This window comes from Sphingorhabdus sp. M41, from assembly GCF_001586275.1.
Classification (GTDB): domain Bacteria; phylum Pseudomonadota; class Alphaproteobacteria; order Sphingomonadales; family Sphingomonadaceae; genus Parasphingorhabdus.
In genome coordinates, this window is record NZ_CP014545.1 from 1,462,374 (window position 1) to 1,520,044 (window position 57,671).

Genomic DNA, 57,671 nt, shown 5'->3' on the forward strand with positions numbered 1-57,671 from the left:
CACTCGAAAAAGCAATGGATTCGGACAAGGAAATCTTCCTCGTCGCGCAGCTCGATCCGGCGGAAGATGATCCCGTTCGCGATCAGCTCTACGATCTTGGAGTGGTCGCAACCGTTCTGCAGTTGCTCAAATTGCCTGACGGAACCGTTCGTGTTCTTGTGGAAGGCAAGCAGCGAGCTAGGCATCTGTCCCTTGAAGACAAGGATGAAGGCTATGTGCTGGCTTCGGTAGACCTGATCGACGAACAGGCGACTGATGACGCCCAGACTTCGGCGCTGATGCGTTCGGTGGTCGAACAATTTGAAAATTATTCGAAGCTCAACAAGAAGATGCCGGCAGAGACGGTGGTTCAGTTGGGCGAAATTGACGATGCCTCGCGCCTCGCCGATGCGGTTGCCGCCAATATCAACGTAAAGGTCTCCGACAAGCAGAGCCTCCTGATGGAGGATGATCCCGTCAAACGTCTCGAGATGGTATTTGCCTTCATGGAAGGCGAACTGGGCGTGTTGCAGGTCGAGAAGAAAATCCGTGGCCGGGTCAAGCGCCAGATGGAGAAGACCCAGCGCGAATATTATCTCAACGAACAGATGAAGGCGATTCAGAAAGAACTGGGCGACGGCGAAGATGGCGAGGGTGACGAACTCGCCGAGCTGAGCAAGAAGATCAAGGAGCTCAAGCTTTCCAAGGAAGCGAAAGCCAAGGCAACTGCCGAATTGAAAAAGCTGAAGGGCATGCAGCCGATGTCTGCCGAGGCAACGGTAACGCGTAACTATCTGGATGTGCTGCTCGGACTGCCCTGGGGCAAGAAGTCGCGGCTCAAGAAAGACCTGAAACAGGCCGAGAAGGTTCTGGATGATGATCATTTCGCGCTCGAGAAAGTCAAGGAACGGATTCTTGAATATCTCGCGGTGCAGACTCGTACCAATAAGCTCAAAGGCCCGATCCTGTGCCTCGTGGGCCCTCCCGGCGTCGGCAAGACTTCGCTCGGTCGTTCGATTGCGCGCGCAACTGGCCGCGAATTTGTGCGCCAGTCACTCGGCGGCGTTCGCGACGAAGCGGAAATCCGCGGGCATCGGAGAACCTATATCGGTTCGCTTCCCGGCAAGATTGTCTCCAATCTGAAGAAGGCGGGCACGTCCAACCCCCTGTTCCTGCTCGATGAAATCGACAAGCTCGGACAGGATTTCCGCGGCGATCCAGCCTCGGCGCTGCTCGAAGTGCTCGACCCGGAACAGAATGACAAGTTCCAGGATCATTATCTCGAAGTAGATATTGATCTGTCGGACGTTATGTTCGTGACCACCGCCAACTCGCTCAATCTGCCACAGCCATTGCTCGACCGGATGGAAATCATCCGTCTCGAAGGCTATACAGAGGACGAAAAAGTCGAGATCGCCAAGCGCCATCTGGTTGAAAAGCAGATCGAGGCCCATGGCCTGAAAACGGGCGAGTTTTCCCTTCGCGAAGACGCGCTGCGCGATCTGATTCGCTATTATACCAGAGAAGCCGGTGTCCGGACTCTGGAACGCGAAATCGCCAAACTGGCTCGCAAGGCGTTGCGCCGGATATTGGAAGGTGAGTATCAGAGCGTGGAAATCACGCCCGATAATCTCGCTGAATATGCCGGCGTTCGAAAATATCGCCATGGCATCGGCGAGGAAGAGAATCAGGTCGGTGCCGTAACCGGCCTCGCCTGGACGGAAGTCGGCGGTGAGCTGCTTACGATTGAATCCGTTACGGTGTCCGGCAAGGGACAGATCAAGACGACCGGTACGCTCGGTGACGTGATGAACGAATCCATTCAGACGGCGCTCTCCTTTGTGAAGGCGCGGGCACCATCTTATGGCATCAAGCCCAGTTTCTTCAGCCGCAAGGATATCCACATCCATTTGCCCGAAGGCGCTGTGCCAAAAGACGGGCCGTCGGCAGGTGTCGGCATCGTCACCGCTATCGTTTCCACCTTGACCGGCATTCCCGTGCGGCGCGATGTCGCGATGACTGGCGAAGTCACATTGCGCGGTCGGGTTCTTCCGATCGGCGGACTGAAGGAAAAGCTGCTGGCAGCATTGCGCGGTGGCATCACCACGGTCTTGATTCCGGCAGAAAATGAAAAAGATCTCGTCGAAATTCCGGAAAATATTACTTCGAAACTCAAGATCATACCGATGAGCCACGTTGATGAAGTGCTTGCTGAAGCGCTGACGGAAAAAGTGGTGCCGATCGAATGGAGTGATGCAGACGAACTGGCCAGCCACGCAACGGCACCGGTTGCTGATGACGCAGGGTCTGCAGCGCGCCATTAATTGACGTTCAACATCGAGTCGCGAATCTGAAACACAGGTGAATTGTCGCTGTAAAATAATCTAAACAGATAACGCGCCTTAACCGTTTGTCCCATTTCCTGTCATTTGGCGTAAAAAATGGAGGTTTGGCGCAGAAAACAGCGGTTTTTCTTTGACACACCCGGATAATTTCGCATTACTGACGTCAGACAAGAGCGCGATTCAAAATGAATTGCCAATAGAGAAGGGGGGATACCCAGAATGAATAAACAGGATCTTATCAGTAACGTTGCAGATCATAGCGGCCTCAGCAAAAGTGATGCCGGCAAAGCGGTTGATGCCGTATTTGATTCCATCAGCAGCGCATTGTCCAGCGGCGGCGAAGTTCGTCTCGTTGGTTTTGGTACTTTTTCGACTTCGAAGCGTAAAGCTTCAACCGGCCGCAACCCGCGCACCGGTGAACCAATGCAGATTCCAGCATCCACGCAGGCAAAATTCAAAGCCGGCAAGGGTTTGAAAGACGCCGTCAACAAATAATCAATCCGGGGAGCAGAGTTTCGCTCCCCGATTTTTTCGCGCTTTGTTCTAGAAATATCAGGCGGGTTCTCCAAAAGAGTCCCGCCTTTTTCTATATATATGGGACGCGTTTCCGTTCCGACCGGGCTGCGTCCGCAACCTTTGTGCCCTCCGATCGTTAATTCCCACATATAGTTTTTCTTAAATGGATAAAATTGGGAGCTTTTTATGGCAGGCGGTTGGGCGCGTGATGGCGCGGTACAGGATCAGATTGACGATACAATTGCCGACGCGGTGAAGCGCGCGCGGGCAGACATGCCGTCTGGTGAAGCCGCGAAATATTGCGCAGAATGCGGTGAGGAAATTCCCGAAGCCCGACGCCGCGCCTTACCCGGCACTAGAACCTGTGTCGCCTGCCAGTCGGCGCGTGATGCGGGCAGGAAAAGTGCGGGCATAAATCGGCGTGGCAGCAAGGACAGCCAGCTCCGCTAGCGGAAGGTTGGTAAGTCGTTCCGCTGATTTATAGCGACCATGTCATAGAGTTCTAACTTCGGTAATATTGGCTGTTTGATTTTATCATCCAAGTCTCGGCGCCAAAGTCGCTGCTTCTACGCCATCTGCCGACCGCGCTCCTCCGATCATTAGCGTTTACAGCGGAACCGATACAGCGCTCGGGTGTTGTCTTGGCAATCCCCAAGCAAACAATCGTAGGAGCGCCGCGATCGAACATCTGGCTGACAATTTCTGGAATATACGCGGTGATTTTAAAATCTCGCACGTCATCAATATTGGCACACATATGTCGCTGGTGCGCAAGCCTGGCGGGACTTTCATATTGATCGATTCCTACGAACTGGACAAATCGGATCAAGCAGAATTGATGGCGTTGACCGAAGACGGCGCTTTGATCGAGGCGGTGCTGAATGTGCACCCATTTCACACCATCCACTGCAAATTCATACAGGATATTCTGCCGCATGCACGGTTGATAGGTACCCGCCGCCATCACGAGCAGGCTCCGCATTTGCAATGGGATCCGGATGTGATTGAGGACAGGGCAACCCAAAGCCAATTCTCCGATATATTCGATTTTTCAATCCCTTCCGGCGTCGACTTCATTTCTGATGACGACAGTGTACATGTTGGCTCGGTCATCGTGCGTCACCGGGAAACGGACATCGTCCACGTTGACGATACGCTGATGTTTATTGATCTGCCGTCGCTCGTCCAGAAAGTCGTGCCGGGCCCTAAATTGCGTTTCCATCCTAAGCTTGCTGACGGCTTGGAGAAACGCGCTGGAGCGGCGGACGACTATATAGCCTGGGCCAGAGGCCTCGCGCGCGACTGGGCCGACACAAAGATCATCTGTGCTGCTCATAAGGGCATTTACAGACTCACTGACGAGACATTTGTCGAGGCGATCGACAAGGCGCTCGAACATGCCTCCGATACGCTGGACAAACATCGCAAAACCTACGGCTGAACCAGCCCCCTCGCGATGCTTCATACCAAATCAGAAAATAAAGGCTTCCCCATGACCGACAAGACCATCGAGACCGTAAACCCACTCACCGAAGAGCTTCTGGAAACCTATCCGATCATGTCGGATGAAGAGGCGATGGACGTCGTCCAGAAAAGCCATGATGCTTTTCTCGACTGGCGTCTGAAAACGCTGGATGAACGAGCCAGCGTGATTGCTTCAATCGCTGATGAATTGCGCAATTCCAAGGAGGAATTTGCCCAATTGATGACTGATGAAATGGGCAAGCTGCTCAGCGACGCGCGCGAAGAGATCGAGCTTTGCGCCGGCGTTTGCGATTATACCGCCAAGCACGGTCCCACCATGCTAGCGGATGAAGAACGTGAAGTGCCGGACGGCAAAGGGCTTGTCACTTATTCGCCGCTGGGCGTTATCTATGGCATCCAGCCCTGGAACTTCCCCTGCTACCAGGCGATCCGTTATTCGATTTCCAGTTTGATGGTCGGTAACGGCGTCCTGCTGAAACATGCAGCAAATTGCACAGGTAGCGGACTGCTGCTGCGTGATATTTACGAGCGGGCGGGTCTGCCCAAGGGCCTGTTTGGCGTTCTGCTGATAACCCACGATCAGTCCGATGCGATCATCGAGCACAATCTCGTTCGCGGCGTGACCCTGACCGGTAGCGACAAAGCCGGCCGCGCAGTTGCCCAGCGGGCGGCAGCCGTCTCGAAAAAGACCGTTCTCGAACTCGGTTCCAACGATGCCTATATGGTGTTCGACGATGCTGATCTCGATCTTGCGATCAAGGCCTGTGTCCAGGGCCGGATCTTCAACAACGGCCAGACCTGCGTCAACGCGAAGCGCTTCATTGTCACCGAGAAAAATTATGATGCCTTTGTCGAAGGCTATGCGGCAGCCTTTAACGCGGTGGAAATGGGCGACCCGAATGACGGCGACACTCAGCTTGGCCCGATGGTATCAAGCAGTCAGCGTGATCAGGTCCACTCGCAGGTGGAGGAAAGTGTGGCCAAGGGTGCGAAGATTGTCGCCGGTGGCAAGATACCTGACGACACGGGCTGGTTCTATCCCGCCACCGCGCTGGTCGATGTCGCGCCGGGGCAACCCGCCTATGACGACGAGATTTTTGGTCCTGTGGCCTCTATCATCAAGGCGAAAGATGACGAGGACGCAATGCGCATCGCCAACGACAGTCGCTATGGCCTGGGCGGCGGTATCTTCAGCAAGGACGTTGATCGTGCGGTCAAAATGGCGTCGCTCTATTTCGATACTGGCATGGTGAACATCAATACCTATACCATTGCTTCGCCGGACATGCCTTTTGGCGGGGTCAAGGACAGCGGTTACGGTCGGGAGCACGGCGAAGTGGGCCTGAAGGAGTTTGTGAACGTCAAGTCGATCACGATTGGCGCCTGATATGGCCAAGATGTTACGCTGCGATGTCGCGATCATCGGTGCCGGCACCGCCGGGCTGGCGGCAGAACGGGCTGCCCGCTCCAATGGCGCCGGGACGCTGCTGATTGATCCCTATTATAACGGAACAACCTGTGCGACCGTAGGCTGCATGCCGTCGAAGCTGCTCATCGCGGCTTCGCATGCGGCCCATGCTGCCCGGTCTACCGGCCGGTTCGGGATCACGGTTTCGAATGTAGAGATCGACGGCAAGGCCGTGATGCAGCGGGTGCGCACCGAGCGTGATCGTTTCGCCCGCCTCACTCGCGAAAGCATCGCCGATATTCCCGAACGCGTACGATTGCGGGGCAGGGCGCGATTCATTGCGGCCAACAGCCTTGAGCTGGACGATGGCCGTCAGATTGAGGCTCGCCGTATCGTAATCGCTACTGGTTCGGTTCCCTTTGTCCCCGAACAGTTCGCCGGATTGGGAAAGCGCTTGCTGACCAACGAGAATATATTCGATCTGGAGGACTTGCCGTCCCGCCTCGCCGTCATCGGTTCCGGTCCCATCGGTCTGGAACTGGCACAGGCTATGGCGCGACTGGGCGTGGAAGTCACTTTATTTGATCAGGGCGAACGCCTTGGCGGCATTCGATGCGACAAGGTGCACGCGGCGCTCAAGGGGATCATCGAGAAGGACCTTAGCCTGCAACTGGGCGTGGATCTGACGGCCGACACTATAGAGAATGGCGTCCGCCTTGCATGGAGCGGCGCATCTTCGGGTCAGGCGGATTTCGATCATGTTCTGGTTGCGACCGGAAGACCGCCCAATCTCGAGGGCCTCGATCTTTCCGCTGCCGGAATCGCGCTCGACGATGACGGTGTACCCGTCCACGATCGCGACACGATGCAATGTGGTGACAGTTCGATCTTTCTTGCCGGGGATGTTGCCAATGACCTGCCTCTGCTGCACGAAGCCTCGCAGGACGGCGCGATCGCCGGGCGCAATGCTGTAGCTTATCCGGTGTCGATACACGCGGACCGCTTTCCGCATTTCAGCATCACCTTCACCAGCCCGCCAGTGGCGCGAATCGGTCAGTCGGAAGAAGACGGGGTGATTACCGGAACCGCTGATTTCAGTGATCAGGGCAGGGCGCGGGTGGAAGGCACCAATGAAGGTGTTCTTACGCTCTATGCCGCTGCGCCGGATGGCCGGTTGATCGGAGCTGACTTGTGTACGCCCGCCAGCGAGCATCTGGCGCATATGCTGACATGGGCGATCCAGCAGGGGCAGACGGCGAGCCAGCTCCTGGAAATGCCATATTATCACCCGACAATCGAAGAAGGGTTGAAACAGGCGCTCCGGACGATCTGCGCGGCGACTCCAATAGCCTTGCCGGAAGATCAGGACCGAGGGGTTCCATCGGGGGCATAGCCGGGCACTGGATTATAGCCCGTTCGGCCTGAAAGCGCAGCAAGCGCGAATCCCGCCGTGACAATAAAATCGCGGAAATGCGCTGGTTGATAACAGGGATTTTTGCCGGAAACCATCCGCCGGATGGTTTCTTTATCGGCGAAAATGGTAGACGCTGAGGGGTTCGAACCCACGACCCGCTGATTAAGAGTCAGCTGCTCTACCAACTGAGCTAAGCGTCCATATGAGTGGCTATATAGGGCCGGATTTCACGAACGCAACATGTTGGTTGGAATAATCATGCAAATGCGCCACCCCGGCGGCCCGGGTGGCGTTCGATCGACATCAATATCCCGACGCAGATCATGATTGTCATCATCGAAGATCCGCCGTGGCTCAGGAAGGGCAGGGGTATGCCAACCACCGGTGCCAGTCCCATCACCATCATCAGGTTGATCGCTACGTAGAAGAAAATCGTCACCGTCAGTCCCGCTGCAGTGAGCTGGGAAAAACGGGTTTTTGCCTTCATCGCCACGCCGAGGCCCCAGCGGAACAGCAGGAAGAAGCAGAACAATACCAGAATGCCTCCGAACAGGCCCCATTCCTCGGCCATGGTCGCAAAGACGAAATCGGTATGCCCCTCTGGCAGATAATCCAGATGGCTCTGGGTGCCATTCAAGAAACCTTTGCCGAACAGACCGCCCGAACCGATGGCGATCTTGGACTGGCTGATATGATAGCCCGAACCGAGCGGGTCATTTTCCGGGTTGAGGAAAGTGGTTACGCGTCGTTGCTGATATTCTTCCAGCGCAAAGAAATAGGCGATCGGAGCCAATATCGCGATGGCCGCGCCGCCGCCGATGAACAGACGCAGCGGCAGGCCTGCGAGAAAGGCAATGGTCAGCGCACCCGCGACAACCGTTATCGTCGTCCCGAGGTCGGGCTGCAGCAGGATCAGGGCGCAGGGAACCGCGAGCAGGGCAAAAAGCGGCCATATCGCACCCCATGTTCGTGTCTGAGTGGGCGGCAGAAGATCATAGAAACGGGCAACCGCCAATATGATCGCGACCTTCATCAGTTCTGATGGCTGCAGTCGAATGAAGCCGAGGTTCAGCCATCTTTGACTGCCGCCGCCGACGGCGCCGATCAATTCCACGCCGAGCAGCATCAGAACCACGGCGATATAGGCCGGGAAAGCCATTGTTTTCCAGAAGGATTCCTTGAATCGCGACAGCACGATCGCCATTCCGACAAAGATGACGAAACGGACCATATGCAAGCCAGCCCAGGGTGTCAGGCTGCCGCCAGCGGCGGAATAGAGCACGACAAAGCCAAAGCTGGCCAGCACGAACAAGAGCAGGATCGTTTTCCAGGGAAGCTGCGCAATCGGCGCTGGAATGAAATCACTCAATTTCTATTCTCCAGCGTCGGCATCTGTAGCGGCATCTGTAGCGGCATCGGTAGCGGCTTCGGTGGCCGCGGGCTTCGCCGGAACAGGATTTTCGGCTGCGGCCTTTTCAGCATTTTTCCTGGCGCGATAGGCCGCCATTTTTATGTCCATCCGTTCCTGGATTGTACCGCCCCAGGATTTTTCCATCCCGGTCAGAATATCCATCGCTTTTTCGCGATCATATAGGAAGGTCAGGACATCTCGGGCAACGGGATAGGCCGCGCCCGATCCGCCACCATGTTCTATCACCACCGCAGCGGCGTAGCGGGGATTGTCATAGGGGGCGAAGCAGATGAACAGGCCGTGATCCCGATATTTCCAGGCAACATCCTGGCCACCGCGCCCGAAATCAAGATTGACCACTTGCGCCGTACCGGTCTTCCCGGCCATCTTCACGTCTTCAATCGGCAGCCGAGCCCGCCCGGCTGTGCCGGGTCCGTTCACCACATCGCTCATCGCCTTCTGGACATAGAGGAGATGTTCAGGATCAAGGTTCAATGTTTCGATCGGCGTTTTCTTCTTGTCCATGATCAGGCGCGGAACGATTTTCTTGCCCGTTGCAATACGCGCGGCCATGACCGCCAGCTGAGTCGGATTGACCAGCATATAGCCCTGACCGATGGTGGTATTGACCGTATCATAGGCCTGCCATTCCCGATCATATTTTTTGCGCAACCACGCCGGATCGGGAACCGTGCCGTAGAACTGGCTGAGCACAGGCAGTGGATATTTCTGTCCCAGCCCCAGACGATTGGCCATCAAGGCTATCGGATTGATCCCGATTTTCTGGGCAAAATAGTAGAAATAGACATCGCAGCTCTGGTAAATGCCCTTGGCCATGTCGACCCGTCCGTGGCCACCCCGTTTCCAGCAGCGGAAGCGGCGGTTGCCGACCTGAAGTCCGCCGTTGCAATTGACCGTTTCGTCAGGGTCCAGTCCCGCTTCCAGAAAGGAGAGGGCGACCATCGGTTTGACCGTCGATCCCGGTGGGAACAGGCTTTTGAGAGACTTGTCGAGCAGCGGGACGTGGTCGTCTTCGCGCAACATGCCATATTCGGTGACACCGATACCATCGGAGAAGCTGTTCGGATCAAAGGATGGCATTGACGTCATCGTCAATATGTCACCGCTCAGGCAATCCAGAACGACCACCGAGCCGGATTCGGGACCCAGCCTGCGGGCGGCATATTCCTGAAGATCGATGTCGAGGGTCAGTTGCAACGGCTTTCCCGGAACATCGGGGCGGGTGTTGAGCTCCCTGACGATTTTGCCGCGTGCCGTGACTTCGACCCGCTTTGCCCCGGGTTTTCCCTGCAACCGGCCCTCAAAGATTTTCTCCAGACCATCCTTGCCGATCTTGTAACCCGGCGTAATCAATATCGGATCGGGATTTTCCTTATAATCTTCGGACGAAGCAATGCCGACATAGCCGACCAGATGCCCGATGGCCGGGCCGCTGGGATAATTGCGCGAAAAGCCCTGACGCGGTGACACGCCCGGCATGTCGGGAAGCCGGACGCTGACGGCGGCATATTGTTCGGAATCCAGTCCGGTGGCGACCTGAACGGGCTGGAAGCTGCTTGCCTGTTCCAGTTCCTTGTTGATCCGCTCCAGTTCTTCCGCATCGAGAGCCAGCAAGTTTGCCAGCGTGGCAACGGTCTTTTTCCTGTCGCGCAGCCGGTCCGGAATGATGTCGATGCGAAAATCGGTCTTGTTATTGGCAATAGGCTTGCCGTTGCGGTCGATCAGCCAGCCTCGCCGGGGCGGCACCAGTGTGAGATTGACCCGGTTGCTTTCGGACAGCAGCTTGTAGCGCTCGTTCTCGGCGACGGAGATATAGGCCATCCGGGCAGCAAGCAGCACCCCGACACCAATCTGCAATCCGCCGATCACCGTCGCCCTTCGCGTGAAGGTCAGCTCCTGCATGGCACTGCTGATCGTTTTGGCCGGTTTCACGAAGCCACCCGCCAGTTATCGATCGCCCCGATCAGCCGAGCGACAAACGGATAGAGCAGGACCGACAGCAAGATTTGCGGCACCAGCAAGTCGAGCCGCAGTAAATTGGATTGAAAATCGACGATCAGCATGCCGCCTATTAGCACAATTATCATGGCAGTGGAGGCGATAAGCCAATCCTGCCAATAGTCACGGCGCACCGCTTTCCTGTCGACGCCTTCGAGCAGGATGAAAATCACCGACCAGAGAAACGCGGCGCTGCCCAGTGGCTGTCCGCTAAAAATATCATCGATCAGACCCAGCGGAAACCCGGCCCAGACGGCCCAATATCCAGGGCGAATCAACCGCCAGGCCAGTACCACCATCAAGCCCATGGGCGGCAAAATCGGATAATCGGTGATGATCGGCAGGGCCGTGATCATCGAGCCCATGACAACGGTCAAGGGCGGTATCGCCTTGATCCGCAACTGAGATGGTTGCCGGCCAATCCTGGATTGACGGGAACGGGGCACTATTCGCCGGTTTCCTGATCTGCGTCCGTTTCGGAATATTTTTCGATCTGGCGCATCGTTTCAGCCTGGAAGATGGGCTGGACAATCGCGTGGCTGACCTTGGCAGGATTGGCCAATACCCGGCCTATGGCACCGGTTTCGGTTTTGCGAATGACGACAGCTACTGGAATGCCGGGGCTGTACAGACCGCCGCTGCCCGAAGTGATCATGAGGTCGCCGCCCTTGAACGGGTTGGTGCCGATGTTGATCGGTTGTATGTCCACTGTCCCGTCGCCGCGACCGGTGGCGAAGGCGGGCAGGCTATCACTGGCGCGCTGCACGGGGGTGACATTCTTGCCGTCCGACACCAGCAGTACGCGGGCCGTCGTCGGTCCGGTTTCCAATATGCGTCCGACCAGTCCTTCCGGCGAGCGCACGGGCTGGCCGGGTTCGAGTCCACTGCTGCTGCCGACACCCAAGGTTGCGATTCGCCGCGAACTCGAGGCTGTCGAACTGATCAATCGCGCCATGGCGATTGAATCGGGCACTTCCTCGTCCAGCTTTAGCAACCGCTTGAGACGTTCATTTTCTTGCTTGAGGGCACGGGCTTCCAGGATTTCTATGCGATTCTGCTCAAGTTCCTGCTGCATGGCGGCATTTTTGGATGCTGCGTTGAAATAGGCAGAAATTTCATCGCCGGCGCTGCCCGTTGCGCCACCGATTTCGGTGAGCGACTTGCTGACTGGCGCCATGGTTTCAGCACCTATGGTGCGAAGCGCTGAAAACCCCTGAGGATCGATGAACGAGATGAGCAACAGAAGCAGTCCCAAGACCGCTCCCAATATGCCCAGCAAATAGCTGGCGAATATGCTGTACTGCGCCCGCTTGGAAAATCCTGGACGCCGATTGTTTGGCGGCGCCATATCGGTTTATCCTTTCGCTTCCTATCGTTGTTCCATCATATGCTCGAAATCAGGCAGTGGTTAAGACGCCTCTGAACATCGGATCTTCCATTGCTCGGCCCGTTCCGATGGCCACGCAGGCCAGCGGATCTTCGGCAACCGTCACCGGCAAACCGGTTTCGTCGCTAAGCGCTGCGTCGAGGCCAGAGATCAGAGCGCCACCGCCGGTCAGGACAATGCCCTGATCGACAATATCGGCAGCCAGTTCCGGTGCCGTATTTTCCAGCGCGATACGAACGCCTTCGATGATCGTGCCGATCGGCTCGCTCAGCGCTTCGGCAATCTGGCCCTGGTTGATCGAAATTTCTTTCGGAACGCCGTTCACCAGATCCCGGCCCTTGATATGGATGGTGTGACCCACGCCATCGGCAGGAGCCTGTGCAACGCCAAAGTCTTTCTTGATCCGCTCGGCGGTGGTTTCACCGATCAGCAGATTGTGATGACGGCGGACATAGGAAACGATCGCTTCGTCCATCTTGTCGCCGCCGGTGCGGACGGAAGTCGTATAAGCCAGACCACGCAAGGAAAGCACGGCGACTTCGGTGGTGCCGCCGCCTACGTCGACGACCATGGAGCCAATCGGTTCGGTGACGGGCATGTCGGCGCCAATGGCGGCTGCCATCGGCTCTTCGATCAAAAATACCTGACGGGCGCCGGCGTTGGAAGCGGCATCGCGAATGGCACGGCGTTCGACCGAGGTCGAACCGCTGGGCACACAGATCACGATTTCGGGATAGCTGAACAGCTTGCTCTTGCCGTTCACTTTCTGGATGAAATGCTTGATCATCTGCTCGGCGACATCGATGTCGGCGATAACACCGTCGCGCAATGGTCGAATGGCTTCGATACTGTCAGGGGTCTTGCCCATCATCATCTTCGCGTCATTGCCGACGGCTTTGACTTTTTTCACGCCGTTGATGGTTTCGATCGCAACGACCGATGGTTCGTTGAGAACGATACCCTGGCCGCGCAAATAAACCACAGTATTAGCGGTGCCGAGGTCGATCGCCAAATCTTGCGAACGGAACTTGAACAGATTTTCAAACATATTTTTGTCCGTAATTTCTTATATTTGCAGAGCTTGCTGCAACAATTAAACCAAGCGATAATCAAGCTGAACGGGTCATGAGGTTAACCATGGGAATCGCCCAAAAAATCAGGGGTCGCTTGGTAAGGTCGCTTGGGCTAGGAACGCCATTATGTCAATAAGAAGACTCCCAAATAGCCTGATAAATCGGATCGCTGCCGGTGAGGTGGTCGAGCGCCCGGCCAGCGCCCTGAAAGAGCTGGTCGAAAATGCGATTGATGCCGGGGCCAGCCAGATCAATATTCGTCTGGAGGAAGGCGGGCTCGATCTTGTCCAGGTCTCCGACAATGGCTGCGGTATGAGCCGGGACGACATTTCTCTCGCGCTCGAACGCCATGCGACATCGAAACTTCCGGACGAGGCAATTGAGCTGGTGACAACCATGGGGTTCCGTGGAGAAGCCCTGCCGTCCATTGCTAGCGTGGCGCGGCTCACAATCGAAAGTCGCATGGCTGGCGAGGATGGCTGGTCCCGGGTGATCGATCATGGCGAACTGGTGCAGGAGGGGCCGACGGCGATTCCGCCGGGAACGAAAGTGCGGGTGGAGCAATTGTTCGGCAAAGTGCCGGCAAGGCGCAAATTCCTCCGCACGGCGCGCAGCGAATATGCGGCCTGTACCGATATCGTCCGGCGCTTGGCAATGGCACGCCCCGATATCGGCTTCACGCTGGAGCATCAGGGGCGCAAGGCGATAGCGGTTCAGGCCGGGGAAACCGGTCCGGAACGGGTCGCCGCTCTGACCAGCCGCGATCTGCGCGGCAATAGCGTTGGCGTCGATCTGCAACGGGAAGAAATTCGTCTGACCGGCGTGGCAGGCTTGCCGACTTATAATCGCGGGGTTGCCGATCATCAGTTTCTGTTCGTCAACGGCCGCCCTGTGAAGGACCGGCTGCTGGTCGGCGCGGTGCGCGGTGCTTATGCCGAGATGCTCGCGCGGGACCGCCACCCCGTTGTCGCCCTGTTCATCGATATGCCGCCCGAACTGGTCGATGTGAACGTCCATCCGGCGAAGACCGAAGTGCGCTTTCGCGAACCGGCAATGATCCGCGGCATGATTGTCAGTGGCCTCCGCAAGGCGCTCGATGAAGGCGGATTTCGCGCGGTCCAGCGCCCGGCGGAATCGGCCCTCGGCAGATGGCAGAGCGAGCCTGTGGCGCCCGATCCGCAAACCAATATATTTACCTCGCAGGGCAGAGCCAGCGTGGCGCAGCAACCTTATCCGTCTGCCACGGTGCATGATGGTCATACTGCCTTTGCCGAGATGGATCTGCGCGAGGATATCGCGCCGCTGATGGGCAGGGCAGAGGAGGCTTCGGGGCCAGTACCGGAGGCCAGCCGCCATCCGCTGGGCATCGCCCGCGGACAGGTCGCGAAAACCTATATTGTTGCCGAAGCGGAAGACGGGCTGGTGATCGTTGACCAGCATGCAGCGCACGAACGGCTTGTGCTCGAACGCATGCGCAAGGCCGTCGAAGGCGGCACGGTGGCATCGCAGGCGCTGCTGATGGCAGAAGTGGTCGAGCTGGACGAAAATGCCTGCGACCGGCTCGAGGCGCGCGCTGCGGAATTGTCGGAATTCGGACTGGATCTGGAGCGTTTTGGTCCGACTGCGATGCTGGTGCGGGCAACGCCGGCGATGCTGGGCTCTGGTGACGTCAAGGAACTGGTCAATGATCTGGCCGACGAGCTTGGCGCTTTTGATCAGGCGCTCAGCCTCAAGGAGCGGGTCGATCATGTCGCGTCGACCATGGCCTGCCACGGCTCGGTCCGGGCCGGCAGGGTGTTGAGCGTTGCTGAAATGAATGCGCTGCTGCGCGAGATGGAAGTGACTCCGCACAGCGGCCAGTGCAATCACGGACGGCCGACCTGGGTGAAATTGGCACTCGATGATGTGGAAAAGCTATTTGGCCGCAAGTGAGCCAATTGCCGCAAAATCGGCCATTTGTGATCTAGGTCATTGCTTGTTGGACGGAGTGCATTAGGCTCCGGTTCAGGATGAAACTGGAGTTTGCCATGAGAGACCGCCTTGCGGCCTATGCATTTGCTGCCCTGATGATGGTCAACGGCGTCGCCGCCGATGCGCGATCCGAGGCTGGTGAAACCCAAAAAGCCGATAGCGATTTGACCGGCTATTGGCAGCAGGCTGACGGTGACATTCTCTATTTCACCCAGGACGGGTCGAGCCTGACTTCCCGATATCAAAAGCGGTCGGCGAACAATGACGAAAATGATATAGATTTCACCGCAACCGTTCACGGAAATCTGATTTACGGCGCGCATCGCGGCCCGTTTTCGCGGGCGATGCAGAAGAAATGCGCGCTGCAAATATGGGTTGGCATGGGGCTGACATTGAGTGACGATGGCACGGAATTGACCGGTTTCCGGGGAGACAGGATAGTTGATCTGAAGACGTGCAGCGCCAAAAACAGCGATCCGGTCAGTCTTTTCTATACCAGAATGGCCGATAGCGACATTTTGCAATGATGCTGACGGACCAATCCGGAATCAGGTGAAAATGGCATTTGAGAATGTCGGGTGACTATTAGGACGAAAACAAACCGGCCATTTTTTTTCGTTAATATCGGTCGTCGAAGAGACCAACATTGATTGTATCGAAAGTGCGGACGCCAAAATGATTGTGGCGGCTCCAGCGGACTACACCATCGAAATCACCCAATCCTTCGACAGAGAGGCTGACCGCTTCGCCGATTTCAACTTTGGTATCGCTCTCCACCTGAGCACCGTAGATCGATATGTTCCCAACAGAAACCGGAATCCATGGGCCATCCTGCCGACAGATTTTCGCAGCGGCTCGCTTGACCAGCCGTTCATCATGCTCGTCCCGTTCTTCGAGACCGTCCCAGTCATTGCTATTTCTCATCCAATACTCCCAATATTTTTCAAAGGCCAGCAGCTGCACGCTGGGCAGGGAAAAAATATTAGTGTCTGTGATCAATGTTTGTCAAAATATTTGACCGTAATTTACCTGATAATACATAGGTTAATAGGCTGATAAATCAGTATATTCTTTGGCAAAGCCTCGCTTGGTCGGGGGTGTCGGGAAGCTAGTCTGCCGCTGGTGCTTCCGTATTGCGGGCTGCGATCAGCCCGGTGCTTTCCATGGTCATAACCGGCTCATCATTCTGGTTGAAAACGGTCAAGATGCCCGTGGTAATCCCCATTTCGGGCCGGTTTTTCGATCGCCTTTTGCTCAGTATTTGGCTTTCGCAGCGCAGGATATCACCGGGGAATACCGGTTTGACCCAGCGCAGCTTGTCAATCCCCGGAGAGCCCAGTCCCGCCTGTTGCTGTTTTTTGAAATTGTCCACGATCATCCGCATGGCCATGGATCCGGTATGCCAACCGCTGGCCGACAATTGGCCAAAATGGGTTTTGGCGGCAGCCTCGTCATCGAGGTGAAAGGGTTGCGGGTCATATTTTGAAGCGAATTCGATGACTTCCTCTCGCGTGACTTGATAATGGCCAAATTTCTGGACCGCACCGATTTCGATATCTTCATAATAGAGCATGGCAGTAGCCTTCAGGGCCGCAGTGAGGATGCAAATGGGGTCAGATCGCCATCGCTCGCTTGGGGCGTGACACCGGCCAATTTGGCGACAAGCGAGTAAATGTCCACATTGTCGAAGGCCGGTAACTGACCGCCTGGGCTAATGGCAGGGCCGCTCGCCAGGAAGAAGGCCAACATGTCGGGTTCCCGGTGATCATAGCCATGGCCGCCACCAATTCCGGTCATCCATTCCGGGACATCCTGATAGACCACCCAGCCGGTTTCCGGCAGGCAGAGGATCGAAGGCACACGCGGATTTGTGCCATAAGCGAAATGGTCCGGGATATTCTCGCGATCCCAGCATTGCATATGCTCGTGTGGGCGAATGAAGGCTGCGCGCAACGCATCGATATTGCCGTCCAGCGGCTCGACACCGGCATAATTGCCGTCTTCGACCAGGTGATATTGGTCGCGCGCCATGATCCGGTCGAGATGTATGATCCGTTCCGGTGCGGTTTCGGTCATGCCATGGTCCGACGCGATCACGAAATTGACCGGCTGTCCCATGGCCTCCAGTTGCTGTTTCAAGCGACCGATCTCACCGTCCACGGAGGTGATCGCGGCGTGCAGTTTCTCGCCTGGCGCGGGGCCAAAATAATGGCCTGCCGTGTCGACCGTATCAAAATAGAGTGTAACCAGCTTGGGCCGGATATTGGCTGGCCGCCGCATCCAGTCGATGATCGCGTTGATCCGTCGATCATTGGACAGATCCTGGCTGAACGGCCACCAGTCCGCTGGTCGGATGCCATCGAAATTCACTTCCGACCCGGGCCAGAACATAGTGGCGGAACGGATGCCCTGTTTTTCGGCAGTGATCCAGATAGGCTCGGCCTGACTCCACCAGAACGGATCCTTGGTCGCCATTTTGAAAACTTCGCCCGGTCGCGCCGAATCTTCCATGGTATTGCCGACGATCCCGTGATGATCCGGTGTTTTGCCGGTCACAAGCGTCCAGTGATTGGGGAAGGTCTTGCTCGGAAAAGAAGGGCGCATCGGCGCATATATGCCGGAAGCCGCCAGTGCGCTGAGATGCGGTGTAATCCCGCGTTCGAGATAATCGGGCCGGAAGCCGTCGATCGAGATCAATATCGTGACCGGCTCGCGTTGTTCAACTTTTTCGCTACCCGAATCGTCCTGTTCGGGAGTGGTCGCAGCAAAGGCAGGGCCACCGGCGAGCAGCAGACTTGCCATAATCAGCGAAAAAATGGACCTTAACATGCTGCTTTCTCCCGGATCAATATCGCCTAGCTGAACAATGTGACAATTTAGACATTGAATTTGAAATTGAAGATATCGCCGTCTTTAGCGACATATTCCTTGCCCTCTTGGCGTAGCTTACCGGCGTCGCGAGCAGCGCTTTCGCCGCCAAGCGCGACATAGTCGTCAAAGGCAATGGTTTCGGCGCGAATGAAGCCGCGCTCGAAGTCGCTGTGGATTTCGCCGGCCGCTTCGGGGGCCTTGGCACCCTTGTGCACGGTCCAGGCGCGGGCTTCCTTGGGACCGACGGTGAAGAAGGTCTGCAGATCCAGCAGCTGGTAACCGGCGCGAATCACCCGGGCGAGGCCCGATTCTTCGAGGCCGAGCTCGGCCAGAAATTCGGCCCGGTCGTCCGGATCCATCTCAACAAGTTCGGACTCGATCGCGGCAGACACGATCACTGCTTCCGCGCCCTCGGCCTTGGCTTTTTCAAATACGGCAGCGCTCAGATCATTGCCCTTGGCCGCATCGGCCTCGCTGACATTGCAGACATAAAGCACCGGCTTGGCGGTCAGCAGTTGCGACTGGTCGAAAATTCTCTGCTCTTCCTCGCCCTCGGGCTGAGTGAGCCGCGCCGGCTTGCCTTCGCGCAGCAATTCCAGCGCCTGACCCAATACGCTGGCGGCAATTTTTGCTTCCTTGTCGCCGCTGGTCGCTTTTTTCTGAAAGGCAGGGACGCGTTTTTCGAGGCTTTCCAGATCGGAGAGCAGCAGTTCGGTCTCGACCACTTCCGCGTCGGAAATCGGGTCGATCTTGTTCGCGACATGCTGGATATCGTCATCCTCGAAGCAGCGCAGCACATGGACGATGGCATCGACTTCGCGGATATTGCCGAGGAACTGATTACCAAGCCCTTCGCCTTGTGATGCGCCCTTTACGAGACCGGCGATGTCGACAAAAGCGAGCTGTGTTTCGATAATCTTGGCGCTGCTGGCGATTTTGGCAATCTGCTGCAGTCGCGGATCGGGCACGGCGACCTGGCCGACATTCGGCTCGATCGTGCAGAACGGATAGTTCGCCGCCTGCGCTGCCTGTGTTTCGGTCAGTGCATTGAAAAGCGTTGATTTTCCGACGTTGGGAAGGCCAACGATACCGCATTTGAAACCCATTTTACTAACTCCGTCATGCTGAACCTGATTCAGCATCCCGTGCCAAATCGTTCAAAAGTTGCGCATATACGCTCTGGACCCTGAATCAAGTTCAGGGTGGCGATTTTGTTCTAAACTATTCTCTATTCCTGCATCCGCATCGCGACTTCGCTCATGAAGCGCGCATCATCATTTTTGGCCAGCCAGTCTGCTTCTGCGGCGATGATGCCCAGCATATCCGCCAGATCGTCAATTTCCGATTTGGCATAATTGCCCAGAACATGCCCTGTGACTCGCGCCTTGTGGCCGGGATGGCCGATGCCGATACGCACCCGGCGGAAATCCGGTCCGATATGCGCGATCATCGATCTGATGCCATTATGGCCCGCTGCACCGCCGCCGCGTTTCACCTTGATCCGGAACGGCTCGAGATCCAGTTCGTCGTAAAAGACAGTGACATCTTCCGGCTGCAATTTGTAGAAATCGAGTGCTGCGCGCACGCTCTGGCCGCTTTCGTTCATGAAAGTCGCGGGCTTTAGCAGGACCAGCTTTTCGCCGCCCAGCCGCGCTTCCATGGTCCAGCCCTTGAATTTCTGCTTGGGCGGGGGAAAGCCATGCACTTCCTCAAGCGCGTCGATCACCATGAAGCCGACATTGTGCCGGTGCATCGCATATTGCGCGCCCGGATTGCCAAGGCCGACCCATAGTTGCATTTTCTAACGCTCTTCCAGCTCGCCTTGAGCTTGTTGAATGACAAAAAAACCGCCCATGCTTTGTAAATGTAGCATGGACGGTTTTTCGTTACATTGTTTGATGGCTGAAGGTCTAGCTGTCTTCGCCCTCGACCGTATCGGCATCCTGCTCGGTGACTTCTGTTTCACCGGCTGCATCTTCTTCGGCTTCGTCGTCGGAAGATTTGAGCGCAGATGGTGCAGTCACGCCAGCAATAGTAAAGTCACGATCGGTGATCGAGCTTTCCGCGCCAGCGGGCAGGGTGATGCTGGAAATATGGATCGAATCACCAATTTCCAGTCCGGTAACGTCTATTTCGATCTGGTCAGGGATATGATCCGCATCGCACATCAGGTCGAGTTCGTGACGGACAACGTTCATGACGCCGCCACGTTTCAGGCCAGGCGAATCTTCTTCGTTGATGAAGACAACAGGAATGTTGACCTGTACCTTCGCGCCCTTTGCAAGGCGGAAGAAGTCAACATGGAGCGGACGGTCGGTGACCGGGTCAAAAGCAACATCCTTTGGCAGAGTGCGGGTTTTCTTCCCGTCGACTTCTACCTGAACCAGCGAGTTCATGAAATGGCCGGTGCCGAGAAGCTTGTTCAACGCACGTTCTTCGACGTGGATTGCAATGGCTTCTTTCTTGTCGCCATAAATAACGGCGGGGATACGGCCTTCACGACGCAGTGCACGGGAGGCTCCCTTGCCAGCCCGTTCGCGTGGCTCGGCTGAAATAGTCAGCTGATCACTCATAATGTTGCTCCAAAAATAAGGTTTTGTTAGATTTCCGCCACGCCTCCAGGGTGCTCATGGTCGGAAAGAGGGCGCTATAAGGTCGGACCATCGCAAAAGCAAGGGCTTTGCGGCGCGGAACCAGCCTAGCGGAAGAATCCGATCTGGGAACTCGTCGCCAGCAATATGCCGCTTTGCGACCAGATCTCGACCCGTCCGTCAGTGGCGCTGTTGCGGACAGTCGCGCCAGTCACTCGCAGCAGCATGAAATCGATACCGGCAGCCGCCAGATCTTCCTCGCTCGCGTAGATATAGGTCGCCATGGACACGGTAGAGCCAGGGCGGAATTGTTCGGTGACGAAAAAGGTTCTGGGCATTGGTGTATCGAGAATCGAAAGAAGGCTTATCCGGTCGACCGGACGACCGTCCGCTTCCCTGATCCAGACAATGGCTTCGGGCGAATCATTGACGGCGAACGGCATGCCCTTGGCGATGCGCTGGTCATAACGCGTAACCCATTCCGGTGCCATGGGGTTGACCGAGGGCAGGGCTATGGATTCTTCCGGCGATTTGGTCGTCGGCATTTCCACCTGATAATCGATATCCGTGGGCCGACGGGTGCTGGTGACGATATCTGCTGCGTTCGTCAGCGAACCATTTTGCGACAATTCCACGCGCCAGAATTGCGTCGAGGAACCGGCGCGAAGCAGCTTGACGGAGAGCGTTACCTCGCCGGGACCAACACCGGTCATGTAGACGATCTGCTGCGCAACCAGCGGTCCGCGGCATTCCGGATGCATTGTCACAGCGCGCCCGGCTACTGCCGCGACCCAACCGCCAAAAGCCATTCCGGTGGGATTACGGTATATGTCGCTGGCCTCAATCGTAAACTGGCCATCTCCCTGCGCGATTAGCGCGGTTTCCCGATCAAATATAAATGTCATGCAATGCCCTGATTATTGGATTTTTTCGATTTTATACCCGCGTTTCGCGAGCGTTTCCTGAACCGCATCCGGTCCGACGAGATGGGCCGCGCCGACAGCGACCAGCGAGGTTCCTGGCTTTTGCAGGCGCAAATCGAGTTGCTCCGCCCAATTCAGATTGCGGGCCACCAGCAGATATTGGCGAGTCTTGGGATCGGTCAATATGCCAGCATCGGACAGCGTCACTATCTCTTCAATATTACCGGTCATCCAGGCGTTGAACAATTTTTCAAAGGCTTGCTGGGCATCGGCTGAATCTTCAATCACGCTGGTCAGCATTTGCCGCTGCTGCGCTTCTGGGAGCTTGTCGAAATAACCCAGCTGCAGCTCTATGGTTTCAAGTGCCTCAATCGGCTTGCCCGATTCCTTAAACTGAGCGGTGAGTTTCTTCTCGACGCTGCTGCTGGAATCCAGTCCCAGTCCTCTGGTCTGGGCGGATGCCAGCGAGAGCGCCGCTGCCCAGGTTTCCATGCGGTTGAGCGTACGCTCGGAAATGTTGGATTGGTCGATGATCCGGTCAAGGTCGTCGCGAAGTGATGGTTTGATCCGCGCATTCAATTTCTCCTGGCCTGGAGAAACCGCCAAGCGGGAAAATATCTTGGCGGCGCTCTGGGGATCATCCAGTCCCAGCACTTCGATCACCAGATGGTCCGAATCGGCAATTGCGGCCTCAAGGGCGGGTGTGCGCCATTGCACGTCGTTGGGCAGGATGTGGATCGTGCCGAACATATAGGCCACACCAACCTGTTCGGGCCGGGTGCCGGTTACCTTCCACATGGCAGGCGTGCCGGTCTTGACTGTATTCATGGTCACCGGTTCGGGCGCATTGTTGCACGCAGCGAGCAACAATGGAGCGAAGAGCGACAGGAGTGCTGTAAAGATTCTCATGAGTCCTATCTGGTGTGCTTGCCGGGAAAAGAAAGTCCGGGGTTGGGAATAATCAATATTCAATCCGTTCTGCAACAAGCCCTTTTTTCGCCAGAATCGCCTGCAGGCTGCTGTCTCCGGCAAGATGGCCCGCGCCAACCGCCATGAATATGGTCCCCGGCTGGTCCATCCGCTGATCGACCCATTCGGCCCAATTGATATTGCGGTTGACCAGCAGCGTCTCGTATACAAGATCATCTTCGAGGCCAGCATTCATCAGTTCGCCCAGCGCATCAACATTGGCGTTGGCCCATTCGACAACCATTTGTTCCATGCCTTCTGCCGCATCATCAACAGTATCGACGGTGAAATTTAGAAATCTGATCTGCACCGCTTCGGGCAGATTGTCGAAAAATCCCAGCTGTTGCTCAGGCGTTTCTAGCCCGGTAATCTTCATCTCCCGGGCGGCCGCCTGTGCCAGCAATTCATCTTCGACCCCCTGATCAGCAGCATATCCGTTGCGCATCAGCGGGATTAGCGAAATATTGACGCTGGCGAACCAGGGATCAAGCGGATCGAATGCGGCGACCGGCAGGTTCAGCCGTGTTAGAACCGCTTCATAATCTGCCCGGTCTTCAACGGTCAATTTGTCGCGCAGCGAGATGCCGGTCTTGTCGATGGCCAGATCATTGACGATTTTCACCATCACGGCAGGGTCGGGTTTGATCATTTCCACCACCAACTCGTCCGATTCATCAAAGCTGGCCTTCACCGCCTCGTCGAACCAGGTCATGCCGGGCTTGAGGATATGGACGGTACCAAATAGATAGATGGTCGTGTCTTCGTCCTTGATTACCCAGAGGGCAGGGTCAGCGTCATCCGGCATGACCGCGGGTGTATCAGCAATGGCCGGCACCGCTTCGCTGCCCGCGCTGGCAATTTGCACCTTCTCAGCCGGACAAGCCGTGAGTGACAGATAGAGCGGGAAGAGTAAGGTGCTGAAAAGCCAGTTACGCGGCATGAAAAAGTTGCTCCGGCAGAAGGTGGGACGGGCTTCATTGAACAATTGACGACAAATGCCCAGCAAATTTTGCGCGATGATATTGTGGCACTGGCGACGGCCTCACAATTCTGTTAATCGAATGGTTAATTCAAGGAGTTTTCCGATGAGCACGATTCACGCCCGTACCTGCCATATCTGCGAAGCCAATTGCGGCGTGTTGGTGGAGGTCGACGGACGAGAGATATTGTCGATAAAGGGCAATCCCGATCATGTACTGAGCCGGGGGCATATTTGTCCCAAGGCGACCGCCATTGCCGATTTGCAGGATGATCCCGATCGTCTGCACAAGCCGGTGAAAAAGGTTGATGGCCAGTGGCAGGAAATCGGCTGGGAACAGGCTTTTTCCGAAATTGCCGCCAAGTTGCTCGATCTCAAGGGGCAGGGCGCCAAGCCGGCCATGTATATGGGGAATCCCAGCGCCCATGATTACGGTATTTCCACCCAGATCAGCACCTTGCGCCACGCGATCGGAGTCAAGAATCTCTATTCCGCCTCGACGCTCGACCAGATTCCGCATCATGTCGTGCAATATCATATGTATGGTCACGTCAGTCTTGCTGCCGTTCCGGATATCGACCGCTGCCAATATCTGCTGATCATCGGCGGCAACCCGGCGGCGTCCAACGGCAGCATCTGGACGGTGCCCGACTTCAAGAAGCGGGTGAAGGAGATGCAGGCCCGTGACGGCAGGCTGGTCGTCGTCGATCCGCGCCGGACCGAAACCGCAAAGCTGGCGGACGAACATCATTTCGTAAAGCCCGGTACCGACACCGCGCTCTTGATCGGAATATTGAAAAGCATTTTTGATGCCGGGCTAGCCGATATATCGCGGCTTGACGCCCTTTTGGATGACAGCTGGAGCACCATCGAACCAGCGATTGCAGACTTTGATTTGGACCGGCTCTCCGCCCATTGCGGGATTTCGGTTGCCGCCATGCAGGATATGGCGGCGCAGCTTGCTGCCGACCAGCCCGCCGCAATCTATGGCCGGATGGGGGTCTCGGTCTGCGAATTTGGCACGCTCAACCAGTGGCTGATCCAGGTGATCAATATCGCATCCGGCAATCTCGACCGCGAGGGCGGCACGATGGTGCCGCAGCCAGCGCTCGACACGATCAATCTGGTGGGCAGGGGGTCTGTGCGCACCGCCGAAACGGTGCGCGGCACAATGGCTTCGGTGATGAGCGAACTGCCGATGGTGACCTTTGCCGATGAAATGCTGCGCGACGATGACGAGCGGATTCGGTCGCTGTTCGTGGTCACCGGCAATCCGGTGCTGTCGTCGCCAGACGGGGCCAAGCTCGACCGCGCACTGGACCGGCTGGACCTGATGGTGTCGTTCGACATGTATGTCACGGCGACTAGCTGCCACGCCGACTATATATTGCCACCCTGCGGACCGCTGGAGAAGGACCATTATCCCTTCTTCTTCGGGCCGCTGGCGATCCGCAACTATGCCAGCTACTCGCCGGCGATCTTCGAACTGCAGGACGGCGAGAAGACCGACTGGGAAATTATCGCTGAACTGGCACGGGAAATCCTGGCGCAGGACGGGCAGGACGTCCCCAATATCCGCGAACCGCGCGATGTGCTCGACGGCATGCTGCAAAGCTCGCCCGCCGGACTGACGCTGGCCGAGGTCGAGGCGGCGCCCAATGGCATAGATCTCGGGCCGCTGCGCCCGTGCATGGCCGAGCGGCTGCGCACCGAGGACGGGAAGATCCACTGCGCCCATCCCGATTTTCTCGCCGAGCTGCAGCGCTTCGCCGCAAATCTCGATAACGAACAACCCGACAGTCTCCGCCTGATCGGCCGCCGCCATGTCCGCCAGAACAACAGCTGGCTGCACAATAGCAAGCGGCTGCTGAAAGGCCCTGATCGTTGCACATTGATGATCCATCCCGATGATGCGGCCGCCCGCGGATTGATAGATGGCGTCATGGCGTCAGTTTCCAGCCGGGTGAACCGCGTCGAACTCCCGGTCGAGATTACCGATGACGTCATGGCGGGCGTGGTCTCGATCCCGCATGGTTTCGGTCATGGCCGCAAAGGCGTCGGTCTGTCGGTAGCGCGCGAGAAGCCGGGGGTTTCGATCAATGACCTGACCGATACGGAGCGGTTTGATCCGCTGTCCGGCAATGCCGTGTTGAACGCAGTGTCGGTGACGGTGGAGAGAGTAGTGGAGATGGTGGCGGCGGAATAATCCCGTCACTGGAATACCCCCGTCATCCTGAACTTGTTTCAGGACCTCCACGGGCTGTGCGCGTTCTCAAGAGGTGCTGAAACAAGTTCAGCATGACGAATAAGGTCGCAGATCAGGCCATTCCTCCCTTGACCCTCTGCCGCCCTTTCGCCAAAGCAGCGCGTAAATATTGCACCTCCTTTTTTGGCATGCGAAGAAAGTCTTCATCTTGACCGATACGAAGCCGCTCAGCTTCCAGCAGATCATCCTGAAACTCCATCAATATTGGGGTGATCGCGGCTGCGCGATCCTGCAGCCCTATGACATGGAAATGGGGGCAGGGACCTTCCACACGGCGACGACATTGCGGGCGCTTGGCCCCGATCCGTGGAATGCGGCCTTTGCCCAGCCTTGCCGCCGTCCGACCGACGGGCGCTATGGCGAAAATCCGAACCGGTTGCAGCATTATTACCAATATCAGGTGATCCTCAAGCCATCGCCGCCCGACATTCAGCAGCTCTATCTCGACAGCCTGTCGGTGATCGGCATCGATCCGATGCTGCACGACATTCGCTTCGTCGAGGATGACTGGGAAAGCCCGACACTCGGCGCCTGGGGGCTGGGCTGGGAAGTCTGGTGCGACGGCATGGAAGTCACCCAATTCACCTATTTTCAGCAAATGGGCGGTTTTGACTGCAAGCCGGTGGCTGGCGAACTGACCTACGGGCTCGAACGGCTGGCCATGTACATCCAGGGCGTCGATAGCATTTATGATCTGGATTATAATGGCGCTGGAATGACTTACGGCGATATCTTCCTGGAAAATGAGAAGCAGATGTCGGAGTGGAATTTCGAGGTCGCCAATACCGAAACCCTGTTCGACCTATTCAACAAGGCGGCGGCCGAGTGCGAAAATTGCCTCGACAAGAAATTGCCGATTCCCGCCTATGAGCAGGCGATCAAGGCGAGCCACGTGTTCAACCTGCTGCAGGCGCGCGGCGTGATCTCGGTACAGGAACGGGCCAGCTATATGGGCCGCGTTCGCGATCTGGCGAAGGGCAGTTGCGAAGCCTATATGACGAAAAACGGGTGGGCAGCGTGATGGTACTAGACACCCTATTTTCCTCCCCGTTGCGCAGCAATGGGGAGGTGGCAGTCCGAAGGACTGACGGAGGGGTTGCCCCTCCACCACGCTTCGCGCGGTCCCCCTCCCCATGCTACGCACAGGGAGGAAGAAATAGATGACCGATTTCCTTCTCGAACTGCTCTCCGAAGAAATCCCCGCCCGCATGCAGGCCAAGGCCCGCGTTGACCTGGAGCGCCTGTTCACCGCGCAAATGGCAGAAGCAGGCCTGAAAGCCGGCGCGATCACCGTCTATTCGACGCCAAGGCGACTTGCCCTCATCGCGAAAGACCTGCCCGCACAGACCGAAGCGGTCAGCGAGGAAGCCAAGGGACCACCGGAAGCGGCGCCCGATCAGGCGGTAGAGGGTTTCTGCCGCAAGAATGGCGTCACCCGCGACCAGCTGGAAGTGCGCGATATCAAGGGGCGTCCGACTTTCTTCGCGGTGATCAACAAGCCGGGCCGCGACACCAGGGATGTGCTGGCGGAAGCCATTCCGGCGATCATCAAAGCTTTCCCATGGCCAAAATCCATGCGCTGGGGTGATGCCAGCGTTTCCACCGAAAGTCTGCGTTGGGTGCGACCGCTGAGCGGCATCGTTGCGATCCTCGGCGATGACCTTGTGCCCTGCGAAATTGACGGCTTGACGTCAGGCTATGATACTGTCGGACATCGTTTTCATCATCAGGGCATGATCACCATCGGCAATGCCGGTGACTATGCCGAAAAGCTCCGCGCCTGCCATGTGCTCGTCGACCATGAAGAACGCCAGAACATCATCCGCGACGGCGCCGCCAAGGCTGCATCGGATGCCGGACTGGATCTGGTCGAGGACGAAGGTCTGGTGATCGAAAATGCCGGCCTGACCGAATGGCCGGTGCCTTTGCTGGGATCATTTGACCCTGCGTTTCTGGATGTGCCCGAAGAGGTGATCCAGCTGACCGCCCGGGTGAACCAGAAATATTTCGTGTGCAAATATCCTCCCAATGCGCAGCATGGGGAGGACAAATTGGCCCCGAATTTTGTCTGCACGGCAAACATAGCCGCCAGCGATGGCGGCAAGGCAATTATCGCGGGGAATGAGAAAGTCCTCGCCGCACGGCTCTCCGACGCCAAATTCTTCTGGGAACTTGACCAGAAGACCAAGTTGGAGGATCATGCGAAGAAATTGAGCAACATTGTGTTCCACGAGAAATTGGGAACGGTTGCCGACAAGGTAGAGCGTGTGGCCAAGCTGGCTGAGTGGTTGGCGTCTTTAGAAGGGACTGGGTTACTCCGTGCCGACCCGGAACAGACCAAGCAGGCCGCACGTCTCTGCAAAGCTGATCTCGTCACCGAAATGGTCGGCGAGTTCCCCGAGCTGCAAGGCTTGATGGGCGGTTATTATGCAGAGAAAGAAGGACTTCCGGTGGAAGTCTCGCACGCGATCAGAGATCATTACAAGCCGGTCGGGCAGGGCGATGAAGTGCCTACCGATCCGGTTACGGTTTGGGTGAGTCTGGCGGATAAGCTGGATACGCTGGTTGGTTTCTTCGCGATTGACGAGAAGCCGACTGGGTCGAAAGACCCGTTTGCTTTGAGGCGGGCCGCGATAGGCATCCTGAGCTTGATCACGACGTCAAACATGAAAATTAGTTTGAATGCACTCGTCGATGCAGCATTGGTTGGTCTGAAATGTACCTTTCAACAAAAAGATGAATGGAACATTTACCCTGATGATGAAAACGAAATGGGTTCAATGCATGTAGGTGATATTCGTGTGGCTTACCATGAGCTTGACCTCGAATATGCTGCCTTTGATGTAAAAGCATTTGTGAAGTACCAAGAAGGTGAAGTTGAATCCCCAATTGGAGACTTCCTGACATTCGTTCACAAGCATGAGCGAGTGAAGAGTTGGATACTCGATTTCCTCGCCGACCGCCTCAAAGTCCAGCAACGCGAAGCGGGCGTCCGTCACGATCTGATCGACGCGGTCTTCGCGCTCGGCGGTGAAGGCGATCTGGTGCGCCTGCTCGCCCGAGTTAAGGCGTTGCAGGCTTTTGTGGAAACTCCGGATGGCGTGAACCTGCTCGCCGGTTACAAGCGGGCTTCGAATATTTTGAAGAAAGAAGCGGGCAATTCCGTTCGTGTCGAGCGTAGTCGAGACACGGATGCGGCAGGACAGGGTCTCTCGACTTCGCTCGAGACGAACGGCCGAGAGCGCTCCGCATCAAGTGCGGAGCAAGATGGTGCAAAATCCCTTTCCTACACACCCGAAAAAGCCGAAAAGGCCCTTATCGACGCGCTAGACGCGGCGCAGCCGGAAGTGACCGCGGCGATCAAGGCAGAGCAGTTTGAAACCGCGATGACCGCTCTGGCCGCATTGCGCGGGCCGATTGACCAGTTTTTCGAGGATGTGACGGTGAACGACGAGGAGGAAGACAAGCGTGAAGCCCGGCTTGCCCTGTTGGCACGCTTCCGCAATGCCGTCCACCAAGTCGCTGATTTCTCTCAGATTGAGGGCTAGAAGATATTTGATTCATAACAGTGTAAAGTTTGTAAAGTTCGACGGCGAGGTTTTTTCGGCAAGGTGACCTGAGAAACTGGCCCCTCCCTTTCAAGGGAGGGGATTCAGGGGTGGGATATGAGGAAAGGGGCTCGATGCCGCTTTCCGAATTTCCTGGCGACACGGCACCACCCCAACCCCTCCTCTGAAGAGGTGGGGCTAACATATGGAGTTGAAAGCAAGAATGACCCAATATGTATATCGTTTCGGTGGCGGAATAGATGCAGATGGCGCGCCCGGTGATTCCACAGAGGCCCGCAACCTGCTCGGTGGCAAGGGCGCCAATCTCGCCGAAATGGCCAATATTGGTCTGCCGGTTCCTCCCGGTTTCACGATCTCGACCGAAATGTGTACCCGCTATTATGCCGAAGGCGGCCAATATCCAGACAGCGTCCGGGACGAAGTCGCGCAGGGCATTACCCATATTGAGTCCGTCACCGGCAAGTCATTCGGCGACGCCGCCGATCCGCTGCTGGTTTCCGTTCGCTCCGGCGCCCGCGCCTCGATGCCCGGCATGATGGATACCGTGCTCAATCTCGGTCTGAACGATGACACGGTCGAAGGTCTGGCCAAGACATCCGGCGACGAACGGTTCGCCTGGGACAGTTACCGCCGTTTCATCCAGATGTACTCCGATGTGGTCCTCGAACTCGACCATGATGCTTTTGAAGAAGCGCTGGAAATCATCAAGGAAGACAATGGCTTCTTCACTGATACCGAGATGGAGTCGAAGCATTGGAAAGCTCTGGTCGGCGAATATAAGTCGCTGGTCGAGGAGCAATGGGGCAAGCCTTTCCCGCAGGATGTGAATGATCAGCTCTGGGGCGCGGTCAGCGCCGTGTTCGGCAGCTGGCAGGCAGACCGGGCCAAGGTCTACCGCCGTCTCAACGACATTCCCGGCGAATGGGGCACGGCCGTCAATGTCCAGGCGATGGTATTCGGCAATATGGGCGAAACCAGCGCCACCGGCGTCGCCTTCACCCGCAATCCGTCGACCGGTGAGAGCCTCTATTATGGCGAATGGCTGATCAATGCGCAGGGCGAGGATGTCGTCGCCGGTATTCGTACGCCGCAATATCTCTCCAGGGCAGCACGCGAACAGGCCAATGCCAAGCCGCTGTCGATGGAAGAGGCGATGCCGGAAACCTACAAGGAACTGACCGACGTTTTTGACCTGCTCGAACGCCATTATCGCGACATGCAGGATATTGAATTTACCGTCGAGCGCGGCAAATTGTGGATGCTGCAGACCCGCTCGGGCAAGCGCACCGCCAAGGCGGCGCTGAAAATCGCGGTCGATATGGCCCATGACGGCCTGATTACCGAGGAAGAAGCGGTGATGCGCGTCGATCCGATGGCGCTTGACCAGCTGCTCCACCCGACGCTCGATCCGGAAGCCACGCGCGATGTGCTGACGACCGGCCTGCCGGCCTCTCCCGGTGCGGCCAGCGGCCTGATCGTGTTTGACAGCGATACGGCCGAGCGGCGCACCGAAATGGGTGATGACGTCATTCTGGTACGAGTCGAAACCTCGCCGGAAGATATTCACGGCATGCACGCGGCCAAGGGCATATTGACGGCGCGTGGCGGCATGACGTCACATGCGGCTGTGGTTGCCAGAGGCATGGGGAGACCTTGTGTTTCCGGCGCCGGCACGGTTTCGATCAACAATGAAACCAAGGTGATGAAGGTCGGCGACCGCGAACTCAGGGAAGGCGATTTGCTGACCATCGACGGCAGCAATGGCCAGGTGATGGCCGGCCGTGTCGATACGATCCAGCCCGAGCTGGTCGGCGATTTTGGCGTCTTGATGGTCTGGGCCGACAAGGTTCGCCGTCTTGGTGTCCGCACCAATGCGGAAACCCCGCTCGATTGCCAGGTCGCCCGTGATTTCGGTGCCGAGGGTATCGGCCTTTGCCGCACCGAACATATGTTCTTCGATGCAGCGCGTATTACTTCGGTTCGCCAGATGATTCTTGCCCCCGACGAAAAGGGCCGCAGGCAGGCGCTGGCGAAACTGCTGCCCGAACAGCGCAATGATTTCCGCCAGATATTTGAAGTCATGGTCGGGCTGCCGGTGACCATCCGGCTGCTCGATCCGCCGCTGCATGAATTTTTGCCGCATCACCAGTCGGAGTTCGAGGAAGTGGCCAAAGCCGCCGATGTCGGCGTTGACACGCTGAAACAGCGGGCCAATGAATTGCACGAATTCAACCCGATGCTCGGCCATCGCGGCTGCCGTCTTGGCGTCACTTATCCCGAAATCTACGAGATGCAGGCACGCGCGATATTCGAAGCCGCCTGCGAAGTCGCCGAAGCCAGCGGTCAGGCGCCAATTCCCGAAGTCATGATCCCGCTCGTCGCCACTGCGCGCGAACTGGAACTGATGAAGGATGTCGTCGACCGGATGGCCAAAGAAGTCTTCGCCGAAAAAGGTCGCGAGATCGAATATCTCGTCGGGACGATGATCGAGCTGCCGCGCGCTGCGCTGATGGCCGGTGAAATCGCCGAACATGGTGAATTTTTCAGCTTCGGCACCAATGACCTTACCCAGACCACTTTGGGCGTCTCGCGCGACGATGCCGGGCGATTCCTGACCCAATATGTCGACAAGGGCATTTTCCCGCGCGACCCGTTTGTCAGCCTCGATATCGAGGGTGTCGGGCAGTTGATCGAAATCGCCGCCGAACGGGGCAGGGCCGTTCGTCCTGATATCAAACTCGGCATCTGCGGTGAGCATGGCGGTGATCCGGCTTCGATCGCATTTTGCGAGAAAACCGGTCTCGATTATGTCAGCGCATCGCCTTATCGCGTGCCGATCGCGCGGCTAGCGGCAGCGCAGGCGGCGCTGAACCGAAGCTAGTCTTCCGTTCGGCCCAGTATCCGGTCGATTTCGGCCTGAGCGATGTTGAATTTCCAGTTCTGGACCATGTGCTTGCTGTGCAATTTCCCGTTCAGGCAGGCGAGATGGCAATAGAGACCTCGTGAGACAAACAGCCCGTCCGCGTTTGACAGGTCACGAAATTCGAGCTGGAAAATTTCGTCTTCGGTAATGGGCTGATCGCAAAAGGCGCAGGGCGTGAGATAGCCTTGGCTGCTTTCGATTTGTGTCAGCGGCGGCGGGTCACAGGGCACATCGGCATTGAGCCGGTCGATCAGGCCGGTAACGGCGATATTCCACTCATTGGTTTCGCTATCCTCTTCTGACCATAGTTCGAGCAGTTCCGATCCTGCCAATATTCGGGAAACCGAATCCTTCGCCTTGTTGATCAGAGGCGTGTCGGGCTTTGCCATGGTACCGAGGCGGTTGCGGAGGTCGTCGGGAACATCGGCGGCCTGCTGCCCCATGAGAAAGGCGACGCATTCCGCTGCAGCCAGGGTTTCGCTTGCCAGATCCACTTCGATATATGCCTCCGGCCCACAATCGTCTGTCTGGCCAAACGATTCGAGCTCGTTTAACTTGCCTTCAATGTCATCGGTCGAGGCGACTTCGGCGGCCCAGTCTACCGCGGAATCATTCTCGAAACTGCCCGTACCCCATGTTCCCATCGACCGTCTCTCCGTCCGTTGATGGTCTTTCTACAAATGAATGACAAAATAGCCACTAAAATGGCTTGCAAGCGCGGGCATCACCCCCTATCTGCACCGTCTGGTTAGCGCCCATAGCTCAGCTGGATAGAGTACTTGACTACGAATCAAGGGGTCGGGAGTTCGAATCTCTCTGGGCGCACCACTTTCCCTCTTTTGTCAGATCCTGCCCCAAGGTGCACTTGCACATGGCCCGATGCTCGCCTAGTTTGTCGGCATTGCACCCGATGAACTGAAGGACCTGTTTTGGCCGATTATTCCCAATCCATTGTCGACGCGCTTGCGGAGCGCGAAGCCCAGAAAATTACGGTACCCGACGAGGTCCAGGACGCGGTGCGGACGCTGTTGCGCTGGTCCGGCGAAGACCCGGAACGCGAAGGGCTGATCGACACGCCGAAACGCGTGGCGCGGGCTTGGAAGGAATATTGCGAAGGCTATGCCGAGAACCCGGCGATGCATCTGGCGCGAACCTTCGAAGAAGTCGGTGGCTATGACGAGCTGGTGCTGCTCAAGGACATCCCGTTCCACTCCCACTGCGAACATCATATGGCTCCGATTATCGGCAAGGCCAGCATCGCCTATATGCCGACCGACAAGGTTGTCGGCATTTCCAAACTGGCTCGCGTGCTCCACGGATTCTCGCGGCGGCTGCAGGTGCAGGAACGGCTCACTGCCGAAGTTGCAGAATGTATCTGGGATAATTTGAAGCCCGCCGGTGTGGCCGTCGTGATCGAAGCCAGCCACAGCTGCATGACTGCACGCGGCGTGCGCACTCCGGGTGTTTCGATGACCACCAGCCGTCTGCTGGGTTGTTTCCTGGAAGATGCGCGCAGTCGCGAGGAAGTGATGAGCCTGATGGGCTATTGAGGCGAAAGCCCGCTCAACGCATCCATTTTCGCATCAGATTATATTGCACCGCCTGCAGGCGGGCATAATTTTCCTGCGCCATATTGAGGCCCTCGAGAGCCGCGACTTCGTTCAGTTCGTATAGCAGATTGCGCTTCATCACATCGGGGATTTTGCTCTGGATGAAGGTGATCGCAACCATGCGTTCGCCTTCGGTCACCGGCTCGACCTCGTGTAGCGTGTAAGAGGGATAAACGATCGCTGTCCCCGGAACGCCCTTGAACCGCATGCTCGCTTCTCCCTGGGTGACATGGAGGGCGCCGCCCTTGCAGTCGTTCACATCGCTCAGGAATATGGTGCAGCTCAAGTCGGAGCGAAGCGGGCCGTCGGGCAGGGGTATGATCGCGCTGTCGGCGTGCAGCCCGTAGTTCATCCCCGGCTTGTAACGCGTGATCAGCGGCGGTGCGACTCTCTCGGGAAATGCGAAGTCGACAAATTCGCGATTGGCCATCAGCGCGTCGTGCAGGATCTGCGAGGATTTCTTATAACCTTCGACATCGTGCAATTGCAGGTTATTCTTCACCTTGCTGTGCGGATTGCTGATCTTGCCGTCGACAAATTTTGCGGTATCGGCAATTTTTTTCAGTTCATTGACCTGACTTTGGTCGAGTAAGCTGAGTTGCTTGAACATTATCGTCTCGTTTCCGCTTTTGCTATCGCCGCGCCTACTACCGGGAAGCGCCGCGCCAATTGGTTAACCCATAGCAGCGTCTGCCTGATATCGTCAGCATGAATTTGCGCAGCTTCGGCCAAGAGCTCTTCCCGCAGCGATGCACTATAGTCATATTCGGGGGCCTTGGAATAGCTGGTCATGATCGGGCTGGAAACCAGACTCCGGGAATCTTCCATGGAAAGATGTCGTCCGAAATGGCTGGCCGCAATCTGCAGCTGTTCGGCGGGCTGGTGAAGAAAATCATCGAAATCCATCCACGCGATATTTGCGTCTGGGCAATGATGTTCGGCATCACAGAGCGTGACCATCTCGCACAGCCACCCCAGAGCAGCGGTCTGGGCAAGCGACAAAGTTTCTTTGCTGGCCAATGACTCGCCGCAGTGCCGTTCGAGCCGGAGCAGCCTGAGTTCGGCGAGCGCCGCCGCTTCCTGTTTTGATGCATCCCCGGCCAATATGGTTGGCAGATAGCGATCAAGAGAAGCGAACAGGAAGAGCGCCGTGCCGTTGTCTGCAAGCAAGTTCTTAGCGAGAGGGCTGACAAAGCTGCTAGCCTTGATCATCACCCGTTGGTTTGCGTGAAATACGCGCGAGAGCCAGTTTTCTACCTGGGTCAGACGTGTCGCCAGCTCTTGTTCGGACCAGCCGATATCAGCCGGCTTGACAACCTGAACTTCAGCCAGTTGCCGCAATATTGCCGGTTCGCGCAGGGCAAGAAAGTCGTCCAGTTCCCCCAGCAGCCGGGAAATAAGAGTCGATCCGACATGGCCGACGTGGAAAATATAATGGGGTTTGTTGAGGGAAGACGGAGGCAGTGAAGGAATATCCGGCCATGAAACGATCTGCCGCTGCAGTTCCGGCGTCAATATGCGCTGGTCAAGAAAGCTGGCTTGCCGGAAGGCGGCTTCGCTCATCGTCGATAGCAGCACCTGATCCTTGGCCAAATCAGCAAGATGCGGAAAGAGTGACGCATCTTGTGCAAAAACGGATTGCCAATCGTTATTCAACCGATCCTCCAAAGAGAAAGCCCGGGTCTGGTGGGCCGTCTTTCGACGGTCCGGACCCGGGCTTTCAAAATCAAAGTCAGAATAGGACTATTCCTTGGTTTCGGTATCGTCCTGCTCTTCTGTTTCTGTGGTCTCAGGCGCAGCATCTGCATTTGCTTCAACTGTTTCTTCACCCGCATCTTCGCTGTCAGGCGAAAGAGCTGCAGCGGCCAGTTCAGCCTGATCATCTTCAAACATCTGGGCGATCACGTCGACGCCGTCTTTTTGCAGATCAGCTTCATCATCCGAACGGGCGACATTGGCCTGGATGGTAACGTTGACTTCCGGGTGGAGGCGAACGCGAACATCGAAAACACCGAGTGTCTTGATCGGCTTTTCCAGGATGACCATGCTCTTTTCAACGACGGCGTTCTTGCCATCGGCGTTCAGGGCTTCGACAATATCGCGAACGGACACGGAACCATAAAGCTGGCCGCTGGCAGACGATGCACGGATCAGAACGATCTGCTTGCCGTCGATGCCGCCGGATGCCGCTTCGGCTTCCTTGCGCTTCGTTTCATTGTCCGCTTCAATCTGCTGGCGATTGGCTTCGAAGACCTTCTTGTTGGCTTCGTTGGCGCGCAGCGCTTTCTTGTTGGGCAGCAGAAAATTGCGAGCATAGCCGTTTTTGACGGTGACGATGTCGCCAATGCTTCCCAGTTTCTCTACGCGTTCAAGCAAAATAATATCCATTGTTTCGCTCCTACTTCACGAGATAAGGCAGCAGGCCGAGATGGCGTGCGCGTTTGATGGCTCTGGAGAGCTCGCGCTGCTTCTTGGCGGAAACTGCGGTGATACGACTTGGTACGATCTTGCCGCGTTCGGATATGAATCCCTGCAGCGTCTTCACGTCTTTATAGTCGATGGGCTTTGCGTTCTTGCCGGAAAAGGGGCAGCTTTTGCGGCGACGGAAAAATGGACGTCCCATGTTTTAACTCCTTTTCTGGCTTAATTGTCGTCGCGACGCGGTTTGCGTTCGCGATCACGTTCGGGTTTGCGCATCATCACGGACGGGCCTTCTTCATGCTCGTCGACGCGGATGGTCAGGAAACGGATGACATCTTCGTTGATCCGGGTCTGGCGTTCGAGTTCCAGGACAACGCTGCCCGGTGCATCGAGACGCAGCATGACATAATGTGCCTTGCGGTTCTTCTGGATCTTGTAGGCGAGCGTACGCAGGCCCCAGGTTTCGGTCAATACGACCTTGCCTTCATTCGATTCAACAATTTTGGTGGCTTCCTGCGCGAGAGCATCAACCTGAGACTGGCTCAGATCTTGTCGCGCGAGGAAGACATGCTCATACATTGGCATGCAATCATTCCTTCATTTACCGCCGATCGCTGACGCCGCACCATGCAGACACGCCCCTCCGGCTTTCTTCGTTTTCCGGGTGATTCGGACGGACCGGATCACGCGGAAGCGGCGCCTATGGCGGAATTGGGAGCGGATTGCAAGAAGTAGTGCGTATCCAATGCATCCCCGAACCCGGACACTCGAAACCAGCATGCGATACTGGAAGTCTGTCGACCAGGTCCTGCAAAAAAGGACGCTTTCCGGTTGGAAAGCGTCCTCGAGACGATGGCAGCTTGCGATCGGGTCGCTATTATCGCAAGTCTTCCACCGAAACCCATCCCTTGGTGCCGTAATTGTCGCTGACTTCGACAAACAGCCCCGCTTTGCTGCCTGTGGGAGTCAATTCGGTATCGGCCCGTAACGCCCGCACCGTTTTGGCATTCGCACTGGCACTGGCATAAAGATTTGTGTCGACGGCCACGGTATATGTTGCCGCGGCCTCAGCAGCAGGGGATGCTGTGTGAACCGTCGATAACGCGCCGGCCTGGGAGACAACGCTATTAAAGGCGATGATGAAAGCCTCGGTCAGCATCTTGCCGTTTTTCGATCCGGAATAGCCCGCACTGTCAGCACCAGCGATCCATGCCGTTCCACCAGCAAAAGACAGGGTCGATTTTTTCACTTCTCCGGTGCCGGCAATCAGAGTCTGGCCGTTCGTCGGGCTGACCACGCGAATGCCGGCCGCAACCACCTTTTTCTTGCCGCCAAGCCCGCCAAACATCCCCATTAGCGCGCCTGCTCCTGGAACGCTTCCCAAAACCTGACCCGCAGCACCTGAACGGATGAAGGCCTCTGTCGCGACACCTTTTGCTGCCTGAACGCCTTGGTCGACTTCTTCCTTGTCGCCAGCGATAACATTGACCAGGAAATTGGCCGGCGCTGCGCTTGCAGTGTTGTGCACCTCAAAGCATCCTGATTCCCGCGTAATTGCCGCGACCAGTTCGCGGGGGCTGCCCAGTCCGAATTTGCTCCAGCCCTGGATATCTCCATCGACCACGGCGATTGTGCCATAGCTCGCATCGCAATGCGTTAGCTCCACGGGTGATTTCGTTGCGGCTTCGGCAGGCGAGGCAATTGCAATCATCGCAGCAAAGGCGATTGCGGTTGTGGAAAAAAATTGTGATCTGATCATGATATTCTGGCTCCCTTTGCGCATCAAACAGTTTTTCGAGTTGAGAAACTTTGCTCCCCAACGAGGAGCCGTGAGACTGTTTATGCGCGGAGCAAAAAGCGCTTTCATCATTCATTTGAATGAAGGCGGAGAATTTTCCTGATTATCAAATAAAGAGCAATCGGTTGAAACTTATGTTCTCGCGAGGGGCCGTCGCTTACCCGTCCGAAGCATCCTCGCTTTGCCCCATAGCGATGTTGGCAAGCAGTCCGACCAGTTCCGCTTGACGGCCACAGCCTGTTTTTTCAAGCACGCTGCTGAATTGCGATCGCACGGTGGTGATCGATACTTCGCCGTCTGCGGCGATCTCGGCCAAAGTCTGACCTTTCACCAGGCCTTTGGCAATCCGGGTTTCAGCCACAGTCATGTCGAACAGGCTTCGCATCAAGGTAGTCGACGGCGCACGCGTCTGATCGAGCGGGGTGAAGAATAGAAGCGCATAACTATTGGCGAAAATATCATGGGCAGCCAGTTTTAACGGCATGACATGGCCTACGAAAATCGCGTTGCCATCCTGGTTGCGAATCGGAAAGGAAAGGCTGTCAGTGGAGGAAATGCCATCCAGTGTTTTCAATGCGCTGCTCAAAAAGTCTCCCGAACGCCGATCTGAAAAAGTCACTCGTCCGCCAGCCGCATTGAATTGCACATGGTCAGCAACCGATTGAGCCCGGTCATTGGCTTCGACAAATTTGCCTTCGGCGTCGAGAACCAGAGCGGGCAGGCCGAACTTGGAAAGCGTTTCGCTTGCGCCTTGCGCGCGTTGCAGGCCAAGTCGAGTCGAAACAAAGGCACTGCGCAACAAATGGGGACGAAGCTCATTGAGACGGTCGACGTGATTGCGCTCGATCGGACCCTGATCCAGCTGGCGCTCGATGCTGAAGACGATATTGTCTCCGGTCGGCATTTGCAGAAGCGTTCCGGCCGACCAGCCGAGACCGCGCGGATGAAAGAAATCCCGATAAAAGGGATTATTGGCCAGTTCCTCTTCGTTCCAGAAATCCTGTTCGACAAAAAATGTTGGCTGCGATTTCCCCATCATGCAGGTCCGCCGGGGGCATTTTTCAAACCAGCCATCTTTGACATAGGTCTCAAATGCTTCGAACACATTTTCCGAAGCAGTCCAGTTTACCGCTTTCCGGGCAGAAAACAGCATGCCACCTATGGAGTCGGTTATCTGCGCCAGTTCATCCAGAACGTCAGGCCAAAGCTCCGGCACCACGGAACATTCATAAATACGATCAATCAACTGTTCCTGCATAGTCTGAACTACCTGACTATTTGAATTTCCCCGATCAGATATCGAATGGCCAATTTAACGATGCATTCTCAGATAGCTACTATTTCTTCTTGTGCAAAAATCCGAACATATCACCGCCAATTTTGCGCATCTGGATTTCTTCCGCGCCTTCCGTGATCCGGTAGCGACGATGGTGCCGGTAGATATGCTCAAACGGCTTGTGGCGGGAATAGCCCATGCCGCCATGGACCTGCATCGCGCGGTCGGCGGCGTCGCAGCACAGGCGGTTTGCGCGATAGTTGCACATGCTGACCTGGGCGGAGAGATATTTGGCAACATCGGGCTTCGGCATCGTGTCCATCTTGGCTGCCGTCGCGTAGATCAACTGTCGAAGCATCGCCGCTTCGGTGTGCAGTTCGACCAGCGGGAACTGGATGCCTTGGTTGACCGACAGCGGTTTGCCGAACGGCTTGCGTTCGCCCGCATATTTCACCGATTCGTCGATACAATATTGCGCCGCTCCCAGCGAAGAGGCGGCCTGGCGTATGCGGTTTTCATGGACGAAATGCTGGGCGCAGGCGAGGCCCATGTCGAGATCGCCGAGCACCGCATCAGCCGGAATCCAGACGTTGGTATAGGAGCATTTCGGGTGATCGGTGGGCATGTTGAATGTCCACATATATTCGCCAATTTCAAAGCCCTCTGCGTCCACCGGCACGATGAAGCAGCCAATCCCCCTGGCGTCGCCGTCCTTGCCGCTGTGTCTTGCAAAGGTCATGACATGGGATGCCTTGTGCAAGCCGGTGGTCCACATCTTGTTGCCGTTGATCAGCCAGCCATCGACTCCGTCGCGGGTTTCCCGGACCGCAGTCGTGTCCATCCAGGTCGCGTCCGATCCATGATCTTCTTCGGTAAGCCCGAAACACCAGCCCATCCTGCCCGCGAGCATCTCGGGAATATAGTCGCGCTTCTGCTGTTCGGTGCCAAAGTCGCGCAACATCAGCGGCTGGACCAGATTGCCGACGATCGAATTCTCGTTCTGCAGGTCATTGTGCAGGCCGAGTCCCTTGTGCGCCAGATGCTCGCGAATTCGGGCCATGCCCAGATTGGTACCATTCTGTCCGCCAAATTCCGCGGGCAGGGCATAGCGATAATGGCCGGCGGCATCGGCAATCTGCCGCATTTCGACCAGCAATGCTTCCCATTCCTCGGTTGGCAGTCCCTGATTTTCCCAGTTGGTTCGCGCATCTTCCCGCCGATGATCGAAGAAACGGATATTGTCATCGCGCTGTTCAACCGGATTGATCTCGGCTTCGATAAATTCATCCAGTACGTCCAGATAATCTTCGATTTCCTGCGGGATTTCAAAATTGGTCATGATGGACTCCATTTGTTGAGCGCGACCATCAGGCCGGCATATTTGGGTTGGTCGATGGATAGTCGTTCCAGAGCGGATAGCCGCAGATGGTTCCAGACAGCGGCATCGGTTACCGCGATATTCCCGGTTGCAAGTCCGCTGCACAGCTGTTTCTGATCATGTCCGATAGCGGCGAGTCTGGTGCGGGCGGCCTCCCGGAAACCTGGTCCCCATTCTGCCTGCCGCCGCGCGATGCCGAGAGCGTTGCCGGCGACGCGCGACTGGAATTTGTCATGACCCTGCAGGCCGGGCATCACCTGCTTTGCGTTCCATTCTTCAAGAGCCGTCAACAGTTCGCCATAGCCGGTCTCGCCGGTCACGCTTTCCTGTTCGGGCATCGACCAGTTGAGCGGAGTGGATATGCTGTCGGGCAGAATCTCCTCAAATAACAGGGCGAGATCGATTTCCACCTCGGACACCCGGCGGCCGATCACCGTGCGCTCGAGCGAGCGGTCGCCATGGCTGCGCCAGATCTGCCCCATCACCATGCAGGCGACGCCCCACCAGAGGGTGGAATAGATCAGCCAGAAGCGAAAGCGGTCCGGATCCACCGCAGCCCCGCTGGCATCGGCATAGGCTTGCAGGAAGGATGCGGCGCTGTCGAAGCCGCCGGCTGCCTTTTCATAATGGCCGAATCGCCAACTCGGCGTGCACAGATAGGCAAGGTCCTGAACCGGATCGCCCAGCCGAACCAGTTCCCAGTCGAGTACCGCCGACAGGCCCTGATGGTCGATCATCAGATTGCCCATGCGAAAGTCGCCGTGCACCAGATATTTGTCGCTGGCATCGGGCGCATTCTGCTCGAGCCAGTGAAATGCATATTCGTAGATCGGAATCTGGCCGCCGATCTCGTGATATTTTTCTTTCTGGACCCGGATCAGTTCGTCGGGGGAAAAATATTCCAGCGACCGGGTCAGGGAATTCATCGGTATCTGGTGAATGGCAGCCAGTTCGCGCGCGCATTGCTCGGTCAACCTGCCTTCGGCCTCGGCAAAGGCGGGATTGCCCAATATTTTATGCGGCAGGGTTTCGCCCTCCGCCTTGGTCATGATGAAGCCTTCGCCCAGGCCATCGCCAGGCTGCAGCCGTCCACGAACCTGCGGGGCTGTAACGCCAGCAGTACGGGCCAATTCAATAATGTCCGCCTGTGTGGCAAGCGGGACGCCACGCAAGCCGTCATCATTTGGCGAAAGGCCGCCGGGCAGGCGGCGCAGGACATAATCCTCACCGCCGTAGGAAAAAGCCCAGCTTTCCATGCTCGCGCCACCCGACAGTCGTTGAACGCCCGTGAGCTCGCCGCCCTTGCCAAAGGTTTCCGAACAATATTCGGCTAGTCTTTTCTCGAATGTCTCATCGTTCATGTGAAGGGGTTTAATCGGACGATTAAAAATACGCAATGCTTTTACAACGTTACGGCGACGCTTGCATGACCGGCCAATTCTCCCTAATTCCGCACCATATTTTCCAATTGGGGGTCATCATGCGCGCATTTATTTTTCCGGGACAGGGTAGCCAGGTGGTTGGCATGGGCAAAGCGCTTGCCGAAGCGAGCAGCACCGCGCGCGAAGTGTTCGAAGAAGTCGATCACGCGCTGGAGCAAAATCTGTTTGCGCTCATGTGCGAAGGCCCGCTCGATGAGCTGACCCTGACCGAAAACGCCCAGCCGGCAATCATGGCCAATGCCATCGCCACCTTGCGGGTGATGGAAAAAGATGGCGGCACGTCGCTAGGGGATTTGTGCAACTATGTCGCTGGCCACAGTCTTGGCGAATATACGGCCTTATGCGCTGCCGGAGCCCTGGATCTGACGACAACGGCGGAATTGCTGAAATTGCGCGGCCTGTCGATGCAGAAAGCGGTGCCGGTGGGCAAGGGTGGTATGGCGGCCTTGCTGGGCGCTGATATCAAGAAGGCGTCGGCGCTGGCCAATGCTTCCACTCAGGGAGAAATATGTACCGTCGCCAATGACAATGATCCGACTCAGGTGGTGATCTCCGGGCATATTGGTGCGATCGAGCGCGCGATTGCGGCGGCAAAGGAGCATGGCATCAAACGCGGTATCCTGCTTCCCGTGTCAGCGCCGTTCCACTGTTCCCTGATGCAGCCCGCGGCCGAAGCCATGGAAGAAGCTCTGGCCGAGGCCAGCATTTTCCCGCCGGTGGTTCCCGTTTATGCCAATGTTACAGCGGCTCCGGTCTCGGACGTCGATGAAATCCGCGAACTGCTGGTGCAGCAAGTCACCGGCACTGTGCGCTGGCGGGAATCGGTCGGCAATATGGCGGAAGCCGGAGTCGAGCAATTTGTCGAATTTGGCGGCAAGGTGCTGACCGGGATGGTTGGCCGGATTGCGCCCGAAACCGAGACCGTCAGCCTTGTCTCCCTGGCTGATATCGAGGCTTTTCTGAAGACTCTCTAGCCCGAGAATCCGTCCTCAATTATATGGAATCGTGAAGGAATTTGGAATGTTTGACTTAACCGGAATGACTGCTCTGGTAACCGGAGCTTCGGGCGGGATCGGATCGGCAATTGCCAAATCCCTGGCTGCGCAAGGCGCGACGATCGCGCTTTCCGGAACGCGTCGGCACGTGCTGATGGAGATGATTCCCGAAATGGCCGGTGAAGGTCACATCGTAATGCCATGCGATCTTTCCAAGCCGGAAGAAGTGGATGCACTGGTCCCGGATACGGTAGCGAAGCTCGGCAAGCTCGACATATTGGTCAACAATGCCGGCATCACCCGCGACGGGCTGGTGATGCGCATGTCGGACGAGGATTTTGCCGACGTGATCCGGGTCAATCTGGAATCGGCCTTTCGGCTGATCCGCGCTGCTGCCCGGCCGATGATGAAGGCGCGCCACGGCCGGATCATTTCGATTAGTTCGGTCGTCGGGGCAACCGGCAATCCGGGACAAGCCAATTATGTTGCGTCCAAGGCCGGTCTGGTCGGCATGTCCAAGGCATTGGCCCAGGAACTGGCTTCGCGAAACATCACCGTCAATTGCGTAGCGCCGGGATTCATTGAATCACCTATGACCGATGCGCTGACCGACGCCCAGAAAGACGAGATCAACCGCAAGATTCCCGCGGGTAAAATGGGCAATGGCGACGATATTGGTGCCGCGGTGGTCTATTTGGCCAGTCAGGAAGCTGCATATGTGACCGGCCAGACGCTGCACGTGAATGGCGGTATGGCGATGATTTCCTAGGGCTTTGCCTAAAAACATCATCTCCCATACGATTTCGACTTCACGGACACTTGCAAGGCGCGCGCCACCGCACTAGGACGAAATTGAAATTCATTCCTAACAAAAAGGACCTCTCATGAGTGAGACTGCAGACCGCGTAAAAAAGATCGTTGTTGAGCATCTGGGTGTTGAAGCCGACAAAGTGACTGAAGAAGCTGCTTTCATCGATGATCTGGGCGCTGACAGCCTCGACATCGTTGAGCTGGTTATGGCGTTTGAAGAAGAATTCAGCGTCGAAATTCCAGATGATGCAGCCGAAAAAATCGGTACCGTCAAAGACGCCATCGATTTTATCGACAAAAACAAGAGTTAATTGATTTTGGGGTGCTGCCACGAAAACTGGCACGCCTCAGGGCCAATGATCGCTGAAAGACAGCAAAGCGGCTCACCGGCCCGGGAGGAATGTCCTGAACCGGTGGCCGTTTTTGATTTAGGGCAAGGAAAGCCCGCAAGGAGAGGCATGATATGCGCCGTGTAGTTGTAACCGGAATGGGCCTGGTAACGCCGCTGGGCGGAGATGTGGAAACGACCTGGAGCAATATATTGGCTTCCAAGTCGGGAGCCGGGAAAATCACCCGCTTTGATGCATCCGATCAAAAATGCCATATCGCCTGCGAGGTAAAGCCTGCCGATCATGAATATGGCTTTGATCCAAATTTGCGCGTGGACCACAAGGTTCAGCGGCAAGTGGATCCGTTTATCATCTACGGTATCGATGCGGCCGGTCAGGCGCTTGAAGATGCCGGTCTCACTGACATGTCCGATGAAGCCAAGCTGCGCGCTGGCTGTTCCATCGGATCCGGGATCGGTGGATTGCCGGGAATCGAAAAAGAATCGATCGTATTATATGAACGCGGACCGAGCCGGGTCAGCCCGCATTTTGTCCACGGACGCCTTATAAACCTCATTTCCGGCCAGGTTTCGATCAAATATGGACTGATGGGGCCCAATCATGCGGTTGTGACCGCTTGTTCCACCGGCGCCCACAGTATTGGCGATGCCGCTCGAATGATCGCTCTGGATGACGCTGATGTGATGTTGGCCGGTGGCGCGGAAGCGACCATTTGTCCGATTGGTATCGCCGGCTTTGCTCAGGCAAAGGCGCTGTCCACCAAACGCAACGACGATCCAACAGCTGCGTCCCGTCCCTATGACAAGGACCGCGATGGTTTCGTGATGGGCGAGGGCGCTGGTGTCGTATGTCTCGAAGAATATGAACATGCCAAGGCGCGTGGTGCCAAAATCTATTGCGAAGTTGTCGGCTATGGCATGTCCGGCGACGCCTATCATGTTACCGCACCGCATCCTGGCGGCACCGGCGCATATCGGTCGATGGAAATGGCCCTCAAGCGTTCGGGCCTGACCACCGCTGATATAGACTATGTCAACGCGCACGGCACATCAACGATGGCAGACACCATCGAACTGGCTGCGATCAAGCGCTTGTTCGGCGATGACCTCAAGACCATGTCGATGAGCTCGACCAAATCGGCTATCGGCCATCTTCTCGGCGGCGCAGGAGCGGTGGAAGGCATCTTCAGCATTCTCGCCCTGCGTGATCAGATTGTGCCGCCGACGCTCAATCTTGATGATCCCGACGAAGGATGTGAAGGCGTTGATCTGGTGCCACATTTTGCGAAAAAACGGGAAGTGAAAGCCGTGCTGAGCAATAGCTTTGGCTTTGGCGGCACCAACGCCAGCATCATCATGAAAGCCATCTAATATCATGCGCCGTCTCGGTTGCCTGATATTGGTGGCGGCGGCGGTCATTGCAGTGCTGCTGGCGGGGAACTTCCTCTATGGCTGGAACGCCAGCGGACCGCTGGAAGAGCAGCGGACGATCGTCATCAAATCCGGTTCGAGCCTGTCTATGGCCGCACAGGTCATGGAATCGGAAGGCGTCATAAAGTCCGCTGATAGCTTTTTGACCAGGGCAAAAATACTCGGTGGATCAGAGCCGATCAAGGCTGGAGAATTTGAAATCCCGGCAGGTGCGAGCAATGCACTGATTCTGGACATCTTGCAGGGCGGCAAATCGGTGCAACGGCTAATCACCGTTCCAGAAGGGACGCCGTCGATCATTGTTTACGAAAAACTGATGGCCGAAAAACTGTTGAAGGGTGATATTCCCGTGCCGGCGGAAGGATCCATACTGCCAGACAGCTACAGTTTTGAACGCGGAGAACAACGCGCGGCGGTGGTTCAGCGGATGCAGAAAGCGATGAGTGATACGCTTGCCGAGCTTTGGCCCATGCGGACGAAAGCCAGTGTGGTCAACACACCGGAAGAGGCGATCATTCTGGCATCGATCGTCGAAAAGGAAACCGCTCTGGCAAGGGAACGGCGGACGGTTGCTGCGGTTTATGGCAACCGTGTCGAGCGCAACATGATGCTGCAAGCCGATCCGACGATCATCTACCCGATCACGCGCGGAAAACCGCTGGGTCGCCGTATCCGGCAATCGGAAATTGCCCAGGTCAACGACTATAACACCTATGCAATGGTCGGGCTGCCCAAAGGACCGATAGCCAATCCGGGCCGGGCTTCGATCGAGGCGGTTCTGAATCCGGCACGAAGCGAAGCGCTCTATTTTGTCGCCGACGGCAAGGGCGGGCATATCTTCGCCAAGACATTGAAAGAACATAATGCCAATGTCGAAAAATGGTTTGCGATCCGGCGTGAACGCGGAGAGATGTAGCAGGCTCTGGTGCCGGGCGATCGTGATCCGGGGATATTCGGACTGACCCGATTTGGCGTGACATATGTCTCGCAAGCGGAAGGAACCTGTAATGTCGGCAAGGCTGGTTGAAATCATCGTACCGGATGCCGAAGTGCCGCGGACGAAAGCGATCATAGCGGAGCATTGCAGTCGTTTCTGGCAGGAGGCCGTGCCCGACGGGCTTGAAAAATTTTCCTGCGTTGTCCCCAGCCGATCGATTGAATCGCTGATCGCCGAACTGGACGATAATTTCAAAAATGTTGCGGGATTTTCTGTGCTTGTTCTGCAAGTCGAGGCGGTTCTGCCGGCAATCCCGGAACTGGAGGAAATTGCGCCTTTTTCGTCCGAGGAATGCAAGCCGCCGAGCAGGCTGGAAATCTTCTTCACCCGCGACCGTATCAGCACCAACGAGCTTTACGACGATATCGAGGCCAGTCTGGAACTCCGGCCCAATTATCTGCTGACAGTGATCCTGTCGGCGCTGATCGCGGCTTTGGGCATGCGCAGCGGCCAGACTGCAGTGGTAATCGGTGCAATGATAATCGCCCCCTTGCTCGGTCCGACCATGGCGATGGCGATGGCGGCAACGGTCGGTGACAAGGCACTCGGTCGAAAGGCGATCATCACGCTGGTCACCGGCATATTGGCGGCGCTGATTTTTACCTATCTGCTGGGCATGTTCATCGAGGTCAATCCTTTGGTCCCGGAGCTCCGAAATCGTTCGATAGTTCATCCGGCTGATATTGCTCTGGCTCTGGCCTGCGGAGCCGCTGGCGTGCTGGCCTTCAGTCAGGGTGCCTCGCTCTCGCTCGTTGGCGTCATGATCGCTGTTGCGCTTGTGCCACCGATCGCCGCTGCCGGTTTATTCTTTGGCAGCGGTGAAGAAATGCTCGGCTTGCGAGCCCTGTTCTTGCTGGCAACCAATCTCGTCTGCATCAATGTTGCTGGTATCGTGACATTTCTGGTTCAGGGATTGCCGCCGAGAAACTGGCGAATCACCAGCGGCATATTCTTGATATGGCTGGTGATTCTGCTTCTGTTTGTTGGCCTGGTCGGCGGGCGGATTGTGCTGGGCAGCGACGGTCCAATCTATCTTCCCGAAGATTCCCTCTCCGCTCAGCAAATCGCGCCCTATTGACTAGCTAACGGCAAATTTCCGGAAGAAACGGGTTCTAGTAATTGAACCGCAGCTTCAAGCTCTCGCGCGCATCGCGATATTCCCGGGTGAACTGGTCAACCATGTCCTGAACGCTCATCACGTCATTGATCAGGCCGATGCCCTGGCCGCAGCCCCAGATGTCTTTCCAGGCCTTTTTCTCGGTATTGCCGCCGGAACCAAAGTTCATGGTCTTGTAGTCGCCCTGAGGCAGATTGTCGGGGTCCAGACCGGCTTGCTCGATCGACTTGCGCAGATAATTGCCTTTCACGCCGGTAAACAGGTCGGAATAGACGATGTCACTGGCTTTGCCGTCGACAATGCCTTCCTTATATGCCTGATCCGCATTGGCTTCCTTGGTCGCGATAAAGGCGGACCCGGCATAGCCGAGATCGGCGCCCATGGCCTGAGCCGCCAGAATCGACGCGCCATTGCCAATGGAACCGGATAGCGCCACGGGACCGTCAAACCATTCGCGGATTTCCTGCATCAATGCGAACGGGGAGAGCGTACCAGCATGGCCGCCCGCGCCGGCTGCAACCGGGATCAGGCCGGTCGCGCCTTTTTCGATCGCCTTGTGGGCGAAGCGGTTGTTGATGATATCGTGAAGGACGATGCCGCCCCAGCCTTTGACCGCGGTGTTGAGATCCTCGATTGCACCGAGCGAGGTGATCACGATCGGCACTTTCCATTTGGCGCAGGTCGCCATGTCCTGGTCGAGCCGGTCGTTGGACTTGTGGACAATCTGGTTGACCGCGAAAGGGGCTGCCGGCTTGTCCGGATTTTCCCGGTTCCAGGCGGCCAGTTCTTCGGTGATCTGGTGCAGCCATTCGTCAAGCATCGATTGTGGACGGGCGTTCAGGGCAGGGAAGCTGCCCACGATACCGGCCTTGCACTGGGCAATGACGAGTTCCGGACCCGACACGATGAACAGGGGAGAGCCGATAAGCGGCAGGCGAAGATTGTCAAAAATGGCTGGTAAAGTCATGGAAACCCCGATTTGAAAAAATTATGCCACCGCAATAGCCGATGCGGTGGCATATTCCACTGTTATTTTAACTGACTGGTTAAATCCGGTTTACGGCGCTGAGCAATGCTTCGACCGATGCGGTGGCCACATCGCTGTTGATGCCGACGCCGTAGAATTCCTTCCCGTCACCGGTTTTGCATTCGATATAGGCTGCTGCCTGCGCGTCCTTGCCCGAACCCAGAGCATGTTCGCTATAGTCGATGATCTCCAGAGTTATGTCGAGAGCAGAGGAAACGGCGTCAACCACGCTGGAAATAAGGCCATTTCCGCGACCGCTGACCGAAATTTCGCCATCGGGACCCTTGACCTTGCCGACAAAGATCCGCTCGCCACCGGTGGCCCGCTCGTCATAATCGATCAGGCTATATTTGCCGCTGCCATCGATATGATAGCGTTTCTGAAAGGCATCCCAGATATCATCCGACGACAGTTCGCGGCTTGTTTCGTCGGCCAGCTCCTGCACCGTGCGGCTGAAATTGGCCTGCAGACGCTTGGGCAGTTTGAGGCCGTGGTCCTGCTCCAGAATCCAGGCGATGCCGCCTTTGCCGGACTGGCTGTTGACCCGGATGACCGCTTCATAGTCGCGGCCAAGATCACGGGGATCGATTGGCAGATAGGGCACGTTCCAATATTCGTCATTGCGCTGTTCCTGCGCGGCAAAGCCCTTCTTGATCGCATCCTGATGCGAGCCGGAGAATGCGGTGAAAACCAGTTCGCCAGCATAGGGGTGGCGGGCCGGGACAGGAAGCTGATTGCAATATTCCACGGTCTTGACGATTTCGTCCATGTTGGAAAAATCCAGTTCAGGATCAACGCCTTGCGTGTAGAGATTCAGTCCCAATGTCACCAGATCGACATTGCCGGTGCGTTCGCCATTGCCGAACAGGCAGCCTTCTACCCGGTCCGCGCCGGCCATCATCCCCAGTTCCGATGCGGCTATACCCGATCCCCGGTCATTATGCGTGTGCAGACTGACCACAACATGGTCGCGCTTGCTGATATTGGTGCACATCCATTCGACCTGGTCGGCGTAGATATTGGGCGTCGAGGCCTCGACAGTCGCGGGCAGATTGAGGATCAAGGGTTTCTCGGCTGTCGGCTCGATGATTTCCATGACAGCCTCGACCACTTCCAGACTGAAATCCAGCTCGGCAGTCGAGAAGGTTTCCGGCGAATATTCGAAATGCCAGTCAGTGTCGGGATATTTCTCGGCCTGTTCGCGCAATATGGTTGCGCCTTCGCGGGCAATATCCTTCACCCCCTGTTTGTCGAGCCGGAACACGACATCGCGCCACGCGGGTGAAACCGCGTTATACAAGTGTACAATAGCTGCCCGCGCCCCCTCGAGGCTGGCGAAGCTGGTTTCGATCAGGTCGCGGCGGGACTGGGTCAGCACCTGTACCATCACGTCGTCAGGGATTTTGCCGGATTTGACGAGACCGCTGATAAAATCAAAATCGGTGGCCCCGGCGGAGGGGAATCCGACCTCGATTTCCTTGATGCCGATCTTGACGAGCAGGTCGAAGAAGCGCTGTTTCTTCTGGCCATCCATCGGATCGATCAGCGCCTGGTTGCCGTCGCGCAAATCGGTCGACAGCCAGCGCGGCGCCTTGTCGATTGTGCGCGATGGCCATTGCCGGTTGGGCAGGTCTATTGGTGGAAACGGACGATATTTCTGTGACGGGTTCTTATGCATGGCTTCACTCTTATGCTGCTGGAAGATGCGCGCAAGGCACAAATTCGAGGGTTTGCTGATAATATATGGAAAGTCATCCCTTAGGCGGGGCGCTGCGCCTTTTCGGCAGCAGCATTGGTACGCCTAAGGGCGTATAAGTCGTAGCAGCAATAGGGCCTGTGACCGTGTCATGCTTGCGGTTTTATCGGGACGGCCAGATAAATCAAGCTTGGCGGTATAATTTTTTAGTGGCCGGTCAAACCGTCTGGGTCAGAGAGGAGGCATCACAGCGCTTCCGACTGGATAGTGGAGAGCCATCTCCTGAGAGAACTTTTGATTTTGATGCGATGATTGTCGCGCTGTCGAATCGGCATCAATCGACGAAACGAGCGAGGGACGACGGGAATATTCTTGTCGTCTTTTTACCTTAAGTTACAATATTTTAAGAATAGCGAATTAGATATATACTGCACAATCAGTGGAAATGCGCGAATGTATCGTCTTGTTTATATGAGCAGACCAACCCGCGAAATGGACGGCGATGAGGCTGACGATCTTTTGCGTCGGGCCAAAAACAACAATGATCGTAATGAGATAACCGGTATCTTGATCCATGATCGTCGGAGATATTATCAATATCTTGAAGGGGATGAGGCCAAGGTCGAGGCAACATTTGCCCGGATTTCACTCGATAAGCGTCATCAGGCAATAATTCGTTTGAAAAGTGGGACGATAAACCGCCGGCAATTTCCGGAATGGGCAATGGCGTCAAAAACCGTGTCGGCTGACGAGAGCCTGAGAGCGTCTGTCGAACGACTGGTACAGCATTGCGACGACGAACTCGCGGCTGAGCTGCTGAATTTCGCTGAAGCCCGGGATCGGGCGGCCGCGAATGAGGCCGCCCGTCCGGATAAGGTCTAGTTCTTTTCTTTGTCGACCAGCTTGTTAGCGCCGATCCACGGCATCATCGCGCGAAGCTGTGCGCCGGTTTCCTCGATCGGATGCGCTTCGGCTGCTTTGCGAGCCGCTTTTAGTTCCGGCTGTCCGGCGCGATTGTCGAGAACAAAATTCTTCACGAATCGGCCTGACTGGATATCCGCCAATACCCGTTTCATCTCCGCCTTGGTTTCGGCGGTGATGATCCGTGGACCAGTGGTGATATCGCCATATTCCGCGGTGTTGGAGATAGAATAGCGCATGTTGGCGATGCCGCCTTCATAGAGCAGGTCGACGATCAGTTTGGTTTCGTGCAGACATTCGAAATAGGCCATTTCCGGAGCATAGCCGGCTTCGGTCAGGGTTTCGAAACCCGCCTGGATCAAATGGGTGATACCACCGCACAGCACGGCTTGCTCGCCGAACAGATCGGTTTCGCATTCCTCGCGGAAATTGGTCTCGATAATGCCCGAGCGACCACCACCGACGCCGGAAGCATAAGCCAGCGCCACATCATGGGCATTGCCGGAAACATCGCGGTCAATCGCGATCAGGCAAGGGACACCGCCGCCGCGCTGATATTCGCTGCGCACCGTGTGGCCTGGGCCTTTCGGAGCGATCATGATCACGTCGAGATCTTCGCGCGCTTCGATCAGTCCGAAATGGACGTTGAGACCATGGGCGAAGGCGAGGGCGGCGCCCTCTTTCATATTGGCGTGCAGGTCATCGGCATAGATGGCCGCCTGATGCTCGTCGGGCGCGAGGATCATGACGATATCGGCCCATTTCGCGGCAGCCTGATTGGTCATCACCTGGAAACCGGCATCTTCGGCCTTTTTCGCGGTTGCTGAACCGGCGCGCAGCGCAATAGCGACATCCTTGACGCCGCTGTCGCGCAGGTTCTGGGCATGGGCATGGCCCTGGCTGCCGTAGCCGACGATTGCGATTTTCTTGCCGGTGATCAGGCCGAGGTCAGCATCGGCGTCATAATAGACTTTCATATTCTCTTTTCTTTCCTTCTTTTTGCCATGTCGGACTAGTTCCGACATCCATTGCAAGGCCCTCTTGGCCCTTTGAACAGATTCTGAAACGCGTTCAGAATGACGGTTGGATTAATTCAAATTCAACTGGCTGTCGGACCCCGTCCTACGGCGACTACGCCGGTTCGGCCGACTTCGACCAGCCCGACTTCGCGCATCAAAGCGACAAATGTTTCTATTTTCTCCGGCGCACCGGTAATCTCGAAAATGAAGCTCTCGGTGGACGCGTCGACAATCCGGGCGCGATAGGCATCGGCGAGACGCATCGCCTCGATCCGGTTCTCACCCTTGCCGGCAACCTTCACCAGCGCCAGTTCGCGCTGCACATGGGGGCCGGAAGCGGTCAGATCGCGAACGCTGTGCACCGGCACCAGCCGGTCGAGCTGGGCGATAATCTGCTCGATCACATGCGGCGGTCCGTTGGTGGCGATGGTGATCCGGCTCACGGCATGGTCTTCGCTGATATCGGCGACGGTCAGGCTGTCGATATTATAGCCGCGCGCGGTAAACATACCGGCGATCCGGGCCAATATGCCGGCCTCATTGTCGACCAATACGGCAAGAACGTGCCGTTCAACGGCTTCTTCGTGAATATGCATCAGACTAGGGCCTTTGCTTGGTCGTCCATCGTACCTTTTACGTCGGCTTCGGTCAGAAGCATCTCCGTATGGGCTGCGCCGGACGGGATCATCGGGAAGCAGTTCGCCAGTTTTGCGACCCGGCAATCGACCATGACCGGTCCGTCGGTTTCGATCATCTTCTGAATGCCGGATTCCAGATCGGCGGGATCCTCGATCCGGATACCGGTCCAGTCATAGCTTTCCGCCAGCTTCACAAAATCCGGCAGACTATCGCTATAACTGTTTGAATAGCGGCTTTCATAGGTCAGTTCCTGCCATTGGCGAACCATCCCCATATATTCGTTGTTGAGGATGAATATCTTCACCGGCAGGCGATATTGGGTGGCGGTGCCGAGCTCCTGAATATTCATCTGGATCGACGCTTCACCGGCAATATCAATGACGAGAGCTTCGGGATTGCCAAGCTGCGCGCCAATGGCGGCAGGCAAGCCATAGCCCATGGTGCCGAGGCCACCGCTGGTCAGCCATTTATTGGGGTTTTCAAAATCAAAATGCTGGGCCGCCCACATCTGGTGCTGGCCGACTTCAGTGGTGATGATCGGTTCGCGCTTGTGGGTCGCTTCCCACAATTTGCGGATCGCCTCCTGCGGCATGATTTCCGTCTTGCTCTCAGGATAATCCAGGCAATTGGTCGCGCGCCAGCCCTTGATCCGCGACCACCATTCGCCATGGTCGGGTGTGGCAAAGCGACGACCCTTGAGAACGGCGATCAATTGCTCCATTACCCGGCCAACATCGCCGATAACCGGCAGATCAACCCTGATCGTCTTGTTGATTGAAGAGCGGTCGATATCGACATGGATTTTCTTGCTGTTCGGCGAGAATGCGTCGAGCCGTCCGGTGATCCGGTCGTCAAAGCGTGCGCCGAGGCAGACCACGAGGTCGGCCTTGTTCATCGCCATGTTGGCTTCAAACGTGCCGTGCATCCCCAGCATGCCCAGCCATTTGTCGGAAGAAGCCGGAAAGGCACCCAGTCCCATCAGCGTCGAAGTTACCGGGCAACCGAGCAATTCGGCCAGTTCCCGCAGGGCTTCGCTGGCCTTGGGTCCGCTGTTGATGATCCCGCCGCCGGTATAGAGAATCGGCGCTTTCGCAGCCATGATCATTTCGGCAGCGGCGTTGATCGCCTTGAAATCGCCTTCGGTCTGCGGCTGATAGCGGGAATTGCCGGTGGTCACATTGCGGCTGAATTCTGCTGCCGCAACCTGAACATTTTTGGGAATATCGATGACCACCGGGCCCGGGCGGCCCTGTGTCGCGATATGAAAGGCTTCCTGCACAACATGCGCCAGATCGGACGGCTTTTTCACCAGATAATTATGTTTGGTGCAATGGCGCGTAATTCCGATCGTATCGGCTTCCTGAAAAGCGTCGGTGCCGATCAGATTGGTGGCGACCTGGCCAGTGATGACGACCATCGGGATGCTGTCCATCAGCGCATCGGTGATACCGGTGACGGCATTGGTCGCTCCGGGACCGGACGTAACCAGCACAACGCCGGGCTTGCCGGTGGAACGGGCATAGCCTTCCGCCGCATGGGTCGCTGCCTGTTCGTGACGGACCAGAATATGCTTGATCTTGGGATGCTCATAGAGCGCATCATAAATGGGAAGCACAGCGCCGCCCGGATAGCCGAAAACGGTATCCACACCCAGATCCAGCAGGGTTTCGACCAATATATCGGCGCCGCTTTTTTCGGCCACATCATGCTCCATCAACTGTCTGTTACGTGCTGCCGGCCCGCCATGATGCACTGCAACACAATAGGCAAGGCTTTGTTAATTCGGGGCTGGCTACATATCTGATTATATTATGTCAAGGCTTAATACTGTAATATAGTTTCAAAATTGATATTGATATCGTTATTTAATATGTCTTCGGCTCGTGGCCAAGCCGCCGGACTCTGATTGCGGAACCAGGTATATTGGCGCTTGGCATATTGCCGCGTCGCGATTTGCGCCCGCTCGATGGCAATATCACGGCTGAAGTCTCCGACTATCCACGCTGCGATTTCAGCTACGCCGATCGCCCGCATGACTGGCAGGTTGGCGGGCAGATTGCGTGACATTAGTCTCTCCACTTCTTCCCTTGCGCCTCGGTCGACCATCTCGTGCAAGCGCCGATCACAGCGTTCGTAAAGCCATTCTCGTGGCGGCAGCAGAACCAGCGGATGCAATTTGATATCTTTGCCAATCCCGCCAACCTTGTACTTTTGCCAATGATCCAGTGGCTTGCCAGTCGACTTTGCCACTTCCAGCGCGCGCTGGATGCGGGTGGTGTCGGTATCATTCAGCCTTTCTGCCGAAACCGGATCAATTTGCTGAAGCGCGCGATATGCTTCCAATGTTTCCATTTTCCGGATTTCCTGCCGGATTTCCGGTTCAATTTCCGGAATCGGCGCGATGCCCTCGAGCAATATCCGGACATATAGACCAGTGCCGCCCACCAGTATCGGCAAAATGTCGCGCTCGTGGGCGGCAGCGATTGCCGTCTTGGCGTCACTCGCCCAGCGCGCTGCGGAACAGGCCTCTTCGCCATCAATATAGCCAAAGAGCTGATGTTCGATGCCCTGCATCTCCTCCTCGGTCGGGCGCGCGCTCAAAATGGTGAGATCGCGATAGACCTGGGCGCTGTCGGCATTGATGATCACCGAGGGTTGCTTTTTGGCGATATCCAATGCCAATGCGGATTTGCCGCTGGCCGTCGGGCCAACAACCAGCGCAACATTCCGGCCCTGTTTTGGAGAAATCATGTTCATCGCCACGCTCATAGCAAAAGAATCCCTGAATGAGAGAGATATTCAGTCGGCGATTTCGGGCCTTGGCGCTTCCGGTGCCTCGATCATTCGTCAATCCGATATGATCGACGCGAAGGCGCTGGATATTTTCTTCAAAGGAGATCCGGTCAAGGTGCGGGCCCATCTCGAACAGATGGAAGGCGATATTGACGTGGCGGTGCAGCCGGAAGCAAATCGCGTCAAGAAACTCCTGATTTCCGACATGGATAGCACCATGATCACGGTCGAATGTATCGATGAACTGGCTGATTATGCCGGCATAAAGTCCGAGATCGCAGCGATCACCGAACGCGCGATGCAGGGCGAACTGGATTTTGAACAAGCGCTCCGCAGCAGGGTAGCGCTGCTCGAGGGGCTGGATACCGCCGCTATTCAACTTTGTCTGGATGAACGGGTGAAAATCATGCCGGGGGCGGAAACCCTTGTCAGAACCATGGCCCGGAGCGGAGCATCGACTATATTGGTGTCAGGCGGATTCACAAAATTTGCGAAGCCTGTCGCGCAAGCCATTGGATTTGAGTCTTTTCATGCGAATATTCTGGGCGAAGGCGGGGGCTTGCTGACCGGCGGGCTGGACGGACCGATAGTCGATTCGACCCGCAAGGACGAGCTGCTGCAGTCAGGCGCGCAAGCGGCGAGCCTGTCCTTGGAGCTTTGCATGGCAGTTGGTGATGGTGCCAACGATATTCCGATGCTGCAACGGGCTGGACTCGGTATTGCATATCACGCCAAGCCGAAAGCCGCACAAGCCGCTGACATCGCCATCAAATATAATGATCTCACGGCGCTGCTGTATATTCAGGGAATTGGCGCCGACCAGTGGGTCACCAAATAGACGCGTTCTAGCGCCGCTTTGTAATGCAGTCATTGCCGGCAGCCTTGACGCTGCTGCACATCGAATCCGCTTGTGCCCGGGTTGCAAAAGGTCCTGCCTGTAACCGGGTGATCCCGCCCGCCTTGACCAGATAGGGCTGCATTCCGGCCAAGGCAGAAATGCTGCCTTCCAGCTTGGTCCACAGGTTTTTCGCCTTATTCTCATCGCTAAATGCGCCCAGCTGCACACGCCAGTCTCCGCTGACGGCAGCTTTTACCGTAGCCGGTGTCGCGACGGGTGCTGCCTGGACCGGTGCTGGCGCCGGTGTCGGGCTTGGCGCATAAGTAACGCCAGGCGCATTCGGGCCTGCCTCCGGAACCGGGGTGGGTAGGGCAGGACGGGACGGCGGCAATTGCGCCGTTTGCACGGACCCGGTCGACTGCGGCGGACGCAGGCCACCGACTTGGGCGGTTTTGATCCGCTGTTCGTCCTGCTCCATCTGGCCCGCCAGTTCGATCGCACGACGGCGGTCTTCAATCGGGATGAAGCGATCCATTTGAGCAAGATTGCTCGTTGCCTGCGGCAGTTCCTGTGCCGACGCGCGCGTCATCAGAGCATAAGCCTTGATCCAGTCCTTTTCGACAAAATCTCCGTTGAAATGGCCGGTACCCAAAACATATTGCGCCCGCGGTTCGCCGCGTTCGACGGAGGCCTGCAAATAGGGCAGGGCTTCGCTCCGGCGATTGGCCTGAAACAGCACCAGACCATAATTGTCACTGGCCTGCATGTGACCCTGATCAGCCGCTTTTTTGTACCATTTTTCAGCCTCCCCCAAATCCTGGAGAACGCCACGACCCAATTTATAGGCCTGGCCAAGATTGAACTGTGCATCGGCGTCGCCTTTTGCAGCAGGTCCCCGCCATTCGTTAATCGCTGTCTGAAAATCGCCGCGACCCCATGCGTCGACCCCGGCCTTAACATCAGCCAAGGCCGGCGCGGAAACCAGAATTAGTGCCAGTCCGAGCAACGGCGTGAT

The 57,671-nt window shown here is 56.6% G+C and carries 52 protein-coding genes and 2 tRNA genes (2 of these 54 cut by a window edge); 22 read left to right on the forward strand and 32 right to left on the reverse strand.

What is annotated here, in order from left to right:
* From lon to AZE99_RS07015, 6 genes are all read left to right on the forward strand, one after another.
* Window positions 1-2,303: the 3' portion of an endopeptidase La gene (lon, locus tag AZE99_RS06990; RefSeq protein WP_067199214.1), read on the forward strand. It extends 127 nt beyond the left edge of the window; 2,303 of the gene's 2,430 nt are visible here — the last part of the coding sequence; its start codon lies off the left edge, out of view; it ends in the stop codon at window positions 2,301-2,303.
* 240 nt (window positions 2,304-2,543) lie between these two features.
* Window positions 2,544-2,819, forward strand: coding sequence for an HU family DNA-binding protein (locus tag AZE99_RS06995; protein ID WP_067199217.1), 276 nt, complete (start codon window positions 2,544-2,546; stop codon window positions 2,817-2,819).
* Between the two features lie 207 nt (window positions 2,820-3,026).
* Window positions 3,027-3,290 (forward strand): DksA/TraR family C4-type zinc finger protein, encoded by a 264-nt coding sequence (locus tag AZE99_RS07000; RefSeq protein WP_067199220.1) that lies wholly within the window; start codon window positions 3,027-3,029, stop codon window positions 3,288-3,290.
* Window positions 3,291-3,597: 307 nt separating this feature from the next.
* Entirely contained in the window at window positions 3,598-4,281 is a 684-nt protein-coding gene (locus tag AZE99_RS07005) for a hypothetical protein (RefSeq protein ID WP_231862712.1), read from the forward strand.
* A 51-nt stretch (window positions 4,282-4,332) separates the two neighbouring features.
* The gene (locus AZE99_RS07010) at window positions 4,333-5,712 is read left to right on the forward strand and encodes an NAD-dependent succinate-semialdehyde dehydrogenase (RefSeq protein ID WP_067203378.1); all 1,380 of its coding nucleotides are present in this window, start codon (window positions 4,333-4,335) and stop codon (window positions 5,710-5,712) included.
* A 1-nt stretch (window position 5,713) separates the two neighbouring features.
* Entirely contained in the window at window positions 5,714-7,126 is a 1,413-nt protein-coding gene (locus AZE99_RS07015) for a dihydrolipoyl dehydrogenase (RefSeq protein ID WP_067203382.1), read from the forward strand.
* 145 nt (window positions 7,127-7,271) lie between these two features.
* On the opposite strand, the gene AZE99_RS07020 is transcribed toward AZE99_RS07015, so the two are convergent.
* The 6 genes from AZE99_RS07020 to AZE99_RS07045 all read right to left on the reverse strand — a co-directional run bounded on the left by AZE99_RS07020 (window position 7,272) and on the right by AZE99_RS07045 (window position 13,012).
* Window positions 7,272-7,347, reverse strand: a tRNA-Lys gene (locus AZE99_RS07020).
* 56 nt (window positions 7,348-7,403) lie between these two features.
* Window positions 7,404-8,516 carry a rod shape-determining protein RodA gene (gene rodA / locus AZE99_RS07025; RefSeq protein ID WP_067199224.1) on the reverse strand — a complete coding sequence of 371 codons (1,113 nt, stop codon included), beginning with the start codon at window positions 8,514-8,516 and terminating at the stop codon, window positions 7,404-7,406.
* Between the two features lie 3 nt (window positions 8,517-8,519).
* Window positions 8,520-10,481, reverse strand: a complete 1,962-nt coding sequence (gene mrdA, locus AZE99_RS07030) for a penicillin-binding protein 2 (RefSeq protein WP_082788465.1) — start codon at window positions 10,479-10,481, stop codon at window positions 8,520-8,522.
* Window positions 10,482-10,507: 26 nt separating this feature from the next.
* Window positions 10,508-11,023, reverse strand: a complete 516-nt coding sequence (gene mreD / locus AZE99_RS07035) for a rod shape-determining protein MreD (RefSeq protein ID WP_156472141.1) — start codon at window positions 11,021-11,023, stop codon at window positions 10,508-10,510.
* Complete coding sequence (gene mreC, locus AZE99_RS07040) at window positions 11,023-11,925, reverse strand: rod shape-determining protein MreC (protein ID WP_067199233.1); 903 nt, start codon at window positions 11,923-11,925, stop codon at window positions 11,023-11,025. Before mreC ends, mreD begins: the two co-directional genes overlap by 1 nt.
* Window positions 11,926-11,974: 49 nt before the next feature.
* Window positions 11,975-13,012 (reverse strand): rod shape-determining protein, encoded by a 1,038-nt coding sequence (locus AZE99_RS07045; RefSeq protein ID WP_067199236.1) that lies wholly within the window; start codon window positions 13,010-13,012, stop codon window positions 11,975-11,977.
* A 151-nt stretch (window positions 13,013-13,163) separates the two neighbouring features.
* Here AZE99_RS07045 and mutL point away from each other — a divergent pair, with 151 nt between their 5' ends.
* Both mutL and AZE99_RS07055 read left to right on the forward strand, forming a co-directional pair.
* Window positions 13,164-14,969, forward strand: coding sequence for a DNA mismatch repair endonuclease MutL (gene mutL / locus AZE99_RS07050; RefSeq protein ID WP_067199239.1), 1,806 nt, complete (start codon window positions 13,164-13,166; stop codon window positions 14,967-14,969).
* Window positions 14,970-15,064: 95 nt separating this feature from the next.
* Window positions 15,065-15,535 (forward strand): hypothetical protein, encoded by a 471-nt coding sequence (locus tag AZE99_RS07055; protein WP_156472143.1) that lies wholly within the window; start codon window positions 15,065-15,067, stop codon window positions 15,533-15,535.
* A gap of 91 nt (window positions 15,536-15,626) precedes the next feature.
* On the opposite strand, the gene AZE99_RS07060 is transcribed toward AZE99_RS07055, so the two are convergent.
* From AZE99_RS07060 to AZE99_RS07100, 9 genes are all read right to left on the reverse strand, one after another.
* Window positions 15,627-15,932: a PilZ domain-containing protein gene (locus AZE99_RS07060; RefSeq protein ID WP_156472145.1), complete on the reverse strand. Its 306-nt coding sequence runs from the start codon at window positions 15,930-15,932 to the stop codon at window positions 15,627-15,629.
* 184 nt (window positions 15,933-16,116) lie between these two features.
* Window positions 16,117-16,581, reverse strand: a complete 465-nt coding sequence (locus AZE99_RS07065) for a MaoC family dehydratase (RefSeq protein WP_067199245.1) — start codon at window positions 16,579-16,581, stop codon at window positions 16,117-16,119.
* An 11-nt stretch (window positions 16,582-16,592) separates the two neighbouring features.
* Window positions 16,593-17,837 (reverse strand): alkaline phosphatase family protein, encoded by a 1,245-nt coding sequence (locus AZE99_RS07070; RefSeq protein ID WP_067199248.1) that lies wholly within the window; start codon window positions 17,835-17,837, stop codon window positions 16,593-16,595.
* A 47-nt stretch (window positions 17,838-17,884) separates the two neighbouring features.
* Window positions 17,885-18,985 (reverse strand): redox-regulated ATPase YchF, encoded by a 1,101-nt coding sequence (gene ychF / locus AZE99_RS07075; RefSeq protein WP_067199250.1) that lies wholly within the window; start codon window positions 18,983-18,985, stop codon window positions 17,885-17,887.
* Window positions 18,986-19,107: 122 nt separating this feature from the next.
* Window positions 19,108-19,677, reverse strand: coding sequence for an aminoacyl-tRNA hydrolase (pth, locus tag AZE99_RS07080; RefSeq protein ID WP_067199253.1), 570 nt, complete (start codon window positions 19,675-19,677; stop codon window positions 19,108-19,110).
* Between the two features lie 112 nt (window positions 19,678-19,789).
* On the reverse strand, window positions 19,790-20,452 hold the full coding sequence (locus tag AZE99_RS07085; protein ID WP_067199255.1) for a 50S ribosomal protein L25/general stress protein Ctc: 663 nt from the start codon (window positions 20,450-20,452) through the stop codon (window positions 19,790-19,792).
* A 125-nt stretch (window positions 20,453-20,577) separates the two neighbouring features.
* Window positions 20,578-21,375, reverse strand: a complete 798-nt coding sequence (locus AZE99_RS07090) for an acyl-CoA thioesterase (protein ID WP_067199257.1) — start codon at window positions 21,373-21,375, stop codon at window positions 20,578-20,580.
* Between the two features lie 12 nt (window positions 21,376-21,387).
* Window positions 21,388-22,302, reverse strand: a complete 915-nt coding sequence (locus AZE99_RS07095) for a TraB/GumN family protein (RefSeq protein ID WP_067199259.1) — start codon at window positions 22,300-22,302, stop codon at window positions 21,388-21,390.
* A 52-nt stretch (window positions 22,303-22,354) separates the two neighbouring features.
* A complete protein-coding gene (locus AZE99_RS07100; protein WP_082788466.1) occupies window positions 22,355-23,302 on the reverse strand; it encodes a TraB/GumN family protein in 948 nt (315 codons plus the stop codon).
* A 145-nt stretch (window positions 23,303-23,447) separates the two neighbouring features.
* Between AZE99_RS07100 and AZE99_RS07105 the strand changes: the two genes are divergently transcribed.
* The 4 genes from AZE99_RS07105 to ppdK all read left to right on the forward strand — a co-directional run bounded on the left by AZE99_RS07105 (window position 23,448) and on the right by ppdK (window position 32,057).
* Window positions 23,448-25,547: a molybdopterin oxidoreductase family protein gene (locus AZE99_RS07105; RefSeq protein WP_067199261.1), complete on the forward strand. Its 2,100-nt coding sequence runs from the start codon at window positions 23,448-23,450 to the stop codon at window positions 25,545-25,547.
* 208 nt (window positions 25,548-25,755) lie between these two features.
* Window positions 25,756-26,628: a glycine--tRNA ligase subunit alpha gene (locus tag AZE99_RS07110; protein WP_231862713.1), complete on the forward strand. Its 873-nt coding sequence runs from the start codon at window positions 25,756-25,758 to the stop codon at window positions 26,626-26,628.
* A 139-nt stretch (window positions 26,629-26,767) separates the two neighbouring features.
* Window positions 26,768-29,155, forward strand: coding sequence for a glycine--tRNA ligase subunit beta (gene glyS, locus AZE99_RS07115; protein ID WP_067199266.1), 2,388 nt, complete (start codon window positions 26,768-26,770; stop codon window positions 29,153-29,155).
* Window positions 29,156-29,378: 223 nt separating this feature from the next.
* On the forward strand, window positions 29,379-32,057 hold the full coding sequence (ppdK, locus tag AZE99_RS07120; protein ID WP_231862714.1) for a pyruvate, phosphate dikinase: 2,679 nt from the start codon (window positions 29,379-29,381) through the stop codon (window positions 32,055-32,057).
* Here the strand turns inward: ppdK and AZE99_RS07125 are convergent.
* Window positions 32,054-32,743: a DUF4259 domain-containing protein gene (locus AZE99_RS07125; RefSeq protein WP_067199278.1), complete on the reverse strand. Its 690-nt coding sequence runs from the start codon at window positions 32,741-32,743 to the stop codon at window positions 32,054-32,056. The two genes, ppdK and AZE99_RS07125, sit on opposite strands and share 4 nt — an antisense overlap.
* Before the next feature lie 107 nt (window positions 32,744-32,850).
* Here AZE99_RS07125 and AZE99_RS07130 point away from each other — a divergent pair.
* Window positions 32,851-32,927, forward strand: a tRNA-Arg gene (locus tag AZE99_RS07130).
* Between the two features lie 101 nt (window positions 32,928-33,028).
* Window positions 33,029-33,649 (forward strand): GTP cyclohydrolase I FolE, encoded by a 621-nt coding sequence (gene folE / locus AZE99_RS07135; RefSeq protein WP_443027811.1) that lies wholly within the window; start codon window positions 33,029-33,031, stop codon window positions 33,647-33,649.
* A gap of 13 nt (window positions 33,650-33,662) precedes the next feature.
* Here the strand turns inward: folE and AZE99_RS07140 are convergent, their stop codons facing one another.
* The 9 genes from AZE99_RS07140 to AZE99_RS07180 all read right to left on the reverse strand — a co-directional run bounded on the left by AZE99_RS07140 (window position 33,663) and on the right by AZE99_RS07180 (window position 41,943).
* Window positions 33,663-34,319, reverse strand: coding sequence for a Fe2+-dependent dioxygenase (locus AZE99_RS07140; protein ID WP_067199283.1), 657 nt, complete (start codon window positions 34,317-34,319; stop codon window positions 33,663-33,665).
* Window positions 34,319-35,365: a hypothetical protein gene (locus AZE99_RS07145; protein ID WP_067199286.1), complete on the reverse strand. Its 1,047-nt coding sequence runs from the start codon at window positions 35,363-35,365 to the stop codon at window positions 34,319-34,321. Before AZE99_RS07145 ends, AZE99_RS07140 begins: the two co-directional genes overlap by 1 nt.
* Window positions 35,366-35,452: 87 nt before the next feature.
* The gene (gene rplI, locus AZE99_RS07150; RefSeq protein ID WP_067199288.1) at window positions 35,453-36,097 is read right to left on the reverse strand and encodes a 50S ribosomal protein L9; all 645 of its coding nucleotides are present in this window, start codon (window positions 36,095-36,097) and stop codon (window positions 35,453-35,455) included.
* A 10-nt stretch (window positions 36,098-36,107) separates the two neighbouring features.
* On the reverse strand, window positions 36,108-36,332 hold the full coding sequence (gene rpsR / locus AZE99_RS07155) for a 30S ribosomal protein S18 (RefSeq protein ID WP_067199291.1): 225 nt from the start codon (window positions 36,330-36,332) through the stop codon (window positions 36,108-36,110).
* 20 nt (window positions 36,333-36,352) lie between these two features.
* Window positions 36,353-36,715 carry a 30S ribosomal protein S6 gene (rpsF, locus tag AZE99_RS07160; protein ID WP_067199293.1) on the reverse strand — a complete coding sequence of 121 codons (363 nt, stop codon included), beginning with the start codon at window positions 36,713-36,715 and terminating at the stop codon, window positions 36,353-36,355.
* 292 nt (window positions 36,716-37,007) lie between these two features.
* On the reverse strand, window positions 37,008-37,889 hold the full coding sequence (locus tag AZE99_RS07165) for an SH3 domain-containing protein (RefSeq protein ID WP_067203390.1): 882 nt from the start codon (window positions 37,887-37,889) through the stop codon (window positions 37,008-37,010).
* Window positions 37,890-38,085: 196 nt separating this feature from the next.
* Window positions 38,086-39,186: a helix-turn-helix transcriptional regulator gene (locus AZE99_RS07170; protein WP_067199295.1), complete on the reverse strand. Its 1,101-nt coding sequence runs from the start codon at window positions 39,184-39,186 to the stop codon at window positions 38,086-38,088.
* Window positions 39,187-39,265: 79 nt separating this feature from the next.
* Entirely contained in the window at window positions 39,266-40,543 is a 1,278-nt protein-coding gene (locus AZE99_RS07175; protein WP_067199297.1) for an acyl-CoA dehydrogenase family protein, read from the reverse strand.
* Window positions 40,540-41,943, reverse strand: coding sequence for a phosphotransferase family protein (locus AZE99_RS07180; protein WP_067199299.1), 1,404 nt, complete (start codon window positions 41,941-41,943; stop codon window positions 40,540-40,542). The genes AZE99_RS07175 and AZE99_RS07180 overlap by 4 nt, the downstream gene beginning before the upstream one ends.
* A gap of 119 nt (window positions 41,944-42,062) precedes the next feature.
* Between AZE99_RS07180 and fabD the strand changes: the two genes are divergently transcribed.
* The 6 genes from fabD to AZE99_RS07210 all read left to right on the forward strand — a co-directional run bounded on the left by fabD (window position 42,063) and on the right by AZE99_RS07210 (window position 47,684).
* Window positions 42,063-42,998: an ACP S-malonyltransferase gene (fabD, locus tag AZE99_RS07185; protein ID WP_067203391.1), complete on the forward strand. Its 936-nt coding sequence runs from the start codon at window positions 42,063-42,065 to the stop codon at window positions 42,996-42,998.
* 46 nt (window positions 42,999-43,044) lie between these two features.
* On the forward strand, window positions 43,045-43,788 hold the full coding sequence (fabG, locus tag AZE99_RS07190) for a 3-oxoacyl-[acyl-carrier-protein] reductase (protein WP_067199301.1): 744 nt from the start codon (window positions 43,045-43,047) through the stop codon (window positions 43,786-43,788).
* Window positions 43,789-43,903: 115 nt separating this feature from the next.
* Window positions 43,904-44,140, forward strand: a complete 237-nt coding sequence (locus AZE99_RS07195; protein ID WP_067199304.1) for an acyl carrier protein — start codon at window positions 43,904-43,906, stop codon at window positions 44,138-44,140.
* Window positions 44,141-44,292: 152 nt separating this feature from the next.
* Window positions 44,293-45,549 (forward strand): beta-ketoacyl-ACP synthase II, encoded by a 1,257-nt coding sequence (fabF, locus tag AZE99_RS07200; RefSeq protein WP_067199307.1) that lies wholly within the window; start codon window positions 44,293-44,295, stop codon window positions 45,547-45,549.
* A gap of 4 nt (window positions 45,550-45,553) precedes the next feature.
* Window positions 45,554-46,525 carry an endolytic transglycosylase MltG gene (mltG, locus tag AZE99_RS07205; RefSeq protein ID WP_067199309.1) on the forward strand — a complete coding sequence of 324 codons (972 nt, stop codon included), beginning with the start codon at window positions 45,554-45,556 and terminating at the stop codon, window positions 46,523-46,525.
* Window positions 46,526-46,616: 91 nt separating this feature from the next.
* Window positions 46,617-47,684: a TIGR00341 family protein gene (locus AZE99_RS07210; protein WP_197460271.1), complete on the forward strand. Its 1,068-nt coding sequence runs from the start codon at window positions 46,617-46,619 to the stop codon at window positions 47,682-47,684.
* A 34-nt stretch (window positions 47,685-47,718) separates the two neighbouring features.
* On the opposite strand, the gene AZE99_RS07215 is transcribed toward AZE99_RS07210, so the two are convergent.
* On the reverse strand, window positions 47,719-48,690 hold the full coding sequence (locus AZE99_RS07215) for an NAD(P)H-dependent flavin oxidoreductase (protein ID WP_067199315.1): 972 nt from the start codon (window positions 48,688-48,690) through the stop codon (window positions 47,719-47,721).
* Between the two features lie 79 nt (window positions 48,691-48,769).
* The gene (gene leuA / locus AZE99_RS07220) at window positions 48,770-50,428 is read right to left on the reverse strand and encodes a 2-isopropylmalate synthase (protein ID WP_067199317.1); all 1,659 of its coding nucleotides are present in this window, start codon (window positions 50,426-50,428) and stop codon (window positions 48,770-48,772) included.
* A 471-nt stretch (window positions 50,429-50,899) separates the two neighbouring features.
* Between leuA and AZE99_RS07225 the strand changes: the two genes are divergently transcribed.
* The gene (locus AZE99_RS07225; protein ID WP_067199320.1) at window positions 50,900-51,328 is read left to right on the forward strand and encodes a BLUF domain-containing protein; all 429 of its coding nucleotides are present in this window, start codon (window positions 50,900-50,902) and stop codon (window positions 51,326-51,328) included.
* Here AZE99_RS07225 and ilvC read toward each other — a convergent pair.
* The 4 genes from ilvC to miaA form a co-directional block, all read right to left on the reverse strand.
* Window positions 51,325-52,392: a ketol-acid reductoisomerase gene (gene ilvC / locus AZE99_RS07230; RefSeq protein WP_082788275.1), complete on the reverse strand. Its 1,068-nt coding sequence runs from the start codon at window positions 52,390-52,392 to the stop codon at window positions 51,325-51,327. The two genes, AZE99_RS07225 and ilvC, sit on opposite strands and share 4 nt — an antisense overlap.
* A gap of 74 nt (window positions 52,393-52,466) precedes the next feature.
* Window positions 52,467-52,982 carry an acetolactate synthase small subunit gene (gene ilvN / locus AZE99_RS07235; protein ID WP_067199324.1) on the reverse strand — a complete coding sequence of 172 codons (516 nt, stop codon included), beginning with the start codon at window positions 52,980-52,982 and terminating at the stop codon, window positions 52,467-52,469.
* Window positions 52,982-54,727, reverse strand: a complete 1,746-nt coding sequence (locus AZE99_RS07240; RefSeq protein WP_067203393.1) for an acetolactate synthase 3 large subunit — start codon at window positions 54,725-54,727, stop codon at window positions 52,982-52,984. Before AZE99_RS07240 ends, ilvN begins: the two co-directional genes overlap by 1 nt.
* 119 nt (window positions 54,728-54,846) lie before the next feature.
* Window positions 54,847-55,782, reverse strand: coding sequence for a tRNA (adenosine(37)-N6)-dimethylallyltransferase MiaA (gene miaA, locus AZE99_RS07245; protein ID WP_067203395.1), 936 nt, complete (start codon window positions 55,780-55,782; stop codon window positions 54,847-54,849).
* Between miaA and serB the strand changes: the two genes are divergently transcribed.
* Window positions 55,775-56,656: a phosphoserine phosphatase SerB gene (serB, locus tag AZE99_RS07250; protein ID WP_067203396.1), complete on the forward strand. Its 882-nt coding sequence runs from the start codon at window positions 55,775-55,777 to the stop codon at window positions 56,654-56,656. The two genes, miaA and serB, sit on opposite strands and share 8 nt — an antisense overlap.
* Window positions 56,657-56,663: 7 nt before the next feature.
* Here the strand turns inward: serB and AZE99_RS07255 are convergent, their stop codons facing one another.
* Window positions 56,664-57,671, reverse strand: the 3' portion of a protein-coding gene (locus AZE99_RS07255) for an SPOR domain-containing protein (protein WP_067203398.1). It continues 21 nt past the right edge of the window; the window shows 1,008 of its 1,029 coding nt (coding positions 22-1,029); the start codon falls outside the window, past its right edge; its stop codon occupies window positions 56,664-56,666.

What these genes read in the sequence shown, in the direction of transcription:
- AZE99_RS07060 (WP_156472145.1), bottom strand. Translation starts at nt 15,932, where the DNA reads ATGAGAAATAGCAATGACTGGGACGGTCTCGAAGAACGGGACGAGCAT.
- rpsR (WP_067199291.1), bottom strand. Translation starts at nt 36,332, where the DNA reads ATGGGACGTCCATTTTTCCGTCGCCGCAAAAGCTGCCCCTTTTCCGGC.
- AZE99_RS07085 (WP_067199255.1), bottom strand. Translation starts at nt 20,452, where the DNA reads ATGAGTGATCAGCTGACTATTTCAGCCGAGCCACGCGAACGGGCTGGC.
- ilvN (WP_067199324.1), bottom strand. Translation starts at nt 52,982, where the DNA reads ATGCATATTCACGAAGAAGCCGTTGAACGGCACGTTCTTGCCGTATTG.
- AZE99_RS07070 (WP_067199248.1), bottom strand. Translation starts at nt 17,837, where the DNA reads ATGTTAAGGTCCATTTTTTCGCTGATTATGGCAAGTCTGCTGCTCGCC.
- AZE99_RS07225 (WP_067199320.1), top strand. Translation starts at nt 50,900, where the DNA reads ATGTATCGTCTTGTTTATATGAGCAGACCAACCCGCGAAATGGACGGC.
- AZE99_RS07180 (WP_067199299.1), bottom strand. Translation starts at nt 41,943, where the DNA reads ATGAACGATGAGACATTCGAGAAAAGACTAGCCGAATATTGTTCGGAA.
- mltG (WP_067199309.1), top strand. Translation starts at nt 45,554, where the DNA reads ATGCGCCGTCTCGGTTGCCTGATATTGGTGGCGGCGGCGGTCATTGCA.
- mrdA (WP_082788465.1), bottom strand. Translation starts at nt 10,481, where the DNA reads ATGCAGGAGCTGACCTTCACGCGAAGGGCGACGGTGATCGGCGGATTG.
- AZE99_RS07165 (WP_067203390.1), bottom strand. Translation starts at nt 37,889, where the DNA reads ATGATCAGATCACAATTTTTTTCCACAACCGCAATCGCCTTTGCTGCG.
- mreC (WP_067199233.1), bottom strand. Translation starts at nt 11,925, where the DNA reads ATGGCGCCGCCAAACAATCGGCGTCCAGGATTTTCCAAGCGGGCGCAG.
- AZE99_RS07005 (WP_231862712.1), top strand. Translation starts at nt 3,598, where the DNA reads ATGTCGCTGGTGCGCAAGCCTGGCGGGACTTTCATATTGATCGATTCC.
- AZE99_RS07125 (WP_067199278.1), bottom strand. Translation starts at nt 32,743, where the DNA reads ATGGGAACATGGGGTACGGGCAGTTTCGAGAATGATTCCGCGGTAGAC.
- ppdK (WP_231862714.1), top strand. Translation starts at nt 29,379, where the DNA reads ATGACCCAATATGTATATCGTTTCGGTGGCGGAATAGATGCAGATGGC.
- AZE99_RS07195 (WP_067199304.1), top strand. Translation starts at nt 43,904, where the DNA reads ATGAGTGAGACTGCAGACCGCGTAAAAAAGATCGTTGTTGAGCATCTG.
- miaA (WP_067203395.1), bottom strand. Translation starts at nt 55,782, where the DNA reads ATGAACATGATTTCTCCAAAACAGGGCCGGAATGTTGCGCTGGTTGTT.
- rpsF (WP_067199293.1), bottom strand. Translation starts at nt 36,715, where the DNA reads ATGCCAATGTATGAGCATGTCTTCCTCGCGCGACAAGATCTGAGCCAG.
- glyS (WP_067199266.1), top strand. Translation starts at nt 26,768, where the DNA reads ATGACCGATTTCCTTCTCGAACTGCTCTCCGAAGAAATCCCCGCCCGC.
- fabG (WP_067199301.1), top strand. Translation starts at nt 43,045, where the DNA reads ATGTTTGACTTAACCGGAATGACTGCTCTGGTAACCGGAGCTTCGGGC.
- fabD (WP_067203391.1), top strand. Translation starts at nt 42,063, where the DNA reads ATGCGCGCATTTATTTTTCCGGGACAGGGTAGCCAGGTGGTTGGCATG.
- AZE99_RS07175 (WP_067199297.1), bottom strand. Translation starts at nt 40,543, where the DNA reads ATGACCAATTTTGAAATCCCGCAGGAAATCGAAGATTATCTGGACGTA.
- ilvC (WP_082788275.1), bottom strand. Translation starts at nt 52,392, where the DNA reads ATGTCGGAACTAGTCCGACATGGCAAAAAGAAGGAAAGAAAAGAGAAT.
- AZE99_RS07095 (WP_067199259.1), bottom strand. Translation starts at nt 22,302, where the DNA reads ATGAGAATCTTTACAGCACTCCTGTCGCTCTTCGCTCCATTGTTGCTC.
- rplI (WP_067199288.1), bottom strand. Translation starts at nt 36,097, where the DNA reads ATGGATATTATTTTGCTTGAACGCGTAGAGAAACTGGGAAGCATTGGC.
- AZE99_RS07090 (WP_067199257.1), bottom strand. Translation starts at nt 21,375, where the DNA reads ATGACATTTATATTTGATCGGGAAACCGCGCTAATCGCGCAGGGAGAT.
- AZE99_RS07045 (WP_067199236.1), bottom strand. Translation starts at nt 13,012, where the DNA reads ATGTTTGAAAATCTGTTCAAGTTCCGTTCGCAAGATTTGGCGATCGAC.
- AZE99_RS06995 (WP_067199217.1), top strand. Translation starts at nt 2,544, where the DNA reads ATGAATAAACAGGATCTTATCAGTAACGTTGCAGATCATAGCGGCCTC.
- AZE99_RS07015 (WP_067203382.1), top strand. Translation starts at nt 5,714, where the DNA reads ATGGCCAAGATGTTACGCTGCGATGTCGCGATCATCGGTGCCGGCACC.
- AZE99_RS07105 (WP_067199261.1), top strand. Translation starts at nt 23,448, where the DNA reads ATGAGCACGATTCACGCCCGTACCTGCCATATCTGCGAAGCCAATTGC.
- ychF (WP_067199250.1), bottom strand. Translation starts at nt 18,985, where the DNA reads ATGGGTTTCAAATGCGGTATCGTTGGCCTTCCCAACGTCGGAAAATCA.
- leuA (WP_067199317.1), bottom strand. Translation starts at nt 50,428, where the DNA reads ATGCATAAGAACCCGTCACAGAAATATCGTCCGTTTCCACCAATAGAC.
- serB (WP_067203396.1), top strand. Translation starts at nt 55,775, where the DNA reads ATGTTCATCGCCACGCTCATAGCAAAAGAATCCCTGAATGAGAGAGAT.
- AZE99_RS07065 (WP_067199245.1), bottom strand. Translation starts at nt 16,581, where the DNA reads ATGCTCTATTATGAAGATATCGAAATCGGTGCGGTCCAGAAATTTGGC.
- AZE99_RS07170 (WP_067199295.1), bottom strand. Translation starts at nt 39,186, where the DNA reads ATGCAGGAACAGTTGATTGATCGTATTTATGAATGTTCCGTGGTGCCG.
- AZE99_RS07140 (WP_067199283.1), bottom strand. Translation starts at nt 34,319, where the DNA reads ATGTTCAAGCAACTCAGCTTACTCGACCAAAGTCAGGTCAATGAACTG.
- mutL (WP_067199239.1), top strand. Translation starts at nt 13,164, where the DNA reads ATGTCAATAAGAAGACTCCCAAATAGCCTGATAAATCGGATCGCTGCC.
- AZE99_RS07000 (WP_067199220.1), top strand. Translation starts at nt 3,027, where the DNA reads ATGGCAGGCGGTTGGGCGCGTGATGGCGCGGTACAGGATCAGATTGAC.
- AZE99_RS07215 (WP_067199315.1), bottom strand. Translation starts at nt 48,690, where the DNA reads ATGACTTTACCAGCCATTTTTGACAATCTTCGCCTGCCGCTTATCGGC.
- AZE99_RS07055 (WP_156472143.1), top strand. Translation starts at nt 15,065, where the DNA reads ATGAGAGACCGCCTTGCGGCCTATGCATTTGCTGCCCTGATGATGGTC.
- AZE99_RS07210 (WP_197460271.1), top strand. Translation starts at nt 46,617, where the DNA reads ATGTCGGCAAGGCTGGTTGAAATCATCGTACCGGATGCCGAAGTGCCG.
- pth (WP_067199253.1), bottom strand. Translation starts at nt 19,677, where the DNA reads ATGCAACTATGGGTCGGCCTTGGCAATCCGGGCGCGCAATATGCGATG.
- AZE99_RS07100 (WP_082788466.1), bottom strand. Translation starts at nt 23,302, where the DNA reads ATGCCGCGTAACTGGCTTTTCAGCACCTTACTCTTCCCGCTCTATCTG.
- fabF (WP_067199307.1), top strand. Translation starts at nt 44,293, where the DNA reads ATGCGCCGTGTAGTTGTAACCGGAATGGGCCTGGTAACGCCGCTGGGC.
- AZE99_RS07010 (WP_067203378.1), top strand. Translation starts at nt 4,333, where the DNA reads ATGACCGACAAGACCATCGAGACCGTAAACCCACTCACCGAAGAGCTT.